The organism is Kitasatospora sp. NPDC058184 (assembly GCF_042883725.1).
Classification (GTDB): domain Bacteria; phylum Actinomycetota; class Actinomycetes; order Streptomycetales; family Streptomycetaceae; genus Kitasatospora.
On record NZ_JBHVVE010000038.1, the window covers coordinates 1 to 53,164 of the forward strand.

Here is a 53,164-nt window from a genome sequence, read left to right on the forward strand (position 1 = left end):
GGCCGTCGAAGCACCCTAGACAGCGGGCGGGACGGCGCGCAGCCGCTGGTGCCAGCCGCCGGGCCGAACGGGCCCGGACCGCCTGGCTCAGGCGTAACGCGAACGGCGCGCCGTCGGTGGGGGGCTCACGTCAGGACCCACGTCAGGACCCAGGGGAGGAGCCACGCCAGGACCCACGCCAGGACTCGCGGGGAGCGCCCCGGCCGCCGCGCCCGTAACCCGTTCGGCCGACCGGAGGTTGGGCCGGTCATGACTCTCCTCCACTTCCCCGGCCCGGCCGGCCCCCGCCCCCGCCCCGACGTCGACGTCGACGTCGACGTCGCGCCCTCGGCCCTCGCCGTCGAGCGGGCCGCCTTCGCCGCCCGCGCGCAGCCCGACCCGGAGCGGCGGGCCGAGGACGAGCGGGCGGAGGCGCTGGAGCGCGCCGAGCTCGCCGCCGCGCTGGAGGCGGCCGAGCGCGCGACCGAGCGGGCCGGTGCGTGGGTGGCCGAGTTGGCCACGCGCACCGGCAACCGGGACCTGACCGAGTTCGCGGCCGCCGTCCTCGCCTGTGGCCGGGACCTGGACCCGGAAGACGGCGAGAGCGGCGGGGTGCCAGCGGAGACCACGGTGGTGCTCGACGGCTTCGTCCTGCTCGGCGACGGGCTCGGCGTCCAGGAGGGCCTCGTCCTGGCGGCCGTCGGGGCGATCGCGCTCGCGATGCCGCGCACCATCACCTACGGATGCCCCGTCACCCAGCTGCCCCGACTCGCGGAGCGCCTCAACCAGGCCCTCGCCGCCGGCCGCACCACCATCGCCGGAGCACCCGGCGGCGACGGGCCTGGTGATGTGGCGTCATGACGGCGTGACATCCGGCCCTCCGCTCACCGCGTCCGGCGGGCGGAGGCGGGCGACCGCAGAGGTGGTGCCGACCAGGTCCGCGAGGCCCGCTTGGTGCCGCCGATCCTGGTGGTAGGCTGCCTGCGGCATCCAACAGCGCACACTGGGTGCCGAATTCGAGACCAGGCAAGTAGTCGCCATAGAAGACAAATTAGGATCAGTCAGTTGACAGATCCGCGGACGGCCCCGCTCTGGCTCCGAATACAGCGTCACACGCATTGAGGTTCTGAAGCGCTGGCAGATCTCAACCAGACCATCCTTGGGTGGTCAGGTTGAGGCTGCCCTTTGCTGCTCTGATCTGGCCATCCTTCCCGTTCGAAGGAAGATGCCCGTGAGCAGCCAGCAGTCCGCAACCCCACCGAACAGGCGCGTGTGGGTCCTCGTGGCGATCCTCGCCTCCCTCCTGGTGGCCGTCGTGGTCGGCATCCTCACCTCAGTGCAGGAGCACTCGATCAGCGCCGCCTTCCTCGCCGGGCTGGGCGCGTTCGGGACCGCCGTGGCGGTCTCGCTCGTCGTGTTCACAGCACTCGGCCTGACCTGACAGTGATGGGGCGCACCCCCAGGGTGCGCCCCTCTGCCTCTTCAGTACACCGGCGCCGCCCGCCGTGCCGGTCGTGGCACAACGGTGTCGTCCCCGGCGGGCCCGGCCTCGTCATCGAGGCCGGGCCCGGATGCCGGCGCCCTACGGTGCAGGCCGATGACCTCGCGGCTGCGGTCTGTTCCCAGCCGAGTCGGCCTGCGGAGCTGGCCGTTCAGGAGCGGTACTCAGATAGCTTGTGATCCGTTCACAGAACCGGCGCAGGTCATCGGACGGCCTGAGGTGGTGACCATTCTCGAAAACGTAGGTAAGCCATCGGTTTTTCCTCACTGCCACCTCAGGAACCCATTTTTCGAGTTCTCCAACTGGCACCGCGAAGATACCTCGGTCGGCGAGGGCCTCGAAGATCCTCCTGGTCGCCATGTAGGCCGGAGAACCGCTGAGGTGCGGGAGGCCCGCTTTCTTGAGGTTGGCCCAGCTGCTGGTGGCCTTGATCATACCTCTGATTTCGTCGATCTGTTTCTCGGTGAGTAGGGTGCCGTCCTTCGGGTCTCCGAGAACCTCAAGGATCCGCCTCTTTACCGCAGCAGCGGTAATCACGGTTTTCTCGTCACGCATGTTTCGGTCGAGGGTTTCGAAGTCAGCCGAAATTTTCTCCCAGTCTCCGCCTGCGGCAGAGAGGGCCGTTTTCAGTGTTTCCTTGTTATTGAGAAGGTCCAGGTCGGCGATCACTGCGACGGGTATTCCGCATTGGCGCAGCCTGGCTGCGGTGTCGGCGAGGAGGTGTTTGCCACTGGTGTGGAGGAATACCAGATTGTCGCTGGGGTGGTCGTCGCTCTTGAGCGCGTCGATGGTTGCGGCGTAGAACTGGCAGTCCCCGGCGGATTCTCCGAGCACGACGCCGTCGTGGAAAAGACCGGCAATGATGTTGGAGTAGCGCAGCATGGGGGTTCGGAGGATGCTGGCGACGTCTTCGGGGTCCAGTTGGTTCGCGCGGGGGCCTGCTGGTGTACGGGTGAGTCGGACGAGGGCTACCGGTTTGGTGGTGGCTTCGAGGACGCCGCTGAGGAAGTCGGCGCTGTGGGTGGCGACGAACACCTGGCACGGGGAGGGGGTGCGCTCAGCGAGGATGCGGCCGAGGAGCCGTGCCTGTGGTGGGTGGAGGAAGGCTTCGGGCTCGTCTATGACGATGACGGGCGTGGGCCGCACGAGCGTGTGGAGGAGGAGGTTGATGAAGCTGCGGAAGCCGTCGCCCTGGTCCGCGACTCCAGGCAGGGCCCTGTAGGTGTCCCAGTACTCATAGGAGGCAGGGTCCGCGTCGGCGGGGAGTTCCGGGTCGCCGATAGTGAGCCGAAGGCCCTGCTCGTCGAGGCGGTTCATCGAGATCGGGGTGCCGAAGGCACTCTCGATCAGTCGGGAGAACTCCGCGAGCGCCGACGGCGCGGTCCTGAGGTACTGGGTGGGGTGGGACGGCGGGTTCAGCCGGTTCAACTGGCTGGAGCTCGTCTGGTCCTGCAGCCGGTCGCCGGTCCACTGCGTCGACAACAGCTGAGAAGCGATCTGTCCGTAGGTACGGCTGTTCCAGCACGCCGTCAGCATGTGCTCTGGGGTTCCCATTTCGGTCATCGGGGTGACATGGCGGCTTTGCAGAGGATAGGCAGGCTCACTACCCGGCCGGACGCGGGGCACCATTCCGACGCTGTGTAGATATTGAAGGAAATCCTCTGCTGTCCCCTCGGCCTCGATTTCCATTTGGCTCAGCCACTGGGACGTGGCGGCCGGTCCGGGGTAGCTGGCAAGATGGCCGGCGATTTCTCCCAGCAACCGGGACTTACCGCTGTTGTTAGGGCCGATGAATACCGTCATCCCGTTGGCCGGGGCGGAGACGACGGTGCCGTCGGTGAGGTTCATCTTGTCGACGCGGAACGAGAACGCCACGGTTGATCCCTTGTTCATGGTTCATGAGGGGGCGCCACGGTACCGCGAGACCCTGACTGTCCGGCAGGGGTTTCTAAGGTCAGCGGGCGGGGTTCTGGTCAGGGGGTGTCGCCGGCCCAGTCCCAGCGGGCCGGGTCGGCGGCGCGGGGTTCGTAGTGGGCGCGGCCGCCGGCGCCGTACTTGCCGATCTCGGTGGCCAGCGCGGCGCCGTCGCCGAGCCGGTCGGCGTCCCAGCCGGTGACGTCCAGGAGGAGGCCGTCGAGCGGGCCGCCGACGAGCTCGCGGTACACATGGCCGTGTCGGGGGCCGGGGTCGGGGTCGTCGTGGTCGGCGCCGTAGACCCGGCCCCGCAGCAGTGCCTCGTCGTCCATGCCGTCCAGCCTCCCAGCCGGCACCGACACCGCGCGGGCGAATCCGGGCACTGCCGGGGTCACCACCAGGCCGGTTCGAGCCCGGCGCCCTGGCCGCCGTGGCCCTGGTCCTGGCCGGCGGGCCAGGGAGCGGCGGCGTGCCCGGACCGTCGGCCCGCTCCCCGGTTTGGAGGCGGGCCGTTCCGGCCGGGGCCGCTCAGAGGTCCTGGACGTGGGCGTGGTGGACGATGCGGGCAGCCAGTTCCGGGGTGTCGTGGACGGCGGCCTGCTGGGTGGCCGGGTCTCCGAGGAAGTAGCCCTCGTGCACGGCGACCCAGCCGCTGCTGCCGTCGAGGCCGCGCTCGACCCAGCCCACCGGGTAGCCCTCACCGAGGACCACCATGACGTCGGGCTGCACCGTCCAGCCCGAGAGCACCCAGTTGTAGCCGAAGGTCGCCGGGTCGAGGGGGATGTGGACGTCCCTGCTGCGGGGCAGGCCGCGCCGTAGCGGGTCTCGCGGCACCGCGACCGTTCCCGGCTCGGGCATACGTGGGCCGATCCATCCCTCGGTCCGGGGTGCCGGGCGGTCGGCGTCCGGGGTACGGGCGGCAGTGACCGGCGGGGTGGTCCGCCCGCCGCGCACCGCCTCCAGTGCCGGGCCCTGGTCGCGGAAGGTGTGGGCCCTGCCGGTGTCGTCGAGGATCGGTTCGGTGCGGCCGTCGGCCAGGAGCAGCACCGCGATCCAGCCGCCCCCTCCCCGCGGCCCCTGGCGGAGCGGTGCGGCCCAGCCGGCCCGCACACCGTGCTGGTGCAGCTGGCGTATCCCGGCGGTCTCCGGTGCCGACCAGGACGTCGCCGTCCAGCCCGGGCCGAAGGAGTAGGTGAGGTCATCTGTGCGGTCCGGCGGGCCGAAGCGGCGCACCGGATCGGCGGTGGCGCGCAGCACCGCGTCGGGCTGTAGCTCGGTGTCGTCGGGGTGGGGGACTGTGGCGGTCGGGGTCGGCCGGGCGGGCACGCGCCGGGACGTGCTGCTGGTGAGGGGGTTTTCTCCCCGGGGAGCAGCGGGAGCGGGGGTGGTCGTTTCCGGGGTGGGCGTGGTTTCTCCCCGGGGGGCAACCTGGGTCGGAAGGTCGCTGCCGGGGGTGACCTGTCTCGTGGTCGTTTCATCCCGGGGCGATCCGTTCGTCGGCCCGCTCGGCGTCTGCGGGTCCGTGGTGGCCGGGGGCGGGACAACCGCGGCGGCCGGCGCCGCGCCGATGGTCTTGGGGGCGGGTCCGAGAGCGGTCGCGGTTTCACCCCGGGGTGATTGGTGCGGCCCTGTGGCGGGTTGTTTCGCCTCGGGGAGGAAGGCGGAGTGCTCGGTGCGCAGTTGCTCCACCAACTCGTGGTGGCGCTGCGTCACGAAGTGGGCGGAGTGCAGGACGTCAGTGAGGGCTTGGCGGGCAAGGGCCGGATCGCCGTCCCGGGCGGCGCGATCGAGCTGGAGCAGCAGCCGGCGGTCGGCCCGCGCCAGCTCCTCGCCCAGGCCAAGGAGCTCGGCCGCCACCGGGTCGTCGACCGGGCCGTCGAGAGGGCCGGTTTCCTCCCGGGGCGATTCGGCCGCTCTGAGGTCTGCTTTCAGCTGCTGGATCTTCTCGGCCTCCCGGTCCCGCTCGGCCTTCTTCGAGCACGCCTTGGAGCAGTACTTCTTCGGTCTGCCCGATCCCTTGGAGGGCGGGAGCTCGGTACCGCACTTCACGCAGACCGGCCCGCCGAACAGCATCGGCTCGACCGCCACCATATTTACCCCCGGGGAGAAACTCATGCCCGGATGCTACGCCCCGTGATCACTGCCATTTCGCCCCGGGGCAATGCGGGAGGGCGGCGGGTGCTCCGCAAGCCGGGAACGCTCATGCGCAGCGGACCCTGCACAGCGAGAGCCGACGGGCTGCGTGGCGCGGCACCGGGTCCGGCAAGGCGACCCCAGAGAGGGGTCAGGTGTTCCAGGCCGGCTTCGCTATGGTTCGCCCGTGACGTGGAAGAACGAGATGGGCCTTGGCGACCTGATAGCCCTGGCGGCCATCCTGCTGGCGATGTGGCAACTCGTGACCTCGCGGAAGGATCTTGTCTCCGAGCGGCGAGCGGACTTCTACCTGGGCGAGCTGATGACCATCTCGACAGCCATGGGACCGACGCCCGAGGATTTCATCAAGACCAGAGATCTGGCGCTGCGCTTGGCCGTGCTGCCCCCGCACTATCTGCCGCTGATGCGGGAACTGGCCGCAGATCAGACCGGGGCCGTGCTGACTCGGGTAAATCAAGATATGCATGCCGGGGTTGGCGGTCCGGCCCAGAGCTGGCAGGACTACCTGCGAGCCCGCTTCATGGACGAAGTGGAAACCGCCGTCGCCGATGTGCTTGAGACCACGCACAGGCCCGGGTTGTGGCGACGGGCATGGAACCGAGTACGGAGTTGGGTGTAGCCGCCCCGTCTCCCTCTAGTGTCCGTCGCCTCCGCTTCAGCGGCCCCGCCTACATCCGGCCGAGGCCGTTCGCTATAGGGCCAACTGTCCGGTGTGGGGCCTGGTCGGCAGGTCCGGCCGCGAACGCGCGAAGGCTGTCCGGCCCGCTTTCAGGGTGGGCCGGACAGCCTTCTCTCAGACCGTCATCTGGGGCCTGATTCTGCTACATGGGGCCGGGCCCCACGCCGAGGCCAGCCTTGGCGGCCGCGAGCAGCAGCTGCGCGAGCAGCGGGGGCAGCACGGCCACGAACAGGTCGCGCCAGGACATCTTATGGGGCACGGGCTTGGCGACGGGTATGGTGTGCTCCGTCTCGCGGCGTTTGCGGCGACGATTCGCCAAGACAACCTCCGGTGGCCGATGGTGCGGTGTCGGGGCGGGATCAGGGCGGTCACACGGATCAGTCCGGGCGTCCCGGGGCAGGCGTCACCGGTGGCCGGCGAGTTCTTCGAGCCGACTGGCCAGGCCGGGTCCGGGGCGGCGGGCGATGCCGTCGATGTCGGCCCCGGCCTCGTCGTTGTCCTCGACCAGGCGGCCGACTTCCCGGGCGAGCGAGGCGGCGGGCTTGGAGTTCTCGGCGGTGCGCCAGGGCCCCATCACGGTGGGCAGGGTCCGGTAGTAGCCGGGCATCGGCGGCAGACCGGGGGCGGCGCCGTGGCCGTCGGCGGCCTGGCAGGCCTGGGCCAGCCACCACTGGGCCTCGTCGAGCTCACCCGCCCCGAGGTGCTGGAGGTAGAGGGCGAAGGCGGCGCGCTGGTCGCCGGCACCGGCGGCGATCCGCCACCAGAACGCCGCGCTGACGGGGTGTCCGGCCAGGTGGAGCAGGCAGCCGAAGATCCGCGCACCCTCGATCTCGATGTCCGCGTCGACCCAGCTGTCGAAGACGACGGCGTGAGCACGGCTCTCCTCGTGGGCGAAGCGGGCGAGCATGGCGGAGGCCTTGGGGCTGCAGACCGCGTCGCGGGACAGGGAGTCCAGGCCGAGGCGGGCGCCGTCGTAGTCGCGCCACCACTCCGGCTCCTCGTAGAGGCCGGCCCGGTGGCGGGCCACGTCGGCGGCGATCGCGCGCAGGGCCTGCGCGAAGCCGGGGCCGCCCGGGGCCTCGCCGGCCGGGACGGCGCTGTCGCGCTCGGCGAGGACCAGGTCGAGCGCGACGTCGGCCCGGCCTCCGCCGGCGAGGTAGTGGACCGGCCAGGCGTGCGTGCCGGCGCCGTCGTCGGCGAGGATCTCCAGGTCCTGCTCGTACTCGGCGAACGGTCCAGGGACGTGGGCGTGGGCTTCCGGGGGACCGGCGATGGGCTCGTTCACCGGCGTGCTCCTCTGCGGGTCGGGCGGGCGGACTTCAGGACACGCGCGGGGCGCAGCCCCTCCTCCAGTTGGGCGAGGGCGCGCTTGAGGTTGCGGTCCACGGTGCTGGGGTGCGTACCCAGGAACCAGGCGATGAAGAACGTCGACCTCTTCGCCGCCCGGAGGATGACGATGTCGAACTGGCGGGGGGTGAGCCTGCCGAGCTGCTCGAAGAGGCCGGTCTGGACGCGGCCGTCGTCGTCGACGGTGTAGAAGTCGGGCAGGGCGGCGCGCATCTGCGCGAGCATGACGCGCAGGCGTTCGAGACGGGCGAGGAGTTCGGGGTCGCTCTCGCGGCGGCGGACCTCGAAGCGCAGGGCGTGGCAGAGCAGGCCCCAGGCGGTGACCACGACGTCGGGGCCGGCCAGGAGCTGGGGCCAGTGGGTCGCGATCTGGACGAGGACCTGGTGGACGACCTTCTCGGCGGCCGCCCGGTCCCCGAGGATCTCCTCGGCGACCCGCAGGTAGCGGCCGCGGTAGGTCAGGGTGAACGCCTCGTAGTCGATGGGCAGGTTCACCGGCAGGTCCACGGCGGGCGTGGCCGACTGCCCGGCGTCCGGGTCACGGGCGGGCTCCGGGCCTATGGCGCGCAGTTCCTCGCTCATCAGGCCCCCCACGGGCGGCCCGGGCCCGGGCGCCCGGAGCGGTGCCCGGTGGACGGAGGGGGGTGTTCCTCTCTGCGCTCGGGTGCGGGTCGAATGTAGGTGCGGTTCATAGGGAGTTGTCCTTGCTTGTCGCAATCTGGCGAGGTGTTGCCCCGCCGGCGCCACGTTGTGGCCTGCCGACAGTCAAGCGGTCGACGTCTCCCGTTCACGCACCCCGACCGAACTAATTTCACTCAAAGATCACTGGTGGACACGGAGAGCAACTGGCGCGAGCGGCGCACCCCTCCCGGAAATACGTTCCGGCTGATCGCACCCCAGCGCCCCCCGCTGACAGTTGACTCACAGTCAACTACCCTCCGTCACGAAATGTGACGGAGGTCACTCCCCACTTCCGGTCAGGCGCTGCGTACCGGGACGACCCACGAGCGCGGAAGCGGTCAGACCCGATCCCCCGCGCCCCGCGGCCCGTCATCCCCGGCCCGGCACCACCCCCGTGGCCCGCCGTCGTCGCCGTCGGCAGGCCGGGGACGACGGCCCGTGGCCGGGCCGGGTTCCCCTCCCGTCCCCTCCGTCAGCTACCGCGCCGCCGCAGGGCCCTGACGCCGAGGTCGTAGGCCATGGAGCCGAGAGCGAGGACGACCAGCGGCCACACCAGCGGGGAGTCCGGCGGCACCGTGCCCGACAGCAGCGCGCCGCCAACCGAGCCGGTGCCGGCCATCGCGGTGCAGGTCGGCGCGGCCGGCACGCGCAGCAGCAGGCCGCGCTCCGCCTCCGGGGCGGGCGGGCGGCGGCTCATCGGGTCGCCTCCGCGGCGGCGAGGGCGCGCTCGGTGTGCCGGTCGCCGAGGCGGCCGAGCTTGCGGCGGACCCGGTCCCCGTAGGCGGCGGGCAGGCCGAGGTCGAGGGCGGCGTCGGCCCAGGTGGCCTTGCGGGAGGCCCAGAGGTTGGCGATGGCGGCCTCCGTCGTGTCCAGGCCGCAGAGCACGGCGTCGACCCGGGGGTCCGTGAAGTCGTGGTCCAGGGCGAGAGCGCCGGGGGCGGGCTTGTCCGGATACACGTCCCGGACCGTCACGCCGTCGCGGTTCGGCGTCTCCAGCAGCCACACCCGCTTACCCTTGCTCGCGCGGACGGTGCCGTCGGGTGCTCGCCGATGGAAGCCGCCGAGCCGGTGCTCCCACAGCTCCGTCCATCGTTGGCGCTCGGTGGCGGTGTAGGCGCGCAGGATCCTCAGCAGCTCCGGGTCGGTCAGGTAGCCGCCCAGGCGGTCGACCCAGTCGTCGAGCAGCCCGCTGATCACCGCATCCCGCCACTCCTCGGCCTTCCGGTGACCGAGGACATTGCGGGTGAAGTCGTCGACGGCCGCGTAGTCGCCCACGATCGCGGCCCACCGGGCCGCGAGGGCCGCCAGGAGCATCTCCTTCGTCGGCGGCTCCACCTCGAACGCGATGAACCCGAAGCTGGCGTGCCTCAGCAGGTTCGGCCCGTTGAGGATGAACTCGACCTTCCGGTAGGTCCAGGCGATCTCGAAGGGGCCGGCCGGGATGAAGAACATGCCGGGGCCGCCCAGCAGCAGCGGGGTCGCGATCTCGCTGGCAACCTGGCCGCTGGCCTCGGTTCCCATCTCGGGCTCCATGCACTTCACGGCTCGGCCGGGCCAGCCGGTGGGCTCGGCGAGCGCGGCGAGTCCGGCCGGAAGGGCGCAGGACTGGCTCGTCGTGGTCATCTCTTCTCGTTCCTCCGTATTCCGGGGAGGTTCCCCCACCCTCTGGGGACGGCGATGGGCGGATCCGGCAAAGATCTTGAAGATTTTTTTGTGACTTGGATCACATATCAGAATCGGTGCTGCCACCCCCGCTCGCGGTGTCCGCTGAACGTCCGATGGAGTGCTGATGGTTCGTCTGATACCACCGTCCCCGCAGCGGCCGCCAGGACCTTCTCCGCGACCCACGCGGCCGCCATGCTGTTATCCCGCCCAGCAGCCGTACGCACGGGCCACCCGTTCCACCTGCGGATCCAGCTGTCGGACCGGCCCGCCCAACGGCTGGCCCGTCCCGCCTCAGGAACCGGTGGCGCTGACCGTCGCGGGCAGCCATCCGACCGTCCTGGAGGGTGCCGTGCTCGCCCCTCCGTCCCCGTCCGGCAGCAGCAGGTGCACCTCGCGCGGCCGCCCTGCCCGGCCTCTCCCCGTGCAACGGGCGGCGACTGTCCGGGACTCCAGGGCCCCGTGGCCGTCCCCGAGTCCGCTCCAGACCGATTCGCTCACCGTCAGGCGCAGCTGGGCGGTGCCGGGCCAGGGGAGGGGGGTGAGGAGGGTGGTGCCGGTGGTGCGCAGGCGTTGTTCGAGGCGGGCGAGCTGGCGCGGTGCGGGGGTGCTGGTGGGTTTGAGGATGATCGTGTCGCAGGCGTCGGCGAGGACGGAGGCGGTCTCGGCCCAGTGGTCGCCGGGTTCGTCGGCCAGCAGGGTGCGCTCCCAGGGGAGGCCGTAGGCGCGGGCGGCGGCGAGTCCGAGGTCGGGCCAGCCGATGATCGCGGTCCAGAGGGTGTCGGACGCGGCGGCCGGGCCAGCCGCGGTCGCGAGGAGCAGGGCGGTGTCGAGGACCTCGACGACGGCGCCCTTGGGCAGGCGGCCGTCCGGCAGGAGCGGTTCCAGAGCGGGCAGGACCGGCCGGGTGGCGGCTTCGACGCGAGCGCGGCGGGCCTGCGGGCTGGTCTCCTCCAGCATGGCCGCCAGCCGCTCTCCGCGCTCCGGTCCGGCCGGTGCGGGTACGGCGGCGATCCGGCCGCTCACCGGTCCGCCCCGGCGGAGGAGGGCTGTGCGGCCGGCTCGGGTACGACGGCCTCGCCCGGCGAGGCGTCCCGCGCTTCGTCGGGGATCGGGCGCACCGTGGCCGGGTCGGCGACCACCCAGGCGGCCTGGCGGTCCTCGCCCCAGCGCGCGTGGACGATCCACGGCAGGTCGGGCGCGGGACGGCGCCGCTCGGTGACCACTCCGGAGCGCCAGCGGCCATCCACGCGGACCCAGGCCAGGCGCCAGCAGCGGCCGGAGTCGTCCGCGGCGGGCGCGCCGATCATCTCCGACGGCACCGTGACGGCGTCCTTCGGCAGGACGGGGGCCGCGGGTTCGGACAGCGGGCGGATCGTGGCCTCGTCGAACAGCAGCCAGGCCCATTCCTCCTTGCCCGGGCCCGGCCCGTCCGGGCCCCAGCGGACGTGGGCGACCCAGCCGGTGCCGGCGGGCGGGCGCCGCCAGACGCTCAGCAGCGCGGGCCTCCATCCGCCGCCGAGCCGGACCTCGACCAGGTGCCAGCGCCGCACGTCGTGGTGCAGCCCAGGCAGCGTCATCAGTTCCCGGGGCGCCCGCACGGCGTCGCCCGGCTGCGCGCCGGGCTGGTGCGGGCGGCTGGAGAACGGGACAGCGGCGGTCATACCCTCATTATTCGAGCATGTGTTCGAGTGATCAAGCGTCAGCCACCCCGATGCCGCCAGGCACCGGCTGTGCCGGATCGCGATGGGTGTCACTTGAGCATGCAGACTGCCACCAAGGTCGTCCGGGGTTCGCATCCGCCGTGAGCCGTGACGCGGTAGTTGGAACTTGGTCACGGTTGTTGGAACCGGAGCGGCCAGCACTGGAATCGATCTTGAGCTTTGACTGTGCCCCAAATGATCAGATGCCCGCCGCCGGGACCTGATAGAACCGGGCCCAGTGGCACCTGGGCCACGAAGCTCTGGGGGTGGCATGTCGGGACCGGCGGTTGGACTGTGGCTCTTCGAACCACGCGGGTTCGCGGACATCCTGGCCGATGTGGTCCCGTGGTTGGAGACCTTCTGCGAGCCGGTGGAGACCAAGGCCGACGGCGACGTGGACTTCTGGGTGCGAGACGGTTCCGTCCTGGGCCTGCCGGCCTTCGACCCGGCTGGCGTCGGCGTGTTCTTCCTGTCGGAGGACGAGGAGATACCTGCCGAGGACGAGGACTACTCGGCGTTCTCGCGTCCACCGGTGCAGGGGCTGGTAGTCGGTGCCGGATGCTCGGGCCCGGTGAACCACATGCTGCTCGGCCACCTGGTGCTCGCTCTCGCCCGCCGTCTCGATGCACCGGTCGACTTCGACGGCCTCCTGAGCAGCCGCCCCGCCGAAGGAGACGACACGAGGAACGAGGCAGTCCTGACCCGGGCGAGAGCACTGGCGTCAGTTCTCCCGGGAAGGCTCTCGGAGGTCTCCTATGACACCTGGGGCGGGGGCCGGTGGCTTCGACACGTCGGAGATGCGGCGTTTCTGGAAGCCTGGCTGCAACATCCAGACTTCCACCTGGTCAAGTAGCGCCTCAGTGTCGAACTGCTTTTCAGACCTGGTTCCAACATGAATGGCAATCCGCCGCCGGTTGCAAGAAGCGTGACCAGGTGGTTCCAACAAGCGTGTCCCGCAAGGTCGGAATCGCCAGGTCAGCACACCACCCTGGTTCCAACTATCGTGTCCCGGCTCACGCCGCGTCGAGGGCGCGATGTCGATGCCGCACCCGCGGGAGGAGCGTGGGCAGGACGATGGGGTGGCGCTCTGCGTTGCTGGGCGCAGAGCGCCGGAGGCCGCCCCCGCGCTCGGCGACCTCGGCCCCGTCCCGGTCCGACCACCACCCGCGCCCGGAGCCGGTCACCGGGCGAATCACCACGCACGGCCCCGGTGTTGCCACCGAACAGCCCTCGCCCCCGAGGGGGAACTGCCAGACTGTCGATCATGACTTCCGACCGGCGCCCGCTGTGGCGCCCATCCCCCGAAACCCCGGCCGAACCCGCCCAGGTGTCGCCGGAGGCCCGGCTGACCGCAGTGGAACGGGCCCAGGTCCCGCTGCCCCCCGCGGGCGGCCCCGTACAGCCGCCCGTGCGCGGCGCCCGCCGGCCGCTCGGCCCCGGCGGCCTGGTCGCCAGCGCCGACGCCGACGCCTGACGGCCCGGAACCAGCACAGGGCCGGGACAGCCTCTGCTGTCCCGGCCCTGACGGTGCGTGCCGGCCACCCGCCTGTCCGGGCCCGGCGGTCCTCGCCGCACACGGCGGCGCCCGACACCGGGCAAGCCGGCCCCGTGAAACGGCCGGGTCCGGCCACGGCCCCGGGGGGCCGGACACGCTCTGTCCTGCGGCACCGCCGACCGGCTCTCCCACAGCGCCGTTGCCCGCTCCCCTCCAACCGCCCACCCCTGCCGGGTTCCTGTGGTAGGTAGAGGGGACACCAGCAAGGAGGCCCACTTGACGACCGCTCCGGCCGCGACGCCGCCCACCCGGGACCCCGACCAGCTCTGGCGGGTGACCGTCGACGCGGCGTACGTCCCCTACACCAGCTGGACGTACGACGACACCAACGAGCCCTGGGCCCTGCACGGCGAGAAGGTGCTGCGGTGCCGCTGCGGGAACCAGCGGCTGCTCGCCCACGGCAGGTGGGCCGACGAGCTGGAACTGCTCTGCGGCGCCTGCGGGATCCGGCACCCGTTCACCGGCGACAGCGGCGTCGCCGCCATGCGGCAGGTGATCACCGCAGCGGCCAGCACGGGAACGGCGCCCTGCTCCGGCCGGGCCGCGGACGTCGTCGCCCGGACGCAGGCCTGCTTCACCGACGGGGCCTGGGCTCCCACCCTGAACGCGGACCACGCCGCCGCCCGACTCATCGTCCGCGACGCCGACGCCGCCGACGGGTCGCTCACCGCGAGGGTCCTGTCAGGGGCCATCGGGTACGCCGTCCCGTGGCGCCGCCACCACACCCGCACCTGGGTCGACACTGTGGCGTACGCCTACGCGGCGCTGCTTCGGCCCGGTGAGGGCGAGCCCGCGGAGGCAGGACCGGCCCTGCTCGGCCTCGCCCGCACCGTGGCCGGACTCGACCGCCGCCAGCTGCCGGAGGGACCCCCCGCCCACGAGCTGCTCTCCTTCGGGTGACCGCGCGATCCGCGCCCCGACGGCACGAGGCCGGGACGCACGGGACGGACCGCCTGTAGCGTGCACGCATGCTGACGGTGATGAGCCAGAACATCCAGTACGGGCCGGACGCCCGCCGGTGGGACGGGATCATCGACGTGATCCGCCAGATCGGCCCCCAGCTGCTGCTCCTCCAGGAAGCCGACCACCTCCAGGACCCCGGCCGGGCCGCTGCCGCCCGCGCGGCGCTCGGCATGGAGCTGTACGTCGCGCCCTCGCGCAGCGGCCGTCCGGTCGCCGTCGCCTGGGACCCCGCGCACCTGCGGGTCGAGGACGTCGAGGCCCGGTACGCCGGCGACCTGCATCACGGGTACGCCGCCGCCCGGATCGCCGCCTGGGGCATCGCCGCCCACCTGCCCGCCCCGCTCGTCGCCGTCAGCGCCCACCTCATCCCCTACTCCACCCAGCAGGCCGCCGTCGAGGCCCAGATCCTCGCCGCCCGCGTCTACCGCCACGGCGGCATCGGCCTGATCGCCGGAGACGTCAACCACCCCACGTTCGATGACCCGGAGATCGACTGGACCAAGGTCAAGCCCTACAACCGGGCCTCCCGCTGCCTCCCCCGCGAGCACCCCGACGACCCCTGGGTCAGCAACCGCGCCGTCGGCCGGGTGCTGCGCGACGCCGACCTCACCGACGTCGCCGCCCACCTCGCCGACGCCCGACGGGACCCCGCTCTGCGGCGGGCCACCGGCAAGCACGGCGGCCTGCGCGTCGACCAGATCCACGTGACCCCGGCGCTCACCCCGGCCGCCGTGGACTACAGGGTGATCGAGCACGACCACAGCGACCACCTGGCCGTCGTCGCCACGCTCGACCTCACCCGGGTCGACCGCGGCCAGCTCGTCGACTTCACCTGACGCCGGCCGGACCGTCCACCGCCCCGTCGCCGCGCCGCCGCGCCGACGCGGCTACTCGACGTCGAAGAGCGAGCGCAGGATCTCGCGGACCTGCGCGGCGTCGGCGCCCGGAGGGATGGTGCGCACGCTGTCCGGGTTCGATTCGATCATGGCGATCGCCCGGGCGTCGGCCGGCAGGAGGCCGAGGAACCAGGCCGCGGTGTCGGCCCACAGGTCGGCGTCGCCGTCGTCCAGGATCAGGTGGCCGCGCGCGAAGTAGCTGCCGCGCCGGCTCGCCCCGTCGAGGTCGACCTGGAAGGTGACGTAGTCCTTCCCGCTGGCGGGCGCCTGTTCCTGCCAGGCCCGCAGGTCGGGGAAGCGGGCACGGAGGTGGTCCTCGGCGTCCTGCGGCGCCAGCGCCCAGGTGGTCCCTGGAGCCGCCGCAAGGTGGATGGTGTCCATCAGCCCTCCTCGGGCTCCGGCGCGGGCATGGTGACGACGCGGACGTTGCTCTTCACATGGTGCTTGGCCAGCAGGTACTGCCAGTAGCCCACCGTCGCCGGATCGGGTGTGTCGACCTCAAGGTACTGGGCGTGGTTCGCCGGGTTGTCGATGGCGCCCTGGTAGCGGGCGAGCTCGTCCTCGTCCTTGTCCAGCACGAGCCCGGTCTTGAAGTCGTCCTCCTGCAGGCCCTTCAGCGACCGCGGGCTGCAGCCCGTCTTGCGGACGTTCTTCGCGTCGATGAGCGCGCCGTCGGCCGGCCGGTATCCGTCCGCCCAGACCTCCTTGCCGTCCGCGCCCTGCGCCCGCCGCTCGGGCCGGCCCGCCGTGTACACCTGGTAGGCGCGGTCCTCCGCCGTCCCGTAGTTCGGCGCCCGCTCCGGCAGCCCCTCGATCCACGTCCTGGCCGCCATCTGCTGCGCCCCGTCGTAGAGCGGGTAGGGCGGCGGCTTGGGCGGGGGGATCGGCCCGACGAGCGGGTTGGCGAGCGGCCCCTGCCCGCCGGCCGCCCCGGTCCCGTCGCCCGCGGGCTGCTGGCCCCCCGGGTCGGACGGCGTGGCCGCGCCCGCCGAGTCGACGCCCGTCACGGCCGGCACCGCGCTCACTGCGGCGGTCGTCCCGGCGAGCACCACCAGGCGCGACGCCATGGAGGAGACGACCGCCTCGGCCTCCGCGACCGCCGCGGCCGCGGCCAGCTCCGCCTCCGCCGCGGCGAGCGCCTCGGCGGCCAGCGCGGCGTCCGCGGCCAGGGCCGCGTCGGCGGCCGCCGCGGCCGCGTCCGAGGCACCGAACGTGAAGAACGTGAGGACCACCCCGGCCGTGGTGACGACCCCGGCGGCGACCCCGAGCCCGATCAGCGTGTCCTGGCACGACTCGATCGCCTGCGCGTACTGCTCGCAGATCGCCTGCAGCTCCCGGCAGGCCGCCGAGATGTTCACCATCAACGGCTGCGACGCCGCCACCGCGGTGCCGCCCGGCGGGCACGGGTCGAACACCGTCGCCGCGTACGACGCGAAGCCCTCGAACGCCGCACCGGTGCACCTCTCCATCACCCCGGCGGCGTGCCGGCCCGCGTTGCGCTGCGCCGTGTCGACGACCGAGGCGCACTGCGCCCACACCTGGGCCGCGCCGCGCAGGCGCTTCGGGTCGCCCTGGGGCCAGAACTTGCCGATCACCGGGATCTCGTGGACCTCCTTCGAGCCGGTGACCATCGGCAGGCTGTTGTGCGCCTGGCTCTCGTCGCACTGCTGGGCGCCCTTGGCCAGCGGCGCCGACGTGTTGATCTTCCCGGTGAACGCGGCGGCCACCGAGTCCTGGACGGCCAGGTAGCCGGCGGCCATCGTCAGCAGGCGGCTGGAGATCGTCGCCATGCCCTGCCCTGCCGTCCCGATCGCCTTCACCACGATCTTGGCCGCCGGCTCGTACTTCTTCGCGAAGTTGTGGGCGATCGTGTCGTCACCGGCCATCCCCGCCGAGGACGCCAGGTCGCCCGCCACCCCCGAGGCGATGCCGAAGACGAAGTCCTTCGACCCGAGGAACTGCACCGACGCCCGGAACACCACGTCCGGATCGACCTCGAACCCTCCCCCTTGCGCCGCGTCACCCAACCGCTCGCTCCTCCCCCACGACGGCTCCCAACCCTTTCCCGCCTACCCCGCCAGGCCGAGGCAGCAACCCCTTGGCCCCGGGACGACGGCCCCACCTGCCGCGGACCGCCCCGCCGGAGGAGAACCACACACCCCTATGCCGCCCTACGGGTCCCTGCCCCCTCGATCCCGAAGACCGGCCCCGCCCCGGGCCTGGACAGCCCGCCGGGCACCGACACTGCCCTGGCAAGTACCCCAGCGACGGCAGAACTCGTGAACATCACCTGTCCGTGGTTCGGGGCGCCTCCCAAACTCGTGAACAAATGACGTCACCACTCGGTGATCAAAGCCACCCTCGGGGCTGAACGCCTGCGTGGTTTGTGAGCAAGAGCCCTTCTGCCGAGCCCGGCCGGTTGCCGGGAATCCCGGATCTCACGGCATTCACCGTGGCACGCTCTGGTGGGTTGTCAGGCAAGTAGGGGGAGACCGGTGACCGACTGGCTTCTGCGGGTCAACTACAGGCTCAGCCGCCGCGTGCGACACACGGCGCACAAGGTGACGCGTGAGCGCGTCGAGCAGTTGGAGCGGTCGCTCCGGCTCGCCGGGCACGCGGGGCCGGTACCGAACGCGATACGGCGGGCGCTGTGGGAGGGCGCCTACGGCTGGCGCAAGTTCGGGTGGAACCTGCTTCGGTGCGCGCTCGCGCTGCTCGTCCTCTCCGGGGTCTCCAAGGGGTCGATGGGCCTTGCCCGGCTGGTCTTCCCACCCGCCGTCCCAGTGGTGCTTGTCGTCGTCCAGATCATCGACATCACCGTCGTCTGCGTGGTGTTCGGCAGCATATTGATCAGCAGCAGCCCTGTGGGGTGGTTCGGGGTCGCGAGCCGATTCGTACCGGTCAACAACATCGCGGGCGTGGTGAACGCCTGCGGGGCCGTGCTGGCGGCCGGCCCCAGAACCCGGCCGAACCACCTCACGAGGGTTCCGATGGAGCTGCGCTTCGCCGAGCAGCAGATCCTCAAGATGTACCGCCGACGGAGAACGACCCCATGGCGCTCCCACCGTTGGCCGCAGCTGAGGGCACACGCCAGGCTCGTCGCAGCGCGACTGAGGGTGGCGGAGGCCAGGTTCGACACCGACGCCGAGAGCGCCGCGAAGGAGCTCGTCGGCCTCCTGGTCGAGATCGCGGACAACTACGTCGCCAGCCGAGTGGGCGCCCTGCTCCCGGAAGAGGAACTCAAGGAGCTCCAGCCGGTCCGGGACCGCCTCGCGCAGGCGCTGCTCTGGTTCCGCTCCATGACCCGCCTCATCGCCGCGACCCTCATAGTGGCGGCGTTCGCCGGAGCCGGGATCTGGGTGGCGTCCCGCTTCGGGGTACCTCCTGCCATCGCCGCCCTGCCAGCCGTCGCCCTGGCCAGCGTGCTCACTCCCGCCCTGGTGTCGGTCGTGACCCCGCAACCGAAGTAACCGCCCGCCACGGGGCGAGGAACCATCGCTACGCCCGTTGGATCGACAAGCCTTCAGAACTCCTGTGCGGGATTCCAGGCCCACCGAATGGAAAGGAACAGCACCATGGCCGGCCGAGGGACGGCCGCCACTTCGGAGGGGAACTCGCATGCCCGACGTCATCACCATCGCCGACGATGCCGACCTTGCCCACCTGGTCGACCTGATCGACATGCTGCCGGACCCGCAGGACACCGGCTTCTGGGGCGACGGGAACATGAGCATCGCCTCGAAGATCGGCCACCGGCTCCGCGCGGTCCTCAGCGGCCGGGCCTACCCGAAGGACGTGGACTACCTCGCGGTGTACGTCCTGAAGTACCTCGGCCGCGGCAACGGCCACATCCCCGAGGAACGGATCGCCAAGAACCTCACCGGCGCCCACGGCATCCCGGCCGCCGGCCACGCCTGGGTCGAGGACGCCACCAGCACCGCCTGGACCCTGGTCACCCGGTACAGCCTCCCAAACTGGCGCGGCCCCCGCACGGCCCCCGGACAGGCATGGCTCCGGGACTGATCAGTTCAACGCCTTGGAACCCGTGGCCCCGCCGCCCGTGGGCGCCTCCGTCTGGGCCCGGGCAGCGCTCGGGCCCAGACGGAGTTTGGGCAACGCCAAGGACGACGCCAAGGACTGATCAGCTGGCCTCCGAGGCCTGCTTCGCCCGGCGGGCCACTCCGGCCGCCATCTTCTGAATGTCAGCCAGAAGCGCCTCGACCGCTTCCGGGTCGGCCTGGCGGGCGGCGAGGTGAGCCGAAGGGGCGAGGACCTTGTAGGCGTTCTGGAGCCCCTTGAGGGCGACCTTCCAGTCCAGCAGCGGGTCGTCGACAACCTCGGCGTCGATGATGAGGCCGGCACCCGCGCCTTGCTGCCCCCCGGGCTGGATCCCCTGGCCGTCCGCACCGGAGCCCGCGGTCTCCGTCTCGTCTTCCGTCAGCTCGGCGCGCTTGGGACCGAGCGCGAGCTGGTCGCGCACCTCGGTGAGCAGCTTGGCGGTGATGCGGCGGCCGGTCCCGGTGGCGAGTTGCCAGAGGGCGCCGAGGTCCTCGGGTCCGTGGTTGCGGTAGACCGGGGCGAGCACTCGGATCCATGACTCGGGGAAGTCCGGCAGGGGCTGCTTGATGTCTGCAATTGCAGACAGCGCCGTGACGACCAGCGGTGTGTCCATGAGCTGGTAGGCGTAGGGGCGGCTGTAGCCCCAGCGGTCTTCGGCATAGTCCTCGAACGTGTCGTACCCGAGGAGGGAGTGGAGGCCCTGGTCCCGGATCTCGCGCAGCGAGGTCCCGATGACGAGGGCCGCTCGGCCTTTGACCCGGTCGACGGCTCCGGCGGCGGCGTCGATCGCGCCCTCGAACGTCTTGAGCCGCTCCTCGGGGGTGCCGGTGACCTTGTCGGGCTCGACCTGTTCGGGGAGCGCGAGGGCGTTGCCGGGCGCCTTGGGTGCCTTGCCGCGGGCGAGGCTCGCCAGACCGGCGGCACGAGGCGCCGGCGGCTGGTTCAGGCCGAAGCGGTCGGCGGTGGTCTCCGCGGCTTGGGTATCGGTCATGCGAGGGCGTCCTGTTCGGCGGCGCGGGTGAGGATTTCGCGGGCGAGGTTGGCGTAGTCCTCGGCGACGCTGGCCGAGGTCGTGGAGATGACGGTGCCGCCGGCGGCCCGGCCGGCGCGCAGGTCCCAGAACTTCGGGTTGCTGGCCGCGGCCATTTCCAGCTCGTGGACCAGCTTGCCGTGCCTTCGGGTGTCGGCGCCCACGGCTTCGGCGTGACGGATGAACGTCTCGAACAGGAGGTCCGCGGTTCCGAGTTCCTGGGCGACGGCTTCGCGGGCGCGCTTCTGGAGTTGGGTGGCGTTGCTGCCGGTGGCGAAGAGGACAACGCCCAGCAGGGTCAGGTTCGGGTTGACCTTCCGGCGCACCAGGCTGAACTGGTGGGAGATGTGGCCGAGGCCCTCGATCGAGCCGGGGTCGGTCTTCGTGGGGGCGATCATCCACCGGGCGGCTCCGAGGGCGAGCTGCTGGAGCGGCTTGTTCTCCGGGGCCGAGTCGATGAAGACCGTGTCGTAGTGGCCCGCGATGGGGGCCAGGGAGATGGCGAGTGCGAGGGCCTGGCGCTTGTCCGCGAACGGGAACGTGGCGCTGAGCATGTTGGGGAGGTTGCCGACCATCGGGCCGCCGACGATGACGTCCAGTCCGGGGCGGATGCCGCGTACGGGGACGAGGGGGCTGCCGGTGGCGAGGGCGTCGTGCAGTGCCTTGCCTTCGTCGTCCTGGGGGCCGTGGCGGTAGCCGAGGTCGTTGCCGCCGTTGCCCTGGCCGTTGACGTCCACGTACAGGACCTGTCCGCCGTCGGCCGCGACCAGGCCGGCGAGGTTGGTGGCTGCCGAGGTCTTGCCGACTCCGCCCTTGCCGTTGGCGAAGACGTAGACGTTGCCGAGGGCGTCCCAGTCGATCTCGGGGATGTCGTCTTCGTCATCGAGCATGCTGTGCTCTCCTGCTTGCTTGTCCTGCTGCGGTTGTCACGCATCGTCCCATGCGGCAGCACCAGCCCACGCAGGACGCCCGGTTCCGGCAGGGACTGGCCCTGTGGTACCTGGCCCGGAAACGCAGAAGGGCCCGCACCCGGCGTTGCGGGGCGGGCCCTTCTGTCTGAGGGTTAGACCGGGACGGCTGACGTTCCGCCGGAGGTGCGTTCAGCCGCCGGGAAGCTCATTTGGGGGCAGTTGCCTACCGGGGGTGGCCGGGCCAGAGTTCGGCGAGGTCGTTGTCGCCGAGGGTGTCGTAGCGGGCGATGATCCGCCAGGCGGTGTCGCACAGGTCGCGGGTGTAGCGCTCGCCGGCGGTGGAGCGGCCGCCGTGCGCGGAGAAGCGGTCGTTGAGGTACTTCCACAGGGCGGGCTGGTCGCCGTCGAAGAACATCAGCAGGTAGTGGCTGAAGTAGGCGACGGCGGCGGGGTCCTCGGCCTTGTTCAGCTTGGCGATGCCGCTCCGCATCTTGCTGAGGATGTACTCCGGGCCGGCGGTGCCCGGGCCGGTGTGGCCGGGTTCGACGATGGTGCTGGCGCCGTTGTCGACGGTGGCCCAGAAGGCGATGTCGTCCCGGCCGGGGAGCATGGCGAGCAGTCGGGCGAGGTGGCGCAGGTCGGGGTCGGTGGCGAAGGCGTCGTTCACGGGTGTCCTTGCGGGTTGGGTCAGCGGGCCAGGGAGACGAAGCCGAAGGCGATCTGGCGCTGGACGACGGGCTGGACGAAGTCCTCGTAGGTCGCGATGTCCGGGGGGTTCACGGCGGTGGTGTAGCCGAACATGACGCCTCCGAGTTCGCGGACGCGGGCGGTCTGTTCCTGGTGGTAGAAGGTGCCGCCCCACTGCTCGAACGGGCTCAGCTGGACCGTCACCGTGGTGCCGTTGAGGTGGGCGGCGGGGGTGTGTCCGGCGCGCGCGGGCAGCGGGCGGTCGATGACGAAGTCCGGGCCCGCGACACGCAGGCCGGCTTCGTGGGCGTGGTCGAGGGTGGCGACCTTCCAGGCGCCGAAGGTGTCCTGGCGCAGCTGGACGCCTTCGAGGTGCGGGTTGACCAGGAGCGTGGGCCAGATGACGGGCCCGTCGTCGCCGGACTCGATGGGCCAGTTGATCAGGTGCGAGCGCCAGGACAGGTTGTTGGAGACGCGGAGGATCGGGCCGTCGTTCCAGCTGGAGGCCTGGCAGGCGGTGTGGTGGAGGGTGGCCATGGTGACGTTGGTGAGCTCGTCGACGTCGACGCACAGCGAGGGCGGTTCGGTGCCGAGCGGCTTGTTGCAGCTCTGGCAGTCCTGGGGCCAGACGTTGCGCAGGACGTCGTTGAGGACCTGCTCGCCGAGGTTGGCCTTGATGTCGGCGTGCAGCGAGACGGCGTTGACGGGCATGCGGTGGTGGATCCTTCCGTGGGCTGGCTGTGGTCGGCGGGGCCCCGGGCCGGTCGGCGCCAGCGCGGCGGGCAAAAGGAGCCCCGGGGTCTCGGGGACGACAGAAGCAGGGCACCGATCAGCACGTTCGGTGTTCATTCCCTCCCCCTGTGTGATGTTCTTGGTGCGCACGGTACGGTCCCCTGACTCCGTGTGGGGGCGGTTTCGAGATGTTCGACCGTCGGGTGCGAAGGACGATGGCCTACCCGGTGCTGGGCGCGGGCCGTCGCCGGTCAGGCCCTTCACCCGCGGCTTCAGGCCGGGACGGCTCCGACGCGGTCGAGTCCGATCGCGTGGCTGACGGTGGCGAGGGTGGCGCCCCAGTCGCCGGCGTGGTGGACGGCGCGGTCGTCGACGTACACAGCGGCGCCGACCTTGGTCCTGGTGACCAGGATCGGGCCGCCCACCACCTGCCAGTACGCCCGCTCGGGGTCCGGGTCGAAGAAGGCGTCCAGGCCGCTGTACCAGCTGACCCAGTCGACGACCTCCGGCAGCCACCGCTCCGGGCGCGCAGTGAAGACGAACACCGCTCGTCGTGCCGCAAGGAGCCGCAGCGCGTTCATCGCGCCGGGCTGGGGCAGGCCGATGCGGCCGCCCTGCCACCCCTGGTCGACGGCGAGTGTGCCGTCCAGGTCCAGGCCCACGGCCTGGCTGGCCGGGCTGTCCGGGGCCGGGGCGATGACGGGTCGGTACATGTGATCCTCCATCGGGTGCTCTGGGCTGGGGGTCTAGAGGAGAGGGAGCTGGTTCCCGTCCGGCTGCTCGGGAACGTTCTCGGTGTGGATCTGGGTGCGGGCGCCGTCGTGGGCGTCGTCGGTGCGGTCGCAGGCGGCGGGCGTGCCCGGGGCGATCGGAGCCTGGGCCGCGATCATCGCGTGGTCGTCGGGGGTCGTGTGGTCTCGCCGGTCGGCCATGCCGAACTCCTCCCGGCGCGAGGTCAACGGGCGAGGACGGCGGCGGCGATGGTCTCGCAGGCGTGGTGAACGGCGCCGTCCATGCAGTACGCGCCGTTCATGCCGTGGTCGGCCAGCCGGTAGAAGTCGCCCTTGCCGGTGGCGTCGGCGAACCGCTGGAGCAGGCCCCCGGGCACCCGCCTGTCGATCGCGTAGTGGGTCAGTCCCGAGACGGCGAGGGCGGCGGCGACCTGGCCGGGGCGCAGGCGCAGGCCGAGCGCGCGGGCGCCGAGAAGGAGGGCGGCTGCCTGGGTGGCGGTGTAAGTCAGGCAGTGGAGGGCGCAGGCGCGGCGGCCGGCGGCGGTGCCGTGGATGGTGCCGTCGTCGCCGGTGACGGGGGAGTCGTCGGTCGCTCCCTTGGTGCGGGCGCAGTGGTCGCTCTGGACGAGGTGGTCGCCGGCGTCGGCCCCGGCGCGGAGCAGGGCGTAGGCGGCGGCGAAGCGGGCGGCGCGGGCGGTGTTCATGGCGGGTACCTCCGAGTTGGGGTGATGGCCGGGCGGCGGCCTCGGATAGCGGCGGCGCAGACGACGGCGAGGACGGGCTCGCCGGACGTCAGGGCGCCTCGCTGCGCGGGGTGTCCACGCCGTCCCGGGCCAGGACGAGGCGCTCGTGGCCGGACCGGGTGGTGTGCTGGCGGGCCGAGGTGATGGTGCCGGTCAGCCGGGCGGCGCCCCGGATGCGGCCCGAGGCGTACAGGTCGGCGATGGTCTGGGTGGTGGTCATGTGCTCCTCCAGGGCGGTCTTCGGTCTCGGCCGGGCGGCCGCGCCGTACACCGCGACGCCCCTGCCGTCCCGGGCGCGGCGGTGGGCGGCGTCGGGTCCGGACGGGAGTTGGTCGGTCAGTCGCCAACGGTGGGCTGGTGGCGGGTGACGGCGGGGGTGAGGAGGGCGGGGTCGGTGGTGTGGCCGATCCAGCGGCCGGCGGTGTCCCACAGGTGCCGTCGGGTGACGCCGTCGGGGGTGGTGACGGCGGCGCTCTGGTAGGGCCCGTAGGGGGCGAGGTCGTGGACGGTCGCGTCGGTGGGCATCGGCTCGTCCTGGGGGTCGCCGGCGGGGGCGAGGTCGCCGGCGACCAGGAGGAGCAGGGGCTGGTCGGGGGTGGGGGTGAGGAGGTGCCCGGTGACCTGGACGTAGGTGCCGGCGGGGTAGGCGTCGTGGAGGGTGGTCTCGTCCAGGTCCCGGTGGGGGTCGGGGAGCATGCAGGTGAGGAGGCTGTAGCCGCCGGGGCTGCCTTCGGCGGGCAGGACCAGGACCCAGCGCAGGATGGCGGAGCCGTGAAGGGTGGTCAGCCGGGGGGCTTCGTGGAGGTAGCCGACGACGGTGGAGGTGGGGTCGGGCATGGCGGGGCCTTCCGGTGACGGGGGCGGCCTGGGTGTGCGGTCGCCCGGAGGGCCGGGGCTGCCGTCCGGCTGGGGGCAGCCCCGGAGTGTCGGGTGGTCGGTCGGAGGCGGGATCGGCGGGCCACGGTCGGGCGCTCGGTGCGCCGACGCGGAACACACCGGCCGCGGCCGGGGCGGTGGCACGGGCCGTGCGGTGGTCTTCTACTCCTGGCCGTCGGTGCGGGTGGCGGCCCTGACCCGGTCCAGGGCGGTGCGGCGCTCCTGGTGGGTGAGGCCGGCCCAGATGGCCTCGCCGGCCCTGGCGGGGTTGGCCAGCGCCCAGGCGAGGCACTGCTGGCGGGTGCGCAGCGCGCACTCGCCGCACAGGGCTTTGGCGGTGGCGGTGCGCTGGTCGGCGTCGGGGGTGCCGTCGGGGAAGAAGACCTCGGGGTCGGTGTCGGGTCGGCGGCAGGGCTCGTCGCCGGTCAGGTCCGGGTAGGCGATGCCTTCGAGCGCCTCCCAGCTGCGCGGGGCGCCGGTGGTGGGGGTGCGGGGTGCGCGGCCGGGGACGGTGGCGGTGATGGGCCCGCTGTGGCGGCGGGTGGTGGCGGTCACCGCTGGTCCTGGGGGTGGTGGGCGCGGTAGTGGTCGTGGCCGGGGCGGGTGTCGGCGCCGGTGGTCGGGGCGAGGAGCTGCTGGAGGGCGCTGGTGGGGGTGGGGTGTTCGCGGGTGGCGGGGCGGCCGCAGGTCCAGCAGTCGGCCTCGGGGCCGGACCAGGTGACCTCGCAGGGGGTGCAGGTGTAGTGGCGGGCGCCGAAGCGGCGGGGCCGGCCCGGCCGGGTGGGGCGGGCGGGGCGGGCGGGGCGGGCGGGGGCGCCGGGGCGGGTGCGTGCCATGGGGGTGTTCCCTTCGTCGCTGGAGAGCGGTGGGGGTGGCTAGAAGGGGGGCTCGGCGCTGTAGGAGCGGGCCGGGCCGGGCCGCCAGGGGATGCGCCGCCAGAAGAGGCCGAGCGCGCAGTCGCAGAACTCCCACTCGCCCTCGCCGTACCACCAGCCGCGGTGGTCGCCGCAGGTGTTGCAGCCGGGCTTGGGGAGCTGTTCGATCGTCACGGCGTAGGAGTCGAGGGTGATCTCGACGCGGCCCAGGCGCAGGCGCGGCGAGCGCCGGGCGAGGAAGTGGGCGCGGATCCGCGTCCGGATCCGGGTGGTGAGCGGCGGGTGGGCCGGGGTGTGGGAGGTGTCGGCGCGCTCGCGCGGGACGGCGACGGGGACTCGCGGCTCGGGCGGCAGGCCGGGGTCGGAGCCGAGCAGGTTGGGGGTCTGGGCGTGGGCGGGGTCGGTGGGGGTCACCGTTCTCCTTCCGTGGTGGGCACAGGCCGGGCGGCCACGCCGCGCACCGGGCGCGCCCCGCGCCCGGGCCGGGCGGGCCTGGGCGCAGGGCGCGGTGGTGGGCAGCGTGGCCGCCCGGTCAGTGCTCGGCGGGCGCCTGTTGTTCGAAGTGCGCGGCGAGGTGGCGCAGGATGCCCGCCACGCTCGCGGCCGGGATGCTGCCGTGGACCTCGGCGACGCTGTTCTTGTCGACGGTGACGATCAGCGGGTAGTCGTCGGTGTTGAGCACCTTGACGTCGAAGGCGGACATGGCGGTCTCTCGTTTCTCGTTCGGGTTCGGGGCGGGCGGTCGCCCGGCCTCCGGGGGACCGGGCGGCCGCCTGGGTCGGTGGCGGGTGGTGTCAGTGCCCGCGGACGTGGTGGACCGCGGCGAAGCCCTCCTCGGACAGCCGCGTGCGGACCACGGCGGCGAGGCGGTGTTGCAGGCGCACGACGACGTCGGGCACGCGCTGCTCGTCCGGGCGCTGCGCGTTGCGGTGCAGGCAGGTGTCCAGCGGTGTGTCGACTGTGATGGCGACGGCGCGCCGTCCGTACTGGCGGGCGAGGCGGACCAGGCGCACACGGTGCGCGGCCAGGACGCTCGTGTTGTCCGCGTAGGTCGTCTTCCCGCGGCGCAGGCGCGTGGCGATGATCTGGTTGTGGATCAGGAGCGCGTCCGGGGTGGCGCCCTGGTCGCCGGGCTCGCTGACGGCCGCGCGCAGCCGGTCGAGGCTGACGACCTGGTGGGACGGGACGTTGGTCAGCAGGGTCGACTTGCCGCTCGCGCTGGCTCCGATCATGACGACCAGGTCGCCGGGCCGGACGAGGTCGAGGACGGGGTTCGGGGTGGGGAGGCGGGTCACGGTGTGCCTTTCGGGCGGTGGTCGGCGGGTGTGGTGGGGTGCGGCGCTGTCCCGCCCGTCCGGGGATCCGGGTGGGCGGGACAGCGCTGCGGTGAGGGGGATCAGGCGCGGGTGGCCGCGGCGAGGATCGCGGCGTGGTCGAACGCCAGCTGCTCCGGGAGGCCGTCGACCGGCCACCAGCGGGCGGTGCGGGCGTCGTCGCCGGCGGCGGTCGGGGTGCCGTCCGGGACGACGGCGAGGTAGGCGACGGTGACGTACCGGCCGCGCGGGTCGCGGCCCGGGGCGTCCCAGACGCCGAGCTGGAGCAGGTCCGCGGTGTCCACCCGCACGCCGGTCTCCTCCGCCAGCTCCCGGGCGGCCGCGTCACGGCTGGTTTCGCCGGGGTCCACGTGGCCGCCCGGGAGCGCCCAGGCCCCCTCGAAGGGCGGCCAGCCTCGCTCGATCAGCAGGACGCGTCCGTCCGGCGTGGTGGCGACCACGTCGGCGGTGTAGCGAATGGATTCGACGACTTCTTCGGCCATCTCGGCTCTCCTTGGGTGTGCGCCGGTCGTGCGGACGCCGGCGCCGCGCGCCAAGGCCCGGGCTTCCGTCGGTGGGCGGGTTGGTGGGCGGCGTCGGGTGGGGTGTGCCAGCGGGTTACGGGCGGCAGGCGGCGGCCTGGCCGAGGACGTAGCAGCGCAGGTCGATGTCGGCGGGCAGGGCGGGCGCCCGGTCGCCGAACAGGACGGCGCCGGCGGCGACGACGAAGACCCGGGTGACGGAGTCGGAGCCCTTCTTCGTCTGCGGGGCCTGGAACATCAGGTAGCGGGCGGTCAGGTAGTCCTGGAGCGTCGGGGCCGGGGTGGTCAGCAGGATCAGCGCCCACTGGTGCAGGAGGGCGCTGTGCTCGGAGTCCGGGGTGACGGTGTAGAGCGGCTGTCCGCCGGTCTCCATCCGGGAGGCGTCCAGGCCGCGCGCGGCGACGCGGACGGTCAGCTGCTCGGCGGCGGCGCGGGCGGCGGCTCCGCGGAGGAGGCGGTTGCCGGCCAGGCGGATGCCGTTGGGCAGGGTGATCCAGTTCTGGAGTTCGTCGTCGTCGGGGGCCTCGATGGTGAACCGGGCCAGGGCGGCGCGGCCGTAGCGGTCCATCGCCTCCCAGGCCGGGGTGGACGCGCCGCCGGTGTAGGTGCGGGTGGCCGCGTCCCACACCGAGCCCTCCCTCAGCCGTCCGACCTGGCCGATCCGGTCGAAGTTGGCGCTGTGTCCGGTGATCGGGGTGCGGAAGCGCTCGGGATCGTGGGTGAGGCCCTGGCCGAGGCGGCCGGCCGCGGCGAGGGCGAGGCGGTGGCGCCACTCGATCAGCTCGGCGTGGACCTGGCCGAGGGCGGTGATGCGGTCCGCGTGGGTGCCGGCCTGCGTCCAGAGGTCGACGATCCGGGTCGCGGCGGTGGAGGCCGCGGCGGCCTGCTCCGAGGCGAAGGCGCGGATCGGGGCCTGCCGGTCGGGGTCGGTGGTGCGCAGGGCGAGCGGGCTGGTGGGGAAGTGGCCGGGGGTGATCGGCGCGGTGGTCGTCATGGGTGGTCTCCCGGGTCGGGGTGTGCCGGGCGTCCGGACACCGGCGCCGCGCACCAGCCCGGGCCGCCCCTAGGGGATGGTGGACCGGCTGGTGGGCAGCGTCGGTGTCCGGACGTCAGCCGGCGGTGCGGGTGGGCTCGGGGCCGGTGCCCGACCGCGGCCGGGTGGTGGGGGTGAGCGGGCGGGTGGGGGTGTGGGCGGTCAGGGAGGCGAGGGTGAGGAGGAGCGCGCAGATCGCGGTGGCGGTCCAGCGGCTGGCGGGGTGGGTTCCGGCCCAGACGGTGGCGGTGGTGACGGCGGTCCAGACGGTCCAGGCGACGGTGCGGCCGGTGAGGCCGGGGCGGCGGCCGGCGGCGATGAACAGGAGCAGGCCGGTCACCCACCAGGCGGTGAAGAGGGCGCCGGGGGTGAACGGGAGCGCGTCGCTGTGGGCGGTGAGGTAGTGGCGGACGGGGTCGCTGACGAGGTGGGCCAGGCGGTCGGCGGTGTCCCAGGGCCGGGTGGCCTGGAGCCAGTTCCAGGCGTCGAGGCCGAGGCGGCCGGCGAGGCCGAGCAGGGTGCCGAGCACGGTGGCGGTGATCCAGCCGCCGCCGAGGACCAGGGCCGTGGCGGTGACGGCGGCGGTGACCGCGACGCCGGCGGCGACGGCCTTGCCCGGGGTGTCGAGGGTGGGCCACTCCAGCCGGACGAACTCGTCGACCTCGGTCAGCAGGCGGCGGGCGTCGTGGTGCCAGCGGGGCCGGTCGGCGGCGGTGGCGGCGGTGGACGTGGTGGTCATCGTGGACGGGGTCCTTCCGGGTGTGCCTGGGCCCGGCCGCGCGGTGCGTGCGGCCGGGCCCAGGGGTAGGGGCGGGTGCGGTTGTCGTTTCAGCGGGTGGGGGTGTCGCCGAGGAGGCTGATCGGCTCGTCGGCGTCGGCGCAGGCCCAGGAGCAGTAGCGGCCCAGGACGCCGTCGCCGTCGTACGGGGCGCCGTCCAGGACGCACGCGTTCACGGCGCCGTCCGGCGCGTCGTGACGCGGGCCGGTGTCGAGGCCGTCGTCCTGCTGGTCGATGAGCCAGGGCTCCCAGGTCGGTTCCGGGATGGCGGGCGCCCGGGGCGCCGGGGCGGTGGGCGGCTCGGGCAGGTAGACGCTGGGCAGGTGGTCGCGGTCGACGAGGGGCCGCGGGACGGGTCTGCGGACGGGCAGCCGTCCGAGCAGGGACCGAAGGGGTCGGGGGATGGGGGTCACGCGGGCCCTTTCGGGGGTCAGGCGGCGTCGTGCGCCGCCGGATTGCGGGCGTCGGGCTGGGACTTCAGCCGGTCCGGGACCGGGCTGGCGGCGGGGGCGGGGGCAGGCAGGGTGGCGTTGGCGGCGGCGGTGAGCCGTTCGGCGAGCGCGGCGGCGTCGTCCGAGGCGTCGTACAGGGCGGCGACGAGGGCGGGCGGCTGCTCCTGCCAGTTGGCGGCGGCGCCGAGGTGTTCGAGGTGGACGGCGAGGTCGAGGGCGGTGGCGCGGGCGTCGAGCAGGACGGGCTGGTAGGAGAGCGGGTCGGTGAGGGTCTTCGGGGCGGTGCGGTCGGCGCGCTCGCGCGCGGAGCGGATGGCCTGGTCGGTGCGGGTGTTGTGCTGGTCGAGCCCGGCGCGGGTGGTGTGGGCGCGGGTGCGGCCGGCGAGCAGGGTGCGGAAGGTGCCGAGCAGAGCCACAGGCGTCTCCTGTCTGCGGGGCTGCGGTCCTGATGACCGGGCAGCCGCGCCGGTCCCGGCGCCCGCCCCTCGCGGTGCGCGGGGGAGGGGGCCGGGGCCGGCGTCGGCCGACCGCTCGTCAGGAGCCGATGGCCTTGCGGGACCGGCCGAGGACCTCGGCGACCAGGTCGGGCAGCGCCATCAGCTCCCGGGTGGTCTTGCGGTCGGTGAACTCCACGACGGCGGCCAGCACCTCCTGGCCGCCGTCGGCCTGGTTCTCGATCCGCCCGGCGATCAGGGCGAACATGCCGAGGTCCAGGGTGTTGTAGGCCTCGGTGCCGCCGGTCGCGTTGCAGGGGATGGTGACGGTCAGGGAGCCGGACCCGTCGGTGAGGACGATGCGGGTGGTGTAGCTGTCGGGGTAGGTCCGCTCGGTGACGATCCCGTCCACGCTGATCAGCGAGCGGGCGGGGGCGGCGGCGACGCGGGCGGGGTTGTCGGTCATCACGGGACTCCTTCGGCGTTCGGGCGGGGCGGTCGGGACGGCGCCGGGTCAGGTGTTGAGGCGGACCGGCATCAGCAGGTGCTGGTAGGTCTCGTCGATCTCGTCGGTGCGGCCGACGAGGCGCGCGGGCTGGTGAGGGTGGGCGATCTCGATGCGGACCTCGGGCGTGCCGGGCGCCTTGAGCGCGTCGAGCAGGTAGGCCGGGTTGAAGGCGATGGTCAGGGGCAGGCCGAGGTCACCGGTCACGTTGGCGGGGATGCGGTCGCTGGCGTGGGCGTCGTCGCCGTGGCCGGCGTCGACGGCCAGTTCGCCGTCGGTGATGTGCAGCCGGACGGCGGTGTTGCGGGCGGCGACCAGGGCGACGCGCTGGACGGCGGTGGCCGCGTCGGCGGCCTGAACGGTAACGGCCAGGGGCCGGTCGGCGGCGAACATCTTGTCAAGGCTGGGGAAGGTGTAGCCGGTCAGGAGGCGGGTCATGTAGCTGCGCCCGCCGGGCAGGGAGAGGGCGAACAGGCCCTCCGACCAGTGCAGGGTGAGGGTGTGGTCGCCGGACAGCGCGCGGGCGGCGTCCGCCAGGGTCTTGCCGGGGATCAGGATCCGGGCGCCCTCGGTCTCCGGCGCGGTGCCGGTCCCGTCGTCGGCCTTGCCGCGGCGCTTCTTCGCCGGGACGGTGGGCAGGGTGCCGGTCGGGCGGACGGTCAGCGCGCGGCGGCCGATCCGGTACCGGTCGGTGGCGGCGAGGATCAGGTCGGTACCGTCCAGGCTCATCTCGATGCCGGTCATGGCGGGCAGCGCGTCCTCGGTACCGACGGCGACGGCGACCTGGGCGACGGCCGTGGCGAAGTCCTCGGCGCCGGTGGTGGCGACGGCGTCCGGCAGGGAGGGCAGGGCCGGGTACTCGTCGGCGGGCAGGGTCGGCAGGTTGAAGCGGGCGGTGCCGCAGGCGAGGGTCAGGCGGCCGCTGGCGTCGTCCAGCTCGATGTCGACCTGGGCGGTCTTGGGCAGGCGGGCGCAGATGTCGGCGAGCAGGCGGCCGGGAACGAGCGCCCGGCCGTCGTCGGCGATCTCGGCGGTGACGGTGGCGGTCGTGTAGACCTCGGTGTCGCTGGCGGCCAGGTGCAGGCCAGTGCTCGTGGTGGTCAGCATCATGCCGAGCAGGACGGGGAACGCGGCCCGTCCGGGCAGGGCCTTGGCGGTGTAGGAGACGGCTTCGGCGAGCTTGTCGGCGTCGGCGCGGAGCTTCATCGAGCAGGGCCTCTCAGATCGGATCGGGGATCGGTTCGGGCAGGGGGCGGAGGTCATGCGGGGTGCGGGCCGCGCGGGGGCGGGCCGGGCGGGCGGTGTGCGGGCCGCAGGGTGAGGCGGGTCAGGCGGCGCGCCGCTCCCGGGACTGGCCGAAGGGGTCGCAGGTGGGGTAGTCGGTGTCGAGCAGCAGGCAGTCGTCGTAGTCGTCGACGCGGTCCGCGACGAGTTCGGCGGTGCCGTTCCAGCCGGGGACGAGGACCATCACGGGGGCGTGGTCGGGCAGGTCGGCCAGGAGGGTGGCGAGGTCGCGGACGGTCAGCGCGCCGAGCAGCTCGCGGCGGGCGCTCGGCGTGGTCGCCGCCCCCGCGATGGCGGGGGCGGGCAGGTCGAGGGTCAGGGAGTTCGGGTCGGGGTCGGCCGGGGTCGTGTACAGGACGAGCGCGCCGTCCCAGGCGGTGGAGCGCACCGGCGCGATGTCGAGGCGGTTCCAGGCGGGGGTGCCGACCATGACGGGCAGGTTCTCCGGCAGGTCGGCGAGGCGGGTGGCGAGGTCGCCGGTGGTGATGCGGGCGGCGCTGTAGGGGGTGCCGGTGATCCGCCAGGGCTTCTGGCGGTCGACCGGCGGCTGAAGGGCGGAGTCGGGGGAGATGGCGGTGACGGTGGTGACCACGGGTGTCCTCCACGGGTGCGCGGTGTCGGCCGGGCGGCCGCGCCGCGCACCACCGCGCCCCGCCGGCCGGGGCCCGAGGCCGGGCGGCGGGGCGCGGTGGTGGGCAGCGTGGTGGCCCGGACGGGTGGTGCTACCTGGTAGGGCGGGGCATCGAGCGGCATTCGGCGGCGTGACGGTTCGCGTCGTTGTGGGCCTTGTTTCGCTCGTCGGGCAGGTACGGGTCGCCGAAGGCGTTCACCGAGCCGCGGGTGTCGCATCCGCGGCACTGCCAGGTGAAGCCGTCGACCTCGCGCCAGTGGTCGCTGACGTAGGGGCGGCCCTGCGCGGTGTAGTTGGTGCGGAACCGGCGGCTCGTCAGGTCGACGTGGGCGCCGCCGGCGGTCAGGTAGCGGGCGAGGACGCCCTCGGGCCAGTCGGTGGCCCATGCGGTGCTGCTCATCGGTTCTCCTCGGGGTGTGTGGTGGCGGTCGGTTGGTCGGTCGGCCCCGTCACCAGGCCGCCCTCGTCCCCGGCGCGGCTGCGGGACGAGGGCGGGCCGGGGGCGAGACCGGGCGACCGACCGTCAGTGGGCGAGCAGGACGAGGAGCAGGACGACCACGGGGGCGAACATGCCGAGCAGGTAGACGAAGCGCATCGCGCGATCCTCCTGGGGAGTCGGGTCGGGTGCCGGGGGGGGTCAGAGCCAGCGGCGGGGGGTGCGCATCTTGATGCGGCGGCCGGCGACGGCGTCGATGTCGATGTTGATCTTGTTGTTGACCTTGCCGCCGCCGGTGCCGGTGAGGCGGCTGAGGAAGATGCCGCCGAAGACGATGGCGGCGACGATCGCCACGGTCTGGAGGGCGGCGGCCGCGGCGACGATGGCCTGGAAGAGGAAGACGAGGGCGATGCTGGCACCGCCGACGGCGAGGGTGCCGAGCAGCAGCTTGACCATGCCCGGGGTGAGGTAGTCCTGGACGGTGGCGGGGGCGGCCTGCTGCGGGACCGGCGGCTGGAGGACCATCGGGTGGGGCATCGGCTGGTAGGCCGGCATGCCGTAGGCGTGGGCCGGGGCCTGGGTGAGGAGGAGGGGCTGTCCGTCGGGGCCGATGGCCTGGACGACGCCCTGGTGCAGGGGGGCGGCGCCGGTGGGCAGCACGACGTAGGCGGTGGCGTCCGGGCCGTACAGGGGGCGCGGCTGCTCGGGGTAGTACTGCAGCGGCACCGGCGGGTGCGCGGGCTGCTGCCCTGTGGGCTGGGGGTACGTCATGGGGTGGTGTCCTTCCGGCTGGGTCGGGAGGTGCGGCCGGTCGTGCCGGCCGTGGACGCTTCGGCGTCTTCGGCGGCCCCCGGGCGGTGTCCGCGCGGGGGCCACCGGAGCAGTCGGGGCGTCGGCTGTACGTTGTCGGGCCTGGTTACGGAGTGCGAGCGGGGGGCTTGAGCGCGGGCTCGTCGCGCTCGACTTCCCCGCGCACCCGCTGGCAGGTGCTGCGCGTCTGCTCGGGCGCGCCGGACAGCAGGCCCCGCTCGGTGAGCGCCGCGTGGATCTCGGCGGCCAGCGGACGGCGGCCGAGCGCGTCGTACAGCGCGCGGACGGTCGCCTTGCGGGCGTACAGGAGCGCGGCGTCGCTCATCGGCGTCTGCTGGTGAGCGGCGGGGTCCTGCGGGACGGCGGGCGGGAGCGCGCGCTGCGCGTCGTTGGTCCCGCCACCTGCGGCGATCTCGCGCTCACGGGGGTGCGCGCCGTGAGCGTCCGGGCCGCCCCCGGCCCGGTGGTGAGCGGCGGGCAGCGACTGCCCGCCGTGCGGCGGGCGCGGGGCGGGTACCGCGTGCGCGCCGTCGGTGGCGGTGGCGGGCACGGGCGGGGCCGCGGCGGGCGCGGGCTGCTCGCCGTGCGCGTCCTTGCCGTGGTCCATGAGCTCGTGGACGCGCCGGATCGCGATGGGGACGACCATGGCGAGCGGCACCGCCAGCTGCCATTGGATCTTCCACTCTCCGTGAGCGTCCTGGGCGACGCCGAGGAGGTGGAGGTCGGTGAGGATCGCGGCGATCTGGCACAGCATCATGACGCCGAGCGCGATGCCGGTCTCCTTGCGGGCCTTGCTGCGGGTCGCGGCGATCACCCAGCCGTCCAGGCAGACGGCGAGCAGCCACGCCAGCGTGGTGTGCATGCCGGCGACCACCGCGAGCTGGTGCTCGCGGGTGGAGGTGTAGACGATGCCGGCGTAGAGGACGGTACGGGTGAGCAGGTACGGGATGCGGCCCAGGTACCAGCGGTGGGCCCGCCGGTACCAGCTCTGGTGCCGGGCGGCGGCTGCTGCCTCCAGGCGTTCCTGTTCCTCGGTCAGCTCGGCGACGCGGGCCTCGGCCTCGGCGACCTGCGCCAGGACCTCGCCGACGACCCTGTCTGCGTCCTTGCGGGCGGTGTTGCGGATCCGCTCGGCGTCGGCCTCGGCCCGTCCCCGCGCCGAGTTGGCCTGTCGCAGCGCCTCCCTGGTGCCCTGCTCGGCCTCGTGGATGGCGGCCTCGGCGTCGTCGCGCAGCCGCTGCACGGCCTCCTGGCCGCGCTCGCGCAGCTCGGCGGCCTGCCGGGCGCCGTCCTCGCGGAGCTCCCGCGCCTCCGATTCGGCCGCCTCGCGCAGCCGGCGGGCCTCGTCCTGGGCGTCCTCGCGGACCGTGTCGGCCTCGGCGCGGGCGGCCTCGGTGACCCGGTCGGACGTCGCCTCGGCGTCCTGGCGGGTCTCCTCGGCCTGCTCCTGGGCCGTCGTACGGATCTCCCGGGCGGTCTCGGCGGCCCGGTGACGGATCGTCTCGGCCTCGGTGGCGGCCTCGGCCAGGGTCCGGTCGGCGGCCGCGGAGGCGTCGCGCTGCAGGGCCGCCGCCAGTTCCCGGGCCCGGGTCAGGTCCTGTTCGGCCAGGGCGCGGTCGGCGGCAGCCCGGTCTCGGGTGCGCCCCAGCTGGTGGCGGGCGCCGTCGACCTGCTCCTGGATGTCGGCGAGGTCGCCTTCGGCCCGGCGGCGGGCGGCCGAGGCCTCCCGCTCGACCTTGCCGAGCACCTCGGCGGCCTGCTTCTCGGCGGCCTCGGTGATGCCGGCGGCCAGCAGGCGGGCCTGCTGCTCGGCGTCGGCGACGCACCGGTCGGCGTCGGCCGCGCCCTGCGCGCGGGCCTGGTCGGCGAGCTTCTCGGCGTCGGCGAGGAGTTCCTGGGCGCGGGTGCGGGCGTCGGCGAGGAGCCGGTCGGCGCCGGCGCGGGCGTCGGCGGTGGCCTGCTCGCGCAGCCAGGCCGCGTCGGTTTCGGCGCCGGCGAGGAGGGTGGCGGCGTCGTGTTCGGCGTCGGCGCGGGCCTGGGTGGCCATCTGGTTGACGGCGTCGGTGATGCCGGCGGCCTCGGCGGCCGCGGCGGTGCGGGCCCGGTGCAGGAGGGTGGCGGCGTCGTGGGCGGCGAGGTCGCGGATGTCGGCGGCGCGGTCGCGGGCGTCGGCCAGGAGCACCGCGGCGACGGCGTCCAGGGGGTCCCGGACGGGGTCGGCGGGGTCGGTGCGGTGGGTGTCGACAGGGGCCGGGAGGGCCGCCGCGGGGGGTCGGGGCGGGGTGGCGGAGGTCTTCCGGCGGGTGGCGGCGGGACGCCGGGCGGGCGTCTTGGTCGGGCTCACTGGTTACCTTCCGTAATGTGCGCAGGGGGAGGCGGGCGCACAGTGCGCCAGGGACGAATCGGTGTTATTCGGACTGTGCGCGGCGGTGTGCGGCCGATGTGCGCCTGTGGTTCTAAGGCCCCCAGGGGGGTGCGCACTGTGCGGGGGCCCCGCACAGTGCGCACCCCGGGTCGGTCACTGTCCGTTGCCGTCGGGGTCGTCGGCGAGGGGGGAGCGGAGGAGGTCGTAGCAGCCGAAGCCGGCCTCGGACTCGTCCTCGCTGATCACTCCGTCGGCGATCAGGCGGTCGCGCTCGCGGTAGAACCAGCGGCGGGAGTCGCGCAGGTCGACGCGGACCATGATGTCCGCGACGTCCTTCGGGGCGAAGGAGAAGCGGCCGGCGCGGATCCAGGCGTCGAGGCGCTCGTAGAGCACCTGGCGGGCCTGGTCGGTGGTGAGGCGCTCGTCGTCGCCGCCGGTGAGGTCGAGCGTGGGGGCGTCGGGGGCGGGCGGCTCGATCTCCTGCTCGATGCCGACGGCGTACTGGCCGGGCTCGGGGTCGTCGTCGGCGATCTGCTGGAGCATCTCGGTGAGTTCGGCGATCTCCTTGGCCATGGTTTCGTCGTCCACGTCGTCGATGTCCTCGATTACAGGGGCCTGGATGGCCGGCGGGGTGTTGGTGTGGCGCACGGGGCGGGGCAGCCAGTCGGCCGGGTCCGCGACGGGCGGCTGGGCGGGGGTGGTGGGGCCGAGGCCGAGGGTGGGGACGTCGTCCTCGCCGAGCAGCGGCTCGGGGTAGACGGTGCGGCTGGTCCACAGGTCGCCGAAGGCTTCGGCGGTGACCGGGTCGAGCGGGGTGCGGATCGCGGCGCCGGCGGTGACGGCGGCGGCCAGGTCGGCGTTGCCGGCGAGGAAGGTGCGGCCGGTGATCGCCCACCGGTCCTCGGGGATGCCCAGGCCCGCCACGTAGCAGTAGCCCGGCTTGCGGTTGCCCCACTGCGGCCAGGCGCCGGCGTCGATCGCCTCGTCCGGCAGGCAGTACTGGGCGTCCGCCCCGTCCCTCAGGCCGAAGCACAGGCCTGCGGGGCTGTTGGCGCGGGCGTCGGTGTCCATGTTGTCGTGGGTGGCGCGCTGCAGGGACGACTCGAACCAGATGCCGGCGGCGCGGGCGGTACGCAGGACCTTCTTGTAGGCCTCGCCGTCGGCGAAGTCCGCGGCCTCCTCGCCGATGATGACGATGAAGTTCAGGCCGCAGCCGGGCTTCCAGACGCTCAGGCCCTTGGCCGCGAGGGCGGCGGAGCGGGCCTTGATGACCGGGCCGAGCTTCTTGAAGAAGATCCGGGCCATCGACTCGTCCTCGATGGGCCAGACGCCGTGCTGCACGGGGCCGAAGTCCTGGCTGAACTTCGAGCAGTCGATGACCACGACGGTCACCTCGGTGCGGGTGCACGCCTCGGCGACGATGATCTTGTTGGCGAAGGTCTTGCCGGCGCCGTTGACGCCCATGCCGATGGCGTGCTCGACGTTGCCGTTCTTCAGCGGGCCCGGGTCGCGCAGCTGGCCGGGGATGTTGATGAGGAGGTCCTCGCCGTCCTCGTAGCGGCCGAGCGGGATCGGCAGGTCGCCGAAGCTGCTGCCGAACGCGGACGGGCCCTGCCAGGGGAAGCCGCCCTTGAGGAGGTCGGCGACCTGGATGCGGACGCTGATCCTGGAGGAGTCGTCGTCGTCCACATGGTGGGTGATGCGGCCGGCGCCGAGCTTCATGGCGGAGGCCATGGCGGGCACCTTGCGGGCGAATTCGTCGGCGGTGGCGCCGTCCTTGGCCTCCATCTGGACGTGGACGGTGCCCTTGCCGTTCGACTTGGCCTCGTGGATCTCCATCTTCGCCAGGCCGATCTCGGACTCGAGCCGGGCCAGCTTGCCGCCCTCCTTCGCCTCCTTGCCCGCCTTGCCGCCGAACTTGCTCCACATGTTGTTCGCGGCGGCCTGGGCGACGCCCAGGGCGAGCCAGGCCTGCGCGAGCAGCGCGTTGTCGAGTCCGGCGATCAGGCCTGCGACCGAGGCGACGGTGCCCAGGCCGACGTTGGCCTGGTGGACGATCGCGGTCGCGGTGTCGGCCTTGCGCCGGCGGTCCAGGAACTGCATCCAACGGGACAGGCCCAGACCCAGGGAGGCGGTGACGAGGGTGGCCACCGGGGTGGTGACCGGGTCGCCGCCCCACGTCAGGTGGCCGATCTCCACGAGCAGGCCGCCGACGACCGGCGCCGCCCACGGCACGCCGTACGTCAGCCACGGCCCGTTCTGCTCCACCCGCTCCTTCGCGGCGGTGCGCGCGGCGTTGAGCCGCGACCAGCGGCCCTCGACGGGGCCGACGCTGTCGATGTTGCGTGCCATCAGAACCGTCCTCCTGCCTCACCGGGGCGGCCGGGGCCGCGAAGGTTGGCGTCGTCACCGATGGAGAATCCGCGGCCGCCGCGGCCCTGGTTGCGCTTCGCCGCCTGCGCCGCCTCGACCTCGGGCTTGACGAAGTGCTTGACGAAACTGGCGTACATCTTCACGCCGGCCAGGCCGAGGATCTTCGCGGCGGCCGAGCCGGCCCGCAGGTGCGCGCCGACGAGCTTGCCGCGGCCCTTGGAGTCGAGGCCGAACAGGAACCAGCGGCCCTTGTACTGGGACAGGACGGCCGCGACGACGTCGGCGTCCATACCGATCCGCATGTGGAGCTCCAGGCCGATCCTCCGCAGGAGCTTCGCGTAGGTGAACAGGTCGCGGTCGGTGACGAACTCGACCTTCTCCAGCTGCTGGACCAGCCGGGCCAGGTTCGAGCTGTCGCCGCCGGAACCGCCGGAGCTGCTGCTCGCGTCGGCGGCCGCCGAGGAGCTCGCGGCCGAGCCGGCCGTCGCGCTCGCGCTCGTGGGGGCGTTGATGGTGACGTTCATCGGGAACAGCGAGCGAGAGCTGTTCTTGGTGACGTTCGTCTGGCGGCGCGGCGCGGCCGCCGGGGGGACCGGCGCGGCCGGCTTCTCGAACTTGCCGCTGTCGCCGGGCTGGGGCGGGATGCTCATGTCGAGTACCTCTCGGTGCGTGGGACAGGGATGGAGTGGGGCAGGAAGGACGGGACGCCGGGGCGTCTTCACCGGCCACCGGTCGCCGGCCAGGAGGCCGGGTCCGGGGACCAGGGGAGACGGCCGCCGTCAGCTGCCGATCTGCGTGACGGCCTGGGCGAGCTTGCCGAGCGCGTCGTTGATGACCGGCCCCGCCGAGGTCGAGGCGAGCAGGAACCCGGTCAGCGCGAAGACGAGCGCCCGGCCGACACTGCGGTCCTCGCCGCGCAGCAGCACGAAACTGAGCACGAGGAACAGCACGAGCAGGGAGATGGTCACGGGAAGAGGCCTCCGTCGGGATCAAGGTGGTGGAGCGGGGACCGGCTGCTCCCTTCCGGCCCCCGGCCGCGGCGGCGGACGGGGGAGGGGAGGCAGCATCCGGGCGGCGCTGCCGGCCGCCGCCCGGGAGGGCACGACGGCGGCCGGCAGCGGCCGGTCAGGCGCGGGTGGCGGCGGTGCGGACGACGGCGAGGGCGAGCTCGACCGCCTCGGCCCAGTCGCTCAGGTCGGCGGACCCGCCGGTGGCCCGCGCCGCCAAGTAGCGGCTGGTCAGGTCCTCCAGGGCGGCCTCGGCGGTGCGGTGCACCTCGTCGGGGTGGACGAAGTCGCCCTCCAGGACGGCGAGCAGCTCCTGGACGCCGGTGCTGATCCGCCGCGCCAGGGACCCGACCTGCGGGTCGGAGGCGCGGCGCAGGACGGTGGTGGTGACGCGCAGCCGGGTCCGCTCGGCCAGCTCCTCGACCAGGACGAACAGGCCCGCGCGGCCGTGGGCCAGGTCGATCTGCTCGCGCAGGTCGACGATCCGGGCGGCCGGGGCCCGCCGGATCCCGTGCCGGGCCCGGCCGTACTCGCGCTCGGCCGTGATCGCGGCCGCCTCGCGGGTCTTGCGGGCGGTGCGCCAGGCCAGGCGCAGGGCCGGGTCGTCCAGCCGGCGGCCGAGCTCCGCCAGCGGCTCCAGCGGGTCGGGGGTGCCGGGGGAGTTCTTCACGCCGAAGTACGCGGCCATCTCGTCGAGCTCGCTCACAGGTGTCCTCCTGTAGAAGGGGAGAAGGGGCGGGCGGTGCGTCGGGCACCGACGAACACCGCCGCACCCCCGGCCCCCGTGTCAGCGGGGGCGGGACGCGGCGGCGAACGACAACCGACCGACGGGTGGTCAGGCCAGGGCGGCCAGGCACCGCAGCGCCTCGACCTGGTCGGGGTGGGCGGCCTCGTGGAGGAAGTGCCGCTGCTCCAGGAGCGCGCCGTCGGTGGCCGGCACCTCCAGGACCGGGTCGGCCCAGACCGCAACGTCGCGGGCGTCGAGCCTGCTCATGTAGGCCACGTACTCGGCGTGGTCCGCCTCCTCGTACGCGCGGTGCATCTCCTCCAGCTCGGCCTGCCGACGCTCGTACTCCTCGGTCGTCATCACGGCGTTCTCCTTCTCTCCTGGTCTGGGGGGGTACGGCTACTACTGCTGTCCGGCCTTCTCGGCCTGCGCCCGCTGGTGCATCTCGCGGGCCCGACGCAGCAGCTCGTCCATCTGCCGGGTCCAGGCCTGATCCTCGGAGCTGCTCACCGGCCACCGCCGGCGGGGGCGGGTGCGGGCGGGGCCGGCGGAGTGGTCGGGGTGGGCGGGATGCTGACGCCGCCGCCGTTGGCGTAGGCGCGGCAGACGGCGAAGTCAGTGGTGGTCACTGGCCACCGCCGGTGGGCTGCGGGGGCGGGGTGGGGAGCGGCTTGTTGCCGTAGCCGCCGTTGACGTTGTGGTCGGCCATCGGGATCACCCGGCCAGCGGCAGCCGGTGCAGCTGCGCGAACGCGATCGAGGTGGCGGCGGGGCGCAGCGGGCGGGGGACGGGGAGGTGGCCGGCGGCGTCGACGCGGTCGGTGGCCAGCTCGGCGGTGTCGGCCGGGTCGGCGAAGCGGGCCATGTCGCCGGTGGGGGTCTCGGTGTCGGTCCAGGCGGCCTCGCGGGTCCAGGCGTCGACGGTGAGGGCGGCGGTCGAGGCCAGGTCGTCCCAGGAGACGTCGGCGCCGAGCGCGACGTACTCGGTGACGTCGGCCCAGACCTGGGCGGTCAGGTCGTCGGCGGTGTCCGAGTCGGCGGGACGCTCGGCCCGGGCGAGCAGGCCGAGGACCAGGGCCTCGACGGCGGTGGAGTACCGGGTGTAGAGGGCGTCGAGGGAGCCGATCGCGGTGCGGTTCGCCGTTGTGGTGGGGGCGGTGGACTGTGCGGCGGGCGGGTGGGGCATGCTGGACAAGCGGATCACTCCCGGGTGGGTGGGATTCGAAGTTCGGCCCCGGGGGCGCAACCCCGGGGCCGTCGTCTTGCTGGCTGTACGAGCAGCCACGGCCGCCGCCGACCCCGTCGTGCTCGGGGTCGGCGGCGGCCGTGGTCGATCGTCCTGGTGGTGGGTCAGGCTGAGCGGTGCCTGGGCCGGTTCTCCTCCGGCTCGGCGGCGCCGAGGTACTGCCCGATGAGGTATCCGGGGACGACGGCCGCGCACTCGTGCCACGACGGCCGTCCCTGCTCCGACGGGACGCGGGCCACGCCGTGCTCCGCGCCGTCGCGGGTGCGGGCCAGGTAGGCGACCAGGTGGGTTCGCATCAGGCCGCGGTGTGCAGTGCGCTCATGTACGTGAGGGCCCACTGGCTCCGGGGACGGGGGAGGGGGCCGTGGTCCGTGGTGGCGGCGAGCTCGGCGACGTCGACCGGGTCGGCGGCGGTGTCGAGCTGGCCTGCCAGGTCCACCGTCGGCTGGTCGCGGAGACCGTCGACGAGGACGGCGGCGCGGGCGTCGAGGATCTCGGTGAACGAGAGGCCGCCGGAGGTGGCGGTGAGTTCCACGGCGTGCAACCACAGCTCACCGCACAGGTCGTCGACCGTGTCCACAGTGGTGTCGTCCAGGCTGGCCTCGTCCAGCAGCTCGAGGACCAGGTCGCGCAGGGCTGCCGAGTGCCAGGTGTAGGCCTCGGCGAGCAGCGCGGTGGCCTTGGGGGTGAGGGTGTCGGTCATCGCGGTCTCCTCGGGATCGGTCACGCGGGGCGGGCGGGGATGCGGTGCGGGGCAGAGCGACGGCCGCCGCCCACCCCGTCGTGCTCGGGTGGGCGGCGGCCGTGGTCGTTCGTGCTGGTGGTGGGTCAGGCGCTGGCGAGCCGGCCCCGGCGCTTGCGGTGCTTCCGGGGCGGCTCGGTGGCCACGCCGTCGGGCAGGCCGAGCGAGAAGAGGGGGCCCCGCGCGCCGTACAGCGGCTGCTCCCGCACCGCGTCGGTGACGAGCACGTCGACGCGGACGGTCTCCCAGCCCCGGGCGCGCTTCCGCGCGGCCGGCCTGGCGGACTCGGTGGGCCCGGCCGGACGGCCCTGCGCGATGTGGAGCACCGCCCGGGGTGTCGGGGCCTTGACCTTGCGCAGGACGGTGGTGGGCCGGCGGGCCGCGGTCTCGGTGCTGCCCTCCTCGATGTCCCGTGCCCAGCGCGCCAGCAGGACGTCGATCTCGACGATCCGGCGGGCGGAGGGGCAGCGGGTGTCCCGCTGGCCGGCCTCCAGCTCGGCGCCGGACAGGTCGGTGGAGTAGTGGTCCCGGATGGTGCGCGTCCCGCCCTCGATACCCATGATCCGCTGCCAGGTCCGGCAGTCGGGGCAGACCACGGTGGTCACCTCGCCGGGGCGGATGTTGTAGAGGTGGGGGCGCAAGGTCGAGAGCTTGAGCGGGGGGAGAGCGGAGCGGCGCTTGGTGCGGGTGCGAGCGGGCATCGGGGCCTCCTGGCGGGAAGACGAGAAGCGCGGGGAGCGGGGAGCGGGACTTGCTGCTCTCTCCGCCCGCCAGGCCCGCGGCCTGATCGGCCGGCAGTCCTGGCGCACAGACAGCGCAGCAGCGCTGTGGGGTAGTGCCCGATATGTGGCAGCCCCCGCGACCGCGGGTCCCGAGGAGCGGGTGGGCTCGACTCAGGCCCCGCCGAAGCGGAGCAGGGCTGCTATGCGCCACCAAAGACCCAGACTTTGGTACCTAAGTCCTGGCGACATCCAGAACCGTACGCAGTCCATGACTGCCCGTCAAGCACTTTGGTACCTAAGTCTGTTAACTAGGTGCCAAGGATGTCGAACCATAGATGGAAAGCTGCCATCAGATGGGACTAAAGGACGCGCAGCGAAGGCTCCCAGACGTCCAAGTCGAGCGAGTTAGGTACCAAAGTTGCGACCCGTCAGGTACCTTGTGGCCATGACTGCGACAGATCAGACGACCAGGGGTAGTGCCCGGGCCGTCGCCGACGCTCTGCGCGAGGAGATCCACTCCGGTGCGCTGGAGCCTGGCCAGGCACTGCCCCCCAACCGCGAGCTCGCGGACCGGTTCAACGTCTCCCCCAAAACAGCCACCGCCGGAGTTGACCTCCTCAAGGCGGAGGGCCTCGTCATCGGCGAGCGAGGCGGTCGCCGATGGGTGAGAGCCACTCGTCGCATCACCTGGGACTTGACCCAGTTCGAGCGTGGCCACCGCCGCGATTCCCACTCGCTGGACGACTGGGCCACCGCGATCAAGAACGCCGGCCGAGAGCCCCGCGAGACGATCGCTCGGACGGTGGAACCCGCATCGCAGCAGGTCGCGGAGTGGTTGCGCATCATGCCCGGCGAGGAGGTGGTCAAGCGAGCCCGCGTCCGCTGGGTAGACGGCTCGCCGTTCCAGCTCTCCACCAGTTTCTTCCCCGGCACGATCGCTCGGGGGACACTGCTGGATGAGGACCGTGAAGTGTCTGTGCCTGGAGGCGTTCTCCGCTACATCGGCCATCCTCAGGAAGCCGTCCGCGACGAGATCAGCGCCCGAATGCCCACGCGTGAAGAGACCGATCTCCTGCAACTCCCAATGGGCACTCCCGTGATGCAGCACGTCCGTATCGGGCACGGGGCCATTGGCCCGGTCCGAGCCATGGTCACCATCGCACCCGGTGACCGTCACCTACTCGTTTACGAGATGGAGGTCTGATGGCCACCCACGACGGGACTTCCCCGCGAGCCTCCTCCCCTCAGGTCCGCCGAGCAGAACCCCTGGGCGACGGCGTGGCCTCAACGGATCTGGTGTGGTACGCGGCGTACGGGTCCAACATGCACGCCGACCGCCTGTCGTACTACATCCGCGGCGGCCGCCCGCCCGGCAGCACCCGCACCTACCCGGGCTGTCGTGATCGCCGGCTGCCGGAGCAACAGATCCCCGTACTGCTGCCCGGCCAGACCTACTTCGCTCTGACGTCTGCCGTGTGGGGCGGCGGCATGGCTTTCTACGATCCCGTGCAGTCTGACGAGACGCCGGCCCGGGCCTACCTCATCACCCGGCAGCAATTCTCCGACATCGCCGCACAGGAGATGCACCGGCCCCCCAGCGCGGATCTCAACCTCGCCCCAGTACTCGCTGACGGCCACGACCAGCTCGGCCCGGGCAGGTACGAAACCCTGGTATGCCCGGGCATGATCGACGACGCCCCCGTCCTCACTTTCACGGCGCCCTGGCATCTCAGCGACGCCGAACTCAACGCCCCGACCACCGCTTACCTGGCGAATTTCATCAGCGGCCTCAGCGAAGCCCACGGCTGGCCCCTGGAGCGCTCCGCCCACTACCTCGCCACTCGCCCCGGCGCGGCGGGCCACTGGACAGCGCAGTCGATCCTGGACGCCGTCCAGGCGGCAGACACGCGCTCGGACGGCGCAAGGGCCACCCCTGTAGGGGGCTAGGCTCGATCGGTGCCCTCGGGCACACCAGAAAACAGCGAAGCGGCCCCTCATCCGCCAAGATTCGGGCCGCTTGCGCTCACGTAGCTATTCAGCTGTTGCTGGACCGACGGTACCAGGCGTACCCGGCCCGCGGCGAGAGACACCCGTCACGTCGCCCGGGCCGTGTGGCGACGCCTGGTACCGCCGCACCCGCGACGGCGGAGAGGCAAGCCCCCCGTTGTCCCGCCCCACCCCCACCCCCGCAACGCGCACCGCGCGCTGCGCCCCCCAGGACAGTGGCACGCTCCCCGTCGGCACCTGGGCGTGGCCCGCCGACGGACACCCCGACTGCGCCAGCTGCGACCACCCGAACAGCGCCCACCCGAACGGCCAGCACTGCCTCGTCGCAGCGGCCGACCCGTGCCAAGCGGCCGAGGTCTGCAGCTCCATCAGGGCTACCAGCTTCCGGCTGTACCGCCTCCTGGCGTCCCGGGCGGACTCCTCCGGCCACGTGACCGTCACGCTGAACGAGCTGCGCCGCCTTCTGCCAGGTCCGAACGGAAAACCGACCAGCAGCCTCTCCCGCGTCCGTGACGCGCTCCGCGAACTCTCCGGTGCCGAGCTGGTGACCAAGCGCTCCGGCGAGGCGGTCACCACCTCGTCCCGCCCCGCCGCGGCTGATCGCCCCCTCGAACTCCGACTCCACACCGGCAGCCCGTCGCACCGCACCTACGCCGAGGAGGTGGCGAAGTGAGCGACACCTTCGCTGCGGGGGAGAGCCCGGAGGGTTCGCAGGAGCTGGTATTCCGCGGCGCGCTGTCGGACTACTGGTCCTACAGCCAGGTCCGAGACTACGTGCTGGTCCATCCCGGGCTCGGGCACTCGATGCTGCGCCTGTACCTGCTGCTGCGGTCGATGATCCACGAGTCGAAGAAGAACCTGCCCGGTGCGGGCCTGCGCCGTATGTCGATCGACCAGTTGTGCTGGCTGATGCCCGGTCCGAATGACAAGCCGTTGAGCATCTCGACCATGTACCAGCTCCTGGCCGGCCTGGAGGAGCTGGACCTGGTGGTGCCGGATGGGGAGAACCTGGAGACCCGGGTCGAGCTGAAGCCGGGCGAGAAGAAGCTGAGCAGCAAGGAGAAGGCGGCCCGGGGCATCCTGCGCGGCTACGTCGTCCAGGACCTGCCGCCGACCGCCTACACCGGCTGGCGCAACGTCTGGGACAAGCTCAACGCCTACCGGCCCGACTGGCGGGAGAACCCCGCGCTCCCGCCCACCCACACCACCGAGTTCGGCGAGCCGGACGCGAGGGGACGCCGCGTCGACTGCGTCCGCCAAACACGGCAGAGCATCACCGAGCAACCGGGCCCCGTCCTGGCGCCGAAGACCGCCGACGTGGTGTTCCAGAAAACTGGAACGGCCTCCGAGGACACCCCTGGACCCTCTCTGTTCCAGAAAACTGGCCCAACGTTCCAGAAAACTGGAACAGCAGGCCAGAAAACTGGAACAGATCTCGCGCTGACCAGCGAAAACGGGCTCCCCAAAGAAGCCCCCCTAACAAGTCTTTCTCTCTCTCCCGCACCGTCTGCCTCACCGGCCCCCTCCGAGAAGCCCAGGGCCAGGACTGAGAGAGAGAAACCGGTTGCACCGAAGGACAACCCGGTCCCTGCCACGCCCGCGACTGCGGGCGCCCGGGAGATCGGTGAGGCCTGGGCCGAGGCCCGGGCCCAGGCCGGCCGTTCGGTACCGCCCCGGGGCGCGGCTGCGGTCGCCCGGTCGGCTGCGGTACTGCTGGCCGAGGGCGAGTCGTTCGAGCTCCTGGTCGCCGCCGCCGCTGACATGGGCCGCCAGGAGCGGGTGCTGACCAAGCTCGGCCAGCACCTGGAGTACTTCGAGCAGCCCACCACCGCAGTGCCGTCACCTAGGTCGGTGACCGACCCTTGCCCGGCGCACCCCGCGCTGGAGGCGGCCGGGTGCCGGCACTGCGCGGCCGACGAGGCCGTGGAGCGGCAGCGCCGCGAGCTGGACGCGCAGCGCGGCATCGACGACGACTCCAGCCGCCGGTTCATGGCCGAGTTCCTCGCCCAGGCCCGCCAGCCCCGGACCCCTGCCGACCGGCGACGCGCCGCGGCGCAGCGGCAAGCCGAAGAGGCCCGCAGCCAGTCCGCCAAGCGGGCCGGGTTCCTGGCTGGCTGACCATCCTCTGAACAGCACGACGGCCGCCGGTGTACCTCGCCAGGCCCGGCGGCCGTCCGATCCCCTTGGAGAGATCACCATGAGCGTACCCAGCCAGAACCGCACCGGCTCCGACGCCCCGACCACGATCCAGGCCGGGCCGGACGACTACACCTGGAGCGACGAGGAGCCCGACCGCGAGGAACCCGACGACGCCGACTCTGAGCCGGCTCCGCGCTCCGGCCGGTCCCGGCGCGGCAAGGCCGAGGCCGGCGACGGGTTCGAGCGGGTGCCCCCGCAGGACCTGGACGCGGAGAAGTCCGTCCTGGGCGGCATGATGCTGTCGAAGGACGCCATCGGCGACGTGGTCGAGGTGCTCAAGCCGGCCGACTACTACCGGCCCGCGCACGAGATGATCCACACGGCGATCCTCGACCTGTACGGGCGCGGCGAGCCCGCCGACCCGATCACCGTGGCCGGCGAGCTCACCAAGCGCGGCGAACTCCAGCGCGTCGGCGGGGCCCCCTACCTGCACACCCTGGTCAACTCCGTCCCGACCGCCGCCAACGCCGAGTACTACGCCCAGATCGTCCACGAGCGCGCCGTCCTGCGCCGCATGGTCGAGGCCGGCACCCGGATCGCCGGCATGGGCTACGCCGCCGAAGGCGACGTCGACGAACTGGTCAACGCCGCCCAGGCCCAGGTGATGGCACTCGCCGACCAGCGCGGCGAGGACAACTGCGCGCCGCTGATCGACGGCATGGACATCACCCTGGGCGACGTGGAGGGCCGCAAGCACAACCGCGGCCGGATCACCGGCGTGCCGACCGGCTTCGCCGACCTCGACCAGCTCACCCAGGGCCTCCAGGGCGGCCAGATGATCGTCATCGCCGCCCGCCCCGCCATCGGGAAGTCCACCCTGGCCCTGGACATCGCCCGCTCCGCCAGCATCACCCACGGCCTGACCACCGCGTTCTTCTCCCTGGAGATGGGGCGCCAGGAGATCCAGCTGCGCGCCGTCTCCGCCGAGGGCCGCGTCGCCCTGCACCACCTGCGCTCCGGCGACATGACCGACGACGACTGGTTGCGCACCAGCCGGGCGGTGGCCCGGATGCCCGAGGCGCCGCTGCTGATCGACGACAACCCCGTGCAGTCCGCGCTGTCCATCGCCGCCCGCTGCCGCAAGCTCAAGCAGCGCCGGGGCCTGGACCTCGTCGTCGTCGACTACCTCCAGCTCCTCCAGGGCTCCGGCCGCCGCGCCGAGAACCGCCAGCAGGAGGTCTCCGACATGTCCCGCAACCTCAAACTGCTCGCTAAGCAGCTCGGCGTGCCCGTCATCGCCCTGTCCCAGCTCAACCGCGGCCCCGAGCAGCGCACCGACAAGCGCCCGATGATCTCCGACCTGCGCGAGTCCGGCTCCATCGAGCAGGACGCCGACATGGTCATCCTGCTGCACCGCGAGGACGCCTACGACAAGGAATCCCCCCGCGCGGGCGAGGCCGACCTGATCGTCGCCAAACACCGCAACGGCCCCACCGCCACCATCACCGTCGCCTTCCAGGGCCACTACAGCCGCTTCATCGACATGACCCGCGACGACGAAGTCGGCCGGCGCTTCCCCGACGACGACGGCGACGCGTACGAGCCCGACTTCACCCCGATCGGTGCCCACCTCCCGCCGGGCCCGGGCAGCACCGGACACGGCCCCGCTGCCAACCTCGCCTCGGACCTCGGCCTGTAACAGGGCCGAGAAGGGCCCTGAAGGCCCCTCAGGGATGATCAACGGCCCCACCCGCGTCGAATCCCGCGGCCGGGTCGTTGATCGCCTTGCAGACAGCGATCTATTGAGAGGAGCGTCGCATGAGCGAAACCACCACGGGAGCGGCCTGGCGGCCGTTGCTGGAAGAGTTGGGCGAGACCTTCAACGGCTGCACCCTCGACAACGTGACCGAGTCGGTCGGGCTGCGCCCGGAAGCCACTGCCTGGCTCGCCGCCGAGGCCGTGACCAGCACCGAAAAGCTCGCCGAGGCGCTGGCCTGTGGCTGGTCCCTCCATACCACCGAACAGGTGGGAGCGGTTGCCGCCGCGCTGCTCGCTGTTGAGCACCACGTTGCCCAGGCGAAGCGCAACCTGCTGGGCGTACTCAATGCCATGGAGAGCCGTGGCGATATCGTCGAACTCGAACGCGCCTACGACGGTCCGGACGCACCCCCGGCCGTCGCCACAGGCCTGTTCAAGCTAGAGCCGTCCCCCCAGGCCGCCGATCGGCTGTTCGCCGAAGTGGCGGCGGTACCGATGCGGTTCCGGATGCCAGAGACGTTCGTCGAAGCTCTGCACCAGATCGCCGGGTACCTCCCCGACCTCGTGGTCCCCGGCAGCACGGTCGATGTCCACGAGGACGCCGACGATCCGCAGCACCAGGCCTATCTCCAGCTCCGCCACAACGGACAGGCCTGGCGGCTGGGCTTCTACGCCGAGGAGTGGTTCCTCGACAACTACCCAGTCGAACCCACCGCCTTGGTGGAGCTGGGATACATCCCGCTGGTGGCCGCGCACCCCGCCAAATTGGCCGAAGCGTTCCGAACAGCGCTACTCAACCCCGACCAGGCGTAGCACCACCCCATGCTCAACGAGGAGCCGACGTGCACGCCTACCTGAACCTCGGTGGCCACTCCATTCGCGACATCTGTGTGCAGGGCGGGCACCTGGGCCAGGAGTGCCCACCAGTGCGAGAGCACCTTCCCGGCTGGGGTGCACTTGTCGAGGTGCCCGCCGTCCTCGAGCTCCTGGACCTGGTAGCCGACGGGCGCCTAGACGCGGGCCGGGCGCGCTGGCTCCTTGCCGAACTCGGCGAACGAACCCTTCGGGTGCTCGACCCGCACGGCTGCGGGATCCCCGAGTGCACCGACGGCAAGCGCTGCCGGGGTGAGTTCGAGGAAGACCGGCTCGGGGAAATCCTGCGTCGCGAGCGCGTCGACGCCGCCCTCGCGGCCGGACCCCCAGCCCCGCCGGCCGTTCACCCTTGCGTCCCCTGCACCGGCTGCTCGGCTTGTTCCTGCTACGACGGCACCCCTGGCCGCTGCCAGACCTGCCGGTGGAGCCACGCCGCCCGCACCCGCGCCCGGCAGGACGTGGAGCGCTGGAACGCCGACCTCGCCGCCGGCCGGACCTACGCCCGCACCGAGCGCCGCCTGCACCGCTGGGACTGCCCCACCCTCGGGAACGCCGACAACCGGCTCGCCGAGTTCGAAGAACTCCTCGAAGCCACCGGCGGCCGCGCCGACTGGACCGCGCTGCCCGAACTGCACAGCGCCGACGAGCTCCGACGCCGCAACGTCCAGACCCGGCGCCGCGCGACCTGCGGCCCTGACCCGCTCTAGAAGGGACGGAGAAACCGGTGCAGCACCACATCCTTGAGAAGCTGGGCCGCTTGTTGCCGCTCAACCCGGATCCCGGCGGCGGCACCGTCTACGCGGCTCTCGACAGTCCTTGCCTCATCCGGGGCGCCGAGGCGGGCTCCGCGTGTGCGTGTTCGATTCACTTCGGCCACCGAGGCGACGAGTGGGTGCTCCACAACGACGGCGAGGGCAACTGGACCGCGACGGGCACTGGCGCGCTGATCCCGCTCGGCTACATCGGCGAGGACCCGGCCAAGGTGGCCCAGACCGTACTGCGGGCGCTTCCTCCGGAGCCCCGCCTTCGGCCGACGCGATCGGTGCCACCGTCCACGGCGGACCGGAAGGCGCCGTAGCCGTAGGCGCCGCGTCAGGGACCCACCTGGTGCGCACCGTGGTGCGTCCCCTACAGCTGCGAGCCCTGGCAGATCGCTCCACGCGCCGGCTGCGGGACACCGATCCGCCGCTACGGCGACACCGGCGTCCACGCCTGCGAGGCCTGCCGGGCGAGGGCCACCCGACGATGAGCACCAGGACCAGCACGGTTGGCTGCCGCAGGGACCACCAGGGGGCTCGGGAGTACGGGACGGGCGGGGCGAAGCCGTCCCGGCCCGCGCCCGCCGCCCGCTACCGTCGACCATGCAGCCCACCACCGCGGCGACCGCCACCACCGAGGAGGACCAGGTGACCACCCAGCCCGACCCCCAGGACACGGCCACGCCGAGGCCGGCCACCCTGCACGAGCTGCGCACCGCGATGTCCCGCTACGGCCTGCCCGGCGACCGGGACCGGTTCGAGCAGGACCTGGCCGCCGCCCTCGACGCCTCCCCGATCGGCGACCTCGCCGCCGTCGCCGAGGTCATCGCCACCTACCGCCACCGCCTCGTCCTGCGCACCGACGAGCACGCGATGGCCTCCCTCGCCGCACCGATCGGCGGACAGAAGTGGACCCCGGCCGCCGACGCCTTCGCCCGCGCGCGCGCCGCCGGCGGCGACCGGTGACCGACCAGCCCGAACAGCAGCCGGCCCCGCTGCACGTCTTCCTCTCCGACACCGCCGAGCACACCCTCGCCGCGCTGCGCCCCGGCGAGCTGGACGTGGTCGAGAAGCTCGTCGAGCGCCTGGCGGTGTCGCCGAGGCTCGGGATCCCGGTGCCGGGCGGTACCGACCCCGAGGTCGACGACTACACCGCCCGCACCGACCCGGCCTCGGACTCCGGCGACCGCATCAGCGTCGTCTACCGCCTGCACGAGGGCATGTCCGCGATCTTCGTGACGTGGATCATCGCCGGGCCCTGACCCTGGACCAGTGCCGCCCCGGCGGCGAAGGACTGACCGGCGGCCCGGCCGGGACTGTCGTACACGCTGCGGTCGTTCCCGACGCCACGGCCGAGGTCGGCAGACGCTGGGGGTGGTGGACAACCCGGTCGGGCGACGCTCACCAAGCCACCCTGGGCCGCCGTCCCGCTAGACCAGGGTGCTGACGACCAGCGCCCAGAAGAGCACCCCGGTGCCGACGCCGAGCAGTACTGCCTGCGGGGAGAAGCGGCCCGGCTCCAACGAGGCCCAGGCCAGGGAGCCGGTGAGCGTGCTCAACAGCGAGGCCAGCACCAAGCGGTTCTGCCCGACCGGGCCGAGGCCCAGGAGCGGCCCGATTCTGGAGAGCACGACGGTACAGGCCCATGCCACGCCGCAGCTGACCGCGAACCAGAAGCCCCACCGGCGGCGCCGCGAGACCGCATCGCCAGAGTTGACCCACGAGTACAGGGTGGTGCGCAGGCGTCGGTGAAGCAGCCGCAGGGTGGTCACCGCCCCAGTCTGCCCGCGTCGGCCGGCCGTCGATGGAACTTCCGCGGATCCCCGTCGGCCGGGGTAGCAGCGCTGGTACTGCTACCCCGCTCGGGGAAGGGGACGTCGATTCCGGGAGGGCTCTCTGGGCGTGTTCGAAGGGGGCGCGTCGACAGCGGGTGGCTCCTGGCGGATTCACCATATTGAGTTCGTGCGCACCGGGGGTGATGACGAGCTTGCGGTGCCGCGGACTGGTGCCCCCGACAACATGGCAACTTGTCAATATATTTGGCTTTTGTCGCATTTGATTCGAGACTGGCGGGGAACGGACGCTACCTCCTGCGTCTGACAGGGCACCTGTCGGCCCGCAATTCACTACTGTCGGCGCTGATAGCGTTGCTCAACGTGAGCGATGCGCTACAGCGAGGACACGCTCATCATGATCGACGTTCTGTCCCAGACGGCCGCCTGCTTGCCCCACGACCTGGATCGCGAGCTGGGACGCCTACGGCAGCTCGTCTCCCAGGACCAACAGCTGACCGCGGCGGTCCGGGCCGACATCAACAGGCAGCGGCGGATCCGGCTGGAGATCGGGGACGCGTTGCTGGTCATCGACCCCGCCGAGGGTGAGGGGACCGCGACATCGGCCTGGGCGCGGGCGGCCGGCATGGTCGGCCTGGCCACCGCGACCGCCCGGACGTACCGAAAGGTCGCCAGGCGGGTGGCGCCGGCGGTCCGCAAGGCGATCGACGCACTCGACGTGGAGATCTCCTACAGCACCCTCAGGGCAGCTGCCTCGAT

At 72.8% G+C, this 53,164-nt stretch carries 67 protein-coding genes (1 of these 67 cut by a window edge); 20 read left to right on the top strand and 47 right to left on the bottom strand.

Features of this window, described 5'->3' with window-relative positions; all coding sequences use genetic code 11:
• The first annotated feature begins 249 nt into the window (after positions 1–249).
• Positions 250–840, top strand: a complete 591-nt coding sequence (locus ACFVXH_RS39495; protein ID WP_387831001.1) for a hypothetical protein — start codon at positions 250–252, stop codon at positions 838–840.
• 370 nt (positions 841–1,210) lie between these two features.
• Positions 1,211–1,420 carry a hypothetical protein gene (locus ACFVXH_RS39500; RefSeq protein ID WP_387831003.1) on the top strand — a complete coding sequence of 70 codons (210 nt, stop codon included), beginning with the start codon at positions 1,211–1,213 and terminating at the stop codon, positions 1,418–1,420.
• 141 nt (positions 1,421–1,561) lie between these two features.
• On the opposite strand, the gene ACFVXH_RS39505 is transcribed toward ACFVXH_RS39500, so the two are convergent.
• From ACFVXH_RS39505 to ACFVXH_RS39515, 3 genes are all read right to left on the bottom strand, one after another.
• Complete coding sequence (locus tag ACFVXH_RS39505) at positions 1,562–3,355, bottom strand: ATP-dependent endonuclease (RefSeq protein ID WP_387831005.1); 1,794 nt, start codon at positions 3,353–3,355, stop codon at positions 1,562–1,564.
• Between the two features lie 98 nt (positions 3,356–3,453).
• Complete coding sequence (locus tag ACFVXH_RS39510) at positions 3,454–3,726, bottom strand: hypothetical protein (protein ID WP_387831007.1); 273 nt, start codon at positions 3,724–3,726, stop codon at positions 3,454–3,456.
• A 196-nt stretch (positions 3,727–3,922) separates the two neighbouring features.
• Positions 3,923–5,509: a hypothetical protein gene (locus ACFVXH_RS39515; protein WP_387831008.1), complete on the bottom strand. Its 1,587-nt coding sequence runs from the start codon at positions 5,507–5,509 to the stop codon at positions 3,923–3,925.
• Between the two features lie 205 nt (positions 5,510–5,714).
• Between ACFVXH_RS39515 and ACFVXH_RS39520 the strand changes: the two genes are divergently transcribed.
• Positions 5,715–6,167: a hypothetical protein gene (locus tag ACFVXH_RS39520; protein WP_387831009.1), complete on the top strand. Its 453-nt coding sequence runs from the start codon at positions 5,715–5,717 to the stop codon at positions 6,165–6,167.
• Between the two features lie 463 nt (positions 6,168–6,630).
• Here ACFVXH_RS39520 and ACFVXH_RS39525 read toward each other — a convergent pair whose 3' ends face one another.
• The 6 genes from ACFVXH_RS39525 to ACFVXH_RS39550 form a co-directional block, all read right to left on the bottom strand.
• Positions 6,631–7,512 carry a hypothetical protein gene (locus tag ACFVXH_RS39525; protein ID WP_387831010.1) on the bottom strand — a complete coding sequence of 294 codons (882 nt, stop codon included), beginning with the start codon at positions 7,510–7,512 and terminating at the stop codon, positions 6,631–6,633.
• A complete protein-coding gene (locus ACFVXH_RS39530) occupies positions 7,509–8,156 on the bottom strand; it encodes an RNA polymerase sigma factor (protein ID WP_387831011.1) in 648 nt (215 codons plus the stop codon). The genes ACFVXH_RS39525 and ACFVXH_RS39530 overlap by 4 nt, the downstream gene beginning before the upstream one ends.
• A gap of 571 nt (positions 8,157–8,727) precedes the next feature.
• Positions 8,728–8,952 carry a hypothetical protein gene (locus ACFVXH_RS39535; RefSeq protein ID WP_387831012.1) on the bottom strand — a complete coding sequence of 75 codons (225 nt, stop codon included), beginning with the start codon at positions 8,950–8,952 and terminating at the stop codon, positions 8,728–8,730.
• Positions 8,949–9,878, bottom strand: coding sequence for a hypothetical protein (locus tag ACFVXH_RS39540; RefSeq protein ID WP_387831013.1), 930 nt, complete (start codon positions 9,876–9,878; stop codon positions 8,949–8,951). Before ACFVXH_RS39540 ends, ACFVXH_RS39535 begins: the two co-directional genes overlap by 4 nt.
• Positions 9,879–10,211: 333 nt before the next feature.
• On the bottom strand, positions 10,212–10,943 hold the full coding sequence (locus tag ACFVXH_RS39545; RefSeq protein WP_074006203.1) for a hypothetical protein: 732 nt from the start codon (positions 10,941–10,943) through the stop codon (positions 10,212–10,214).
• Positions 10,940–11,581 (bottom strand): hypothetical protein, encoded by a 642-nt coding sequence (locus ACFVXH_RS39550; protein ID WP_387831014.1) that lies wholly within the window; start codon positions 11,579–11,581, stop codon positions 10,940–10,942. Before ACFVXH_RS39550 ends, ACFVXH_RS39545 begins: the two co-directional genes overlap by 4 nt.
• Before the next feature lie 310 nt (positions 11,582–11,891).
• On the opposite strand from ACFVXH_RS39550, the gene ACFVXH_RS39555 reads away from it, so the two are divergent.
• The 4 genes from ACFVXH_RS39555 to ACFVXH_RS39570 all read left to right on the top strand — a co-directional run bounded on the left by ACFVXH_RS39555 (position 11,892) and on the right by ACFVXH_RS39570 (position 14,974).
• Entirely contained in the window at positions 11,892–12,473 is a 582-nt protein-coding gene (locus ACFVXH_RS39555; RefSeq protein WP_387831015.1) for a DUF6368 family protein, read from the top strand.
• Positions 12,474–12,884: 411 nt separating this feature from the next.
• A complete protein-coding gene (locus ACFVXH_RS39560; protein WP_387831016.1) occupies positions 12,885–13,094 on the top strand; it encodes a hypothetical protein in 210 nt (69 codons plus the stop codon).
• A gap of 297 nt (positions 13,095–13,391) precedes the next feature.
• The gene (locus ACFVXH_RS39565) at positions 13,392–14,075 is read left to right on the top strand and encodes a hypothetical protein (protein ID WP_387831017.1); all 684 of its coding nucleotides are present in this window, start codon (positions 13,392–13,394) and stop codon (positions 14,073–14,075) included.
• Positions 14,076–14,143: 68 nt separating this feature from the next.
• A complete protein-coding gene (locus ACFVXH_RS39570; protein ID WP_387831018.1) occupies positions 14,144–14,974 on the top strand; it encodes a hypothetical protein in 831 nt (276 codons plus the stop codon).
• Between the two features lie 51 nt (positions 14,975–15,025).
• On the opposite strand, the gene ACFVXH_RS39575 is transcribed toward ACFVXH_RS39570, so the two are convergent.
• Both ACFVXH_RS39575 and ACFVXH_RS39580 read right to left on the bottom strand, forming a co-directional pair.
• Positions 15,026–15,415, bottom strand: a complete 390-nt coding sequence (locus tag ACFVXH_RS39575) for a hypothetical protein (RefSeq protein WP_387831019.1) — start codon at positions 15,413–15,415, stop codon at positions 15,026–15,028.
• Positions 15,415–17,061: a restriction endonuclease fold toxin-2 domain-containing protein gene (locus ACFVXH_RS39580; RefSeq protein WP_387831020.1), complete on the bottom strand. Its 1,647-nt coding sequence runs from the start codon at positions 17,059–17,061 to the stop codon at positions 15,415–15,417. The genes ACFVXH_RS39575 and ACFVXH_RS39580 overlap by 1 nt, the downstream gene beginning before the upstream one ends.
• Before the next feature lie 468 nt (positions 17,062–17,529).
• Between ACFVXH_RS39580 and ACFVXH_RS39585 the strand changes: the two genes are divergently transcribed.
• A complete protein-coding gene (locus ACFVXH_RS39585) occupies positions 17,530–18,504 on the top strand; it encodes a hypothetical protein (protein ID WP_387831021.1) in 975 nt (324 codons plus the stop codon).
• A 148-nt stretch (positions 18,505–18,652) separates the two neighbouring features.
• Positions 18,653–19,057, top strand: a complete 405-nt coding sequence (locus ACFVXH_RS39590; RefSeq protein WP_387831022.1) for a hypothetical protein — start codon at positions 18,653–18,655, stop codon at positions 19,055–19,057.
• Positions 19,058–19,175: 118 nt separating this feature from the next.
• On the opposite strand, the gene ACFVXH_RS39595 is transcribed toward ACFVXH_RS39590, so the two are convergent.
• From ACFVXH_RS39595 to ACFVXH_RS39765, 35 genes are all read right to left on the bottom strand, one after another.
• Positions 19,176–20,084, bottom strand: coding sequence for a hypothetical protein (locus tag ACFVXH_RS39595; RefSeq protein WP_387831023.1), 909 nt, complete (start codon positions 20,082–20,084; stop codon positions 19,176–19,178).
• Positions 20,081–21,013 (bottom strand): ParA family protein, encoded by a 933-nt coding sequence (locus tag ACFVXH_RS39600; protein WP_387831024.1) that lies wholly within the window; start codon positions 21,011–21,013, stop codon positions 20,081–20,083. Before ACFVXH_RS39600 ends, ACFVXH_RS39595 begins: the two co-directional genes overlap by 4 nt.
• Before the next feature lie 244 nt (positions 21,014–21,257).
• A complete protein-coding gene (locus ACFVXH_RS39605; RefSeq protein ID WP_387831025.1) occupies positions 21,258–21,701 on the bottom strand; it encodes a hypothetical protein in 444 nt (147 codons plus the stop codon).
• A 20-nt stretch (positions 21,702–21,721) separates the two neighbouring features.
• A complete protein-coding gene (locus tag ACFVXH_RS39610) occupies positions 21,722–22,432 on the bottom strand; it encodes a hypothetical protein (protein WP_387831026.1) in 711 nt (236 codons plus the stop codon).
• Positions 22,433–22,725: 293 nt separating this feature from the next.
• Positions 22,726–23,166 (bottom strand): hypothetical protein, encoded by a 441-nt coding sequence (locus ACFVXH_RS39615; protein ID WP_387831027.1) that lies wholly within the window; start codon positions 23,164–23,166, stop codon positions 22,726–22,728.
• Positions 23,167–23,199: 33 nt separating this feature from the next.
• Positions 23,200–23,385, bottom strand: a complete 186-nt coding sequence (locus ACFVXH_RS39620; RefSeq protein ID WP_387831028.1) for a hypothetical protein — start codon at positions 23,383–23,385, stop codon at positions 23,200–23,202.
• A 23-nt stretch (positions 23,386–23,408) separates the two neighbouring features.
• Positions 23,409–23,888: a hypothetical protein gene (locus tag ACFVXH_RS39625; protein WP_387831029.1), complete on the bottom strand. Its 480-nt coding sequence runs from the start codon at positions 23,886–23,888 to the stop codon at positions 23,409–23,411.
• A gap of 88 nt (positions 23,889–23,976) precedes the next feature.
• Positions 23,977–24,147: a hypothetical protein gene (locus ACFVXH_RS39630; RefSeq protein WP_387831030.1), complete on the bottom strand. Its 171-nt coding sequence runs from the start codon at positions 24,145–24,147 to the stop codon at positions 23,977–23,979.
• A gap of 116 nt (positions 24,148–24,263) precedes the next feature.
• On the bottom strand, positions 24,264–24,764 hold the full coding sequence (locus ACFVXH_RS39635) for a hypothetical protein (protein ID WP_387831031.1): 501 nt from the start codon (positions 24,762–24,764) through the stop codon (positions 24,264–24,266).
• A gap of 201 nt (positions 24,765–24,965) precedes the next feature.
• Complete coding sequence (locus ACFVXH_RS39640; protein WP_387831032.1) at positions 24,966–25,358, bottom strand: WhiB family transcriptional regulator; 393 nt, start codon at positions 25,356–25,358, stop codon at positions 24,966–24,968.
• The gene (locus ACFVXH_RS39645) at positions 25,355–25,639 is read right to left on the bottom strand and encodes a hypothetical protein (RefSeq protein ID WP_387831033.1); all 285 of its coding nucleotides are present in this window, start codon (positions 25,637–25,639) and stop codon (positions 25,355–25,357) included. Before ACFVXH_RS39645 ends, ACFVXH_RS39640 begins: the two co-directional genes overlap by 4 nt.
• A gap of 39 nt (positions 25,640–25,678) precedes the next feature.
• Positions 25,679–26,092, bottom strand: a complete 414-nt coding sequence (locus ACFVXH_RS39650; protein ID WP_387831034.1) for a hypothetical protein — start codon at positions 26,090–26,092, stop codon at positions 25,679–25,681.
• Between the two features lie 118 nt (positions 26,093–26,210).
• A complete protein-coding gene (locus tag ACFVXH_RS39655; RefSeq protein ID WP_387831035.1) occupies positions 26,211–26,381 on the bottom strand; it encodes a hypothetical protein in 171 nt (56 codons plus the stop codon).
• A gap of 91 nt (positions 26,382–26,472) precedes the next feature.
• Positions 26,473–26,973, bottom strand: a complete 501-nt coding sequence (locus ACFVXH_RS39660) for an AAA family ATPase (RefSeq protein WP_387831036.1) — start codon at positions 26,971–26,973, stop codon at positions 26,473–26,475.
• Between the two features lie 101 nt (positions 26,974–27,074).
• Entirely contained in the window at positions 27,075–27,494 is a 420-nt protein-coding gene (locus tag ACFVXH_RS39665; RefSeq protein WP_387831037.1) for an NUDIX domain-containing protein, read from the bottom strand.
• A 115-nt stretch (positions 27,495–27,609) separates the two neighbouring features.
• Positions 27,610–28,527, bottom strand: coding sequence for a hypothetical protein (locus tag ACFVXH_RS39670; protein ID WP_387831038.1), 918 nt, complete (start codon positions 28,525–28,527; stop codon positions 27,610–27,612).
• 115 nt (positions 28,528–28,642) lie between these two features.
• The gene (locus ACFVXH_RS39675; RefSeq protein WP_387831039.1) at positions 28,643–29,305 is read right to left on the bottom strand and encodes a hypothetical protein; all 663 of its coding nucleotides are present in this window, start codon (positions 29,303–29,305) and stop codon (positions 28,643–28,645) included.
• Between the two features lie 89 nt (positions 29,306–29,394).
• Positions 29,395–29,757: a hypothetical protein gene (locus ACFVXH_RS39680; protein WP_387831040.1), complete on the bottom strand. Its 363-nt coding sequence runs from the start codon at positions 29,755–29,757 to the stop codon at positions 29,395–29,397.
• Between the two features lie 17 nt (positions 29,758–29,774).
• A complete protein-coding gene (locus tag ACFVXH_RS39685; protein WP_387831041.1) occupies positions 29,775–30,212 on the bottom strand; it encodes a hypothetical protein in 438 nt (145 codons plus the stop codon).
• Between the two features lie 118 nt (positions 30,213–30,330).
• On the bottom strand, positions 30,331–30,696 hold the full coding sequence (locus tag ACFVXH_RS39690) for an OB-fold nucleic acid binding domain-containing protein (protein WP_387831042.1): 366 nt from the start codon (positions 30,694–30,696) through the stop codon (positions 30,331–30,333).
• A 48-nt stretch (positions 30,697–30,744) separates the two neighbouring features.
• Positions 30,745–31,941: a DNA polymerase III subunit beta gene (gene dnaN, locus ACFVXH_RS39695; protein WP_387831043.1), complete on the bottom strand. Its 1,197-nt coding sequence runs from the start codon at positions 31,939–31,941 to the stop codon at positions 30,745–30,747.
• Between the two features lie 121 nt (positions 31,942–32,062).
• The gene (locus tag ACFVXH_RS39700; protein ID WP_387831044.1) at positions 32,063–32,611 is read right to left on the bottom strand and encodes a hypothetical protein; all 549 of its coding nucleotides are present in this window, start codon (positions 32,609–32,611) and stop codon (positions 32,063–32,065) included.
• Between the two features lie 130 nt (positions 32,612–32,741).
• Entirely contained in the window at positions 32,742–33,050 is a 309-nt protein-coding gene (locus tag ACFVXH_RS39705) for a hypothetical protein (protein WP_387831045.1), read from the bottom strand.
• Between the two features lie 237 nt (positions 33,051–33,287).
• Positions 33,288–33,857: a hypothetical protein gene (locus tag ACFVXH_RS39710; RefSeq protein WP_387831046.1), complete on the bottom strand. Its 570-nt coding sequence runs from the start codon at positions 33,855–33,857 to the stop codon at positions 33,288–33,290.
• Between the two features lie 145 nt (positions 33,858–34,002).
• Positions 34,003–36,240, bottom strand: coding sequence for a hypothetical protein (locus ACFVXH_RS39715; RefSeq protein WP_387831047.1), 2,238 nt, complete (start codon positions 36,238–36,240; stop codon positions 34,003–34,005).
• 174 nt (positions 36,241–36,414) lie between these two features.
• Complete coding sequence (locus tag ACFVXH_RS39720) at positions 36,415–38,613, bottom strand: hypothetical protein (RefSeq protein ID WP_387831048.1); 2,199 nt, start codon at positions 38,611–38,613, stop codon at positions 36,415–36,417.
• Positions 38,613–39,284 (bottom strand): hypothetical protein, encoded by a 672-nt coding sequence (locus ACFVXH_RS39725; protein ID WP_387831049.1) that lies wholly within the window; start codon positions 39,282–39,284, stop codon positions 38,613–38,615. Before ACFVXH_RS39725 ends, ACFVXH_RS39720 begins: the two co-directional genes overlap by 1 nt.
• A 129-nt stretch (positions 39,285–39,413) precedes the next feature.
• On the bottom strand, positions 39,414–39,602 hold the full coding sequence (locus tag ACFVXH_RS39730) for a hypothetical protein (protein ID WP_387831050.1): 189 nt from the start codon (positions 39,600–39,602) through the stop codon (positions 39,414–39,416).
• A 157-nt stretch (positions 39,603–39,759) separates the two neighbouring features.
• Positions 39,760–40,347, bottom strand: a complete 588-nt coding sequence (locus ACFVXH_RS39735) for a hypothetical protein (protein ID WP_387831051.1) — start codon at positions 40,345–40,347, stop codon at positions 39,760–39,762.
• Between the two features lie 129 nt (positions 40,348–40,476).
• Positions 40,477–40,728 carry a hypothetical protein gene (locus ACFVXH_RS39740; RefSeq protein WP_387831052.1) on the bottom strand — a complete coding sequence of 84 codons (252 nt, stop codon included), beginning with the start codon at positions 40,726–40,728 and terminating at the stop codon, positions 40,477–40,479.
• Between the two features lie 146 nt (positions 40,729–40,874).
• Positions 40,875–40,997 (bottom strand): hypothetical protein, encoded by a 123-nt coding sequence (locus ACFVXH_RS39745; protein ID WP_387831053.1) that lies wholly within the window; start codon positions 40,995–40,997, stop codon positions 40,875–40,877.
• 85 nt (positions 40,998–41,082) lie between these two features.
• Positions 41,083–41,562, bottom strand: a complete 480-nt coding sequence (locus ACFVXH_RS39750; RefSeq protein ID WP_387831054.1) for a hypothetical protein — start codon at positions 41,560–41,562, stop codon at positions 41,083–41,085.
• Positions 41,563–41,717: 155 nt separating this feature from the next.
• A complete protein-coding gene (locus ACFVXH_RS39755; RefSeq protein WP_387831055.1) occupies positions 41,718–41,909 on the bottom strand; it encodes a hypothetical protein in 192 nt (63 codons plus the stop codon).
• Positions 41,909–42,316 carry a hypothetical protein gene (locus ACFVXH_RS39760; protein ID WP_387831056.1) on the bottom strand — a complete coding sequence of 136 codons (408 nt, stop codon included), beginning with the start codon at positions 42,314–42,316 and terminating at the stop codon, positions 41,909–41,911. The genes ACFVXH_RS39755 and ACFVXH_RS39760 overlap by 1 nt, the downstream gene beginning before the upstream one ends.
• 125 nt (positions 42,317–42,441) lie before the next feature.
• The gene (locus ACFVXH_RS39765) at positions 42,442–43,056 is read right to left on the bottom strand and encodes a hypothetical protein (protein ID WP_387831057.1); all 615 of its coding nucleotides are present in this window, start codon (positions 43,054–43,056) and stop codon (positions 42,442–42,444) included.
• 466 nt (positions 43,057–43,522) lie between these two features.
• Between ACFVXH_RS39765 and ACFVXH_RS39770 the strand changes: the two genes are divergently transcribed.
• The 10 genes from ACFVXH_RS39770 (at position 43,523) to ACFVXH_RS39815 (ending at position 51,874) form a co-directional block, all read left to right on the top strand.
• A complete protein-coding gene (locus ACFVXH_RS39770; RefSeq protein WP_387831058.1) occupies positions 43,523–44,281 on the top strand; it encodes a GntR family transcriptional regulator in 759 nt (252 codons plus the stop codon).
• Entirely contained in the window at positions 44,281–45,024 is a 744-nt protein-coding gene (locus ACFVXH_RS39775; RefSeq protein WP_387831059.1) for a histone deacetylase, read from the top strand. The genes ACFVXH_RS39770 and ACFVXH_RS39775 overlap by 1 nt, the downstream gene beginning before the upstream one ends.
• Positions 45,025–45,241: 217 nt before the next feature.
• Positions 45,242–45,757 carry a hypothetical protein gene (locus ACFVXH_RS39780; protein WP_387831060.1) on the top strand — a complete coding sequence of 172 codons (516 nt, stop codon included), beginning with the start codon at positions 45,242–45,244 and terminating at the stop codon, positions 45,755–45,757.
• Positions 45,754–47,202, top strand: a complete 1,449-nt coding sequence (locus ACFVXH_RS39785) for a hypothetical protein (protein WP_387831061.1) — start codon at positions 45,754–45,756, stop codon at positions 47,200–47,202. Before ACFVXH_RS39780 ends, ACFVXH_RS39785 begins: the two co-directional genes overlap by 4 nt.
• Before the next feature lie 79 nt (positions 47,203–47,281).
• On the top strand, positions 47,282–48,922 hold the full coding sequence (gene dnaB, locus ACFVXH_RS39790) for a replicative DNA helicase (protein ID WP_387831062.1): 1,641 nt from the start codon (positions 47,282–47,284) through the stop codon (positions 48,920–48,922).
• A 119-nt stretch (positions 48,923–49,041) separates the two neighbouring features.
• A complete protein-coding gene (locus tag ACFVXH_RS39795; protein WP_387831063.1) occupies positions 49,042–49,794 on the top strand; it encodes a hypothetical protein in 753 nt (250 codons plus the stop codon).
• Positions 49,795–49,907: 113 nt separating this feature from the next.
• Entirely contained in the window at positions 49,908–50,561 is a 654-nt protein-coding gene (locus tag ACFVXH_RS39800; RefSeq protein ID WP_387831064.1) for a hypothetical protein, read from the top strand.
• Between the two features lie 17 nt (positions 50,562–50,578).
• Positions 50,579–50,932 (top strand): hypothetical protein, encoded by a 354-nt coding sequence (locus tag ACFVXH_RS39805; protein WP_387831065.1) that lies wholly within the window; start codon positions 50,579–50,581, stop codon positions 50,930–50,932.
• Positions 50,933–51,215: 283 nt separating this feature from the next.
• The gene (locus ACFVXH_RS39810) at positions 51,216–51,578 is read left to right on the top strand and encodes a hypothetical protein (protein ID WP_387831066.1); all 363 of its coding nucleotides are present in this window, start codon (positions 51,216–51,218) and stop codon (positions 51,576–51,578) included.
• Positions 51,575–51,874 (top strand): hypothetical protein, encoded by a 300-nt coding sequence (locus ACFVXH_RS39815; protein ID WP_387831067.1) that lies wholly within the window; start codon positions 51,575–51,577, stop codon positions 51,872–51,874. The genes ACFVXH_RS39810 and ACFVXH_RS39815 overlap by 4 nt, the downstream gene beginning before the upstream one ends.
• A gap of 168 nt (positions 51,875–52,042) precedes the next feature.
• Here ACFVXH_RS39815 and ACFVXH_RS39820 read toward each other — a convergent pair whose 3' ends face one another.
• Positions 52,043–52,384, bottom strand: coding sequence for a hypothetical protein (locus ACFVXH_RS39820; protein WP_387831068.1), 342 nt, complete (start codon positions 52,382–52,384; stop codon positions 52,043–52,045).
• Positions 52,385–52,802: 418 nt separating this feature from the next.
• Here ACFVXH_RS39820 and ACFVXH_RS39825 point away from each other — a divergent pair, with 418 nt between their 5' ends.
• Positions 52,803–53,164: the start of a hypothetical protein gene (locus ACFVXH_RS39825; protein ID WP_387831069.1), read on the top strand. The gene runs 688 nt beyond the window's last position; only the first 362 of its 1,050 coding nucleotides appear in the window; it begins with the start codon at positions 52,803–52,805; its stop codon lies beyond the right edge, outside the window.

Excerpts from the sequence above, each read along its gene's own strand:
- ACFVXH_RS39625 (WP_387831029.1), bottom strand. The coding sequence starts at position 23,888 with ATGAACACCGCCCGCGCCGCCCGCTTCGCCGCCGCCTACGCCCTGCTC.
- ACFVXH_RS39690 (WP_387831042.1), bottom strand. The coding sequence starts at position 30,696 with ATGACCGACAACCCCGCCCGCGTCGCCGCCGCCCCCGCCCGCTCGCTG.
- dnaN (WP_387831043.1), bottom strand. The coding sequence starts at position 31,941 with ATGAAGCTCCGCGCCGACGCCGACAAGCTCGCCGAAGCCGTCTCCTAC.
- ACFVXH_RS39620 (WP_387831028.1), bottom strand. The coding sequence starts at position 23,385 with ATGGCCGACCGGCGAGACCACACGACCCCCGACGACCACGCGATGATC.
- ACFVXH_RS39575 (WP_387831019.1), bottom strand. The coding sequence starts at position 15,415 with ATGGACACCATCCACCTTGCGGCGGCTCCAGGGACCACCTGGGCGCTG.
- ACFVXH_RS39630 (WP_387831030.1), bottom strand. The coding sequence starts at position 24,147 with ATGACCACCACCCAGACCATCGCCGACCTGTACGCCTCGGGCCGCATC.
- ACFVXH_RS39540 (WP_387831013.1), bottom strand. The coding sequence starts at position 9,878 with ATGACCACGACGAGCCAGTCCTGCGCCCTTCCGGCCGGACTCGCCGCG.
- ACFVXH_RS39610 (WP_387831026.1), bottom strand. The coding sequence starts at position 22,432 with ATGCCCGTCAACGCCGTCTCGCTGCACGCCGACATCAAGGCCAACCTC.
- ACFVXH_RS39770 (WP_387831058.1), top strand. The coding sequence starts at position 43,523 with ATGACTGCGACAGATCAGACGACCAGGGGTAGTGCCCGGGCCGTCGCC.
- ACFVXH_RS39645 (WP_387831033.1), bottom strand. The coding sequence starts at position 25,639 with ATGGCACGCACCCGCCCCGGCGCCCCCGCCCGCCCCGCCCGCCCCGCC.
- ACFVXH_RS39655 (WP_387831035.1), bottom strand. The coding sequence starts at position 26,381 with ATGTCCGCCTTCGACGTCAAGGTGCTCAACACCGACGACTACCCGCTG.
- ACFVXH_RS39775 (WP_387831059.1), top strand. The coding sequence starts at position 44,281 with ATGGCCACCCACGACGGGACTTCCCCGCGAGCCTCCTCCCCTCAGGTC.
- ACFVXH_RS39555 (WP_387831015.1), top strand. The coding sequence starts at position 11,892 with ATGTCGGGACCGGCGGTTGGACTGTGGCTCTTCGAACCACGCGGGTTC.
- ACFVXH_RS39600 (WP_387831024.1), bottom strand. The coding sequence starts at position 21,013 with ATGCTCGATGACGAAGACGACATCCCCGAGATCGACTGGGACGCCCTC.
- ACFVXH_RS39675 (WP_387831039.1), bottom strand. The coding sequence starts at position 29,305 with ATGACCACCACGTCCACCGCCGCCACCGCCGCCGACCGGCCCCGCTGG.
- ACFVXH_RS39635 (WP_387831031.1), bottom strand. The coding sequence starts at position 24,764 with ATGCCCGACCCCACCTCCACCGTCGTCGGCTACCTCCACGAAGCCCCC.
- dnaB (WP_387831062.1), top strand. The coding sequence starts at position 47,282 with ATGAGCGTACCCAGCCAGAACCGCACCGGCTCCGACGCCCCGACCACG.
- ACFVXH_RS39705 (WP_387831045.1), bottom strand. The coding sequence starts at position 33,050 with ATGAGCAGCACCGCATGGGCCACCGACTGGCCCGAGGGCGTCCTCGCC.
- ACFVXH_RS39765 (WP_387831057.1), bottom strand. The coding sequence starts at position 43,056 with ATGCCCGCTCGCACCCGCACCAAGCGCCGCTCCGCTCTCCCCCCGCTC.
- ACFVXH_RS39515 (WP_387831008.1), bottom strand. The coding sequence starts at position 5,509 with ATGAGTTTCTCCCCGGGGGTAAATATGGTGGCGGTCGAGCCGATGCTG.
- ACFVXH_RS39560 (WP_387831016.1), top strand. The coding sequence starts at position 12,885 with ATGACTTCCGACCGGCGCCCGCTGTGGCGCCCATCCCCCGAAACCCCG.
- ACFVXH_RS39535 (WP_387831012.1), bottom strand. The coding sequence starts at position 8,952 with ATGAGCCGCCGCCCGCCCGCCCCGGAGGCGGAGCGCGGCCTGCTGCTG.
- ACFVXH_RS39810 (WP_387831066.1), top strand. The coding sequence starts at position 51,216 with ATGCAGCCCACCACCGCGGCGACCGCCACCACCGAGGAGGACCAGGTG.
- ACFVXH_RS39590 (WP_387831022.1), top strand. The coding sequence starts at position 18,653 with ATGCCCGACGTCATCACCATCGCCGACGATGCCGACCTTGCCCACCTG.
- ACFVXH_RS39570 (WP_387831018.1), top strand. The coding sequence starts at position 14,144 with ATGCTGACGGTGATGAGCCAGAACATCCAGTACGGGCCGGACGCCCGC.
- ACFVXH_RS39755 (WP_387831055.1), bottom strand. The coding sequence starts at position 41,909 with ATGCGAACCCACCTGGTCGCCTACCTGGCCCGCACCCGCGACGGCGCG.
- ACFVXH_RS39665 (WP_387831037.1), bottom strand. The coding sequence starts at position 27,494 with ATGGCCGAAGAAGTCGTCGAATCCATTCGCTACACCGCCGACGTGGTC.
- ACFVXH_RS39670 (WP_387831038.1), bottom strand. The coding sequence starts at position 28,527 with ATGACGACCACCGCGCCGATCACCCCCGGCCACTTCCCCACCAGCCCG.
- ACFVXH_RS39710 (WP_387831046.1), bottom strand. The coding sequence starts at position 33,857 with ATGACGTACCCCCAGCCCACAGGGCAGCAGCCCGCGCACCCGCCGGTG.
- ACFVXH_RS39725 (WP_387831049.1), bottom strand. The coding sequence starts at position 39,284 with ATGAGCATCCCGCCCCAGCCCGGCGACAGCGGCAAGTTCGAGAAGCCG.
- ACFVXH_RS39550 (WP_387831014.1), bottom strand. The coding sequence starts at position 11,581 with ATGACCGCCGCTGTCCCGTTCTCCAGCCGCCCGCACCAGCCCGGCGCG.
- ACFVXH_RS39495 (WP_387831001.1), top strand. The coding sequence starts at position 250 with ATGACTCTCCTCCACTTCCCCGGCCCGGCCGGCCCCCGCCCCCGCCCC.
- ACFVXH_RS39615 (WP_387831027.1), bottom strand. The coding sequence starts at position 23,166 with ATGTACCGACCCGTCATCGCCCCGGCCCCGGACAGCCCGGCCAGCCAG.
- ACFVXH_RS39740 (WP_387831052.1), bottom strand. The coding sequence starts at position 40,728 with ATGACGACCGAGGAGTACGAGCGTCGGCAGGCCGAGCTGGAGGAGATG.
- ACFVXH_RS39760 (WP_387831056.1), bottom strand. The coding sequence starts at position 42,316 with ATGACCGACACCCTCACCCCCAAGGCCACCGCGCTGCTCGCCGAGGCC.
- ACFVXH_RS39510 (WP_387831007.1), bottom strand. The coding sequence starts at position 3,726 with ATGGACGACGAGGCACTGCTGCGGGGCCGGGTCTACGGCGCCGACCAC.
- ACFVXH_RS39530 (WP_387831011.1), bottom strand. The coding sequence starts at position 8,156 with ATGAGCGAGGAACTGCGCGCCATAGGCCCGGAGCCCGCCCGTGACCCG.
- ACFVXH_RS39595 (WP_387831023.1), bottom strand. The coding sequence starts at position 20,084 with ATGACCGATACCCAAGCCGCGGAGACCACCGCCGACCGCTTCGGCCTG.
- ACFVXH_RS39795 (WP_387831063.1), top strand. The coding sequence starts at position 49,042 with ATGAGCGAAACCACCACGGGAGCGGCCTGGCGGCCGTTGCTGGAAGAG.
- ACFVXH_RS39720 (WP_387831048.1), bottom strand. The coding sequence starts at position 38,613 with ATGGCACGCAACATCGACAGCGTCGGCCCCGTCGAGGGCCGCTGGTCG.